This window comes from Pyxidicoccus xibeiensis, from assembly GCF_024198175.1.
GTDB lineage: Bacteria > Myxococcota > Myxococcia > Myxococcales > Myxococcaceae > Myxococcus > Myxococcus xibeiensis.
Genome location: NZ_JAJVKV010000020.1, coordinates 1 through 57,671 on the forward strand (window position 1 = coordinate 1; position 57,671 = coordinate 57,671).

A 57,671-nucleotide genomic window follows, 5' to 3' on the forward strand; every position below is an offset into this window, starting at 1 on the left:
GCATGGAGAGGTCCTGCCGAGGGGTATTCTGGAAGCTGAACATCACCTGGAAGAGGGGGTGACGGCTCAAGTCGCGCGGCGGCTGCAGCTCCTCCACCAGCTTCTCGAAGGGCAGCTCCTGGTGCGCGTACGCCGCCATGCAGACGGCCTTCGCCCGCCGCAAGAGCTCGCGGAAGGTGGGGTTGCCGTCCAGGTCATTGCGCAGCACCAGCGTGTTGACGAAGAAGCCGATGAGGGCCTCCACCTCGGGCACGCCGCGGCCGGCAATGGGCGAGCCGACGGTGATGTCCGTCTGCCCCGAGTGCCGGTGCATCAGCGTCTGGAAGGCACTCAGCAGCGTCATGAAGAGGGTGGCGCCCTCCTGCTGACTGACCTGCTTCAGCGCCCGCGTCAGCGCCACCGGCAGGGTGACGAACTGGCGCGAGCCCCGGTACGTCTGCTCCGGCGGGCGCGGCCGGTCGGTGGGCAGCTCCAGCGGCGAGGGCAGCGTGCGCAGGTGCTGCTTCCAGAAGTCCAGCTCCGTGCGCAGCCTTTCGCCCTGCATGCGCTCGCGCTGCCACTCGGCGAAGTCCGAGTACTGAATCGCCAGCTCCGGCAGCTCCGCGGCCTGGCCGGTGACTTCCGCCGCGTAGAGCGCCATCAGCTCGCGCACGAAGACGCCCAAGGACCACCGGTCGGTCACCAGGTGGTGCATGGTGACGAGCGCCACGTGGTTGTCCGGCCCCAGCCGCAGCACCTTGCCGCGGAGCAGCGGCCCGCGTGCCAAATCGAAGAGGCGCTGGGACTCCTCGCTGGTGCGCGTTTCCACCTCGGCGTCCTGCGCCTCCTTGGGCAGGTGCGAGAGGTCCTCCACCGGCACGTGCAGCGTCAGCTCCGGCAGCACCACCTGCACGGGCATGCCGTCGTCGCGCGCGGCGAAGACGGTGCGCAGCGACTCATGCCGGCGCACCACGCCATTCACGCACCGCTCCAGCAGCGCGATGTCCAGCACGCCGGTGAACTGCACCGTGATGTGCACGTTGTAGGCGAACGCCCGCCCACCCTCGAGCTGGTCCACCACCCACAGCCGCTGCTGAGGGAAGGACGCCGGCGCAGGGCCCGGGCCCTGTCGCTTCGGGATGGTGCGCTCGACGTCCTTGGTGGAAGCCTCCTGCAGCTGCCCCTTCTTCTCCTTGAGCAGCAGCTCGTAGAGCGCGCGCTGCTTCGGGGTCAGCTTGTCGAGGTTCTTCTTGCCGCTGCTCATACGAACTCCAGCAGCCCCGGCGCGGGTCGGAAGACCCGGGGGCATGAAACCGCCTGCTCCGCATGTCGGCAGGGATTCGAGGTGGTGGACTGCATCCGGTGGTTCACTCTCCCGCCGGAGCACCGCACGTGCAGGCAGCGCCCGCTCCGTCGGTCGCTCTCGATGCGAGCGGAAAGGGGGCGGGCAGAAAGACGGATTCCAAAGGTGACGGACACAGGAGAGAAATCCTCTGAGAAGTGCGAGCGCGCGGAGGACCGCGCAGCTGCTCGAGCGGGGGACGCGACGACGTCACTTCAGGCCAGGGGCGGCACCCTCTCGGCTTGCACCTTCGGGCGGGGACTTCGCCGACGGTGGAGCAGGGCCGCCTGCCTGGGGCACTCCGGTATCAGCCTGATCGCGCGCACACGTTCCGCTTCCGCCTCCCGCGACTTCCCAACTCACGGCCTGCCCGAGCGAGTTCACTTTTGACCATTGAGTGCGCGGTCCCTCGCGACCCACATCCGCGGATCCTTACATCCCAGCGCAAACTGGCTAACACGCCGGGCTGTCGCATGTCGATGGATGCGGAAATCTCCCGGCTGACGGGATTCCGTCGGTCAGAAGGAGCCGATGTCGGATACGACTCGGGGCACAGAAACCCGCACGGAGGAGACTCGGAGGTGAGGAGATGTCCCACCCGTCCGCTCCTCGCGGAGTTGCGGCCAGGAGGCGCCGCGGCCCTCAGCGACCGAAGACGCGGTTGAAGAGCCACAGCAGGGCGGAGCCGGTGGCATCGCCCGTGGCGGTGGTTGCAATCGCGGCGGTGTAGCCGGAGTGGTGCGGCGTGGAGAACTCGGCGCTGGGCTCGGCCCGGGACAGCTCGTCTGAGAAGGGCACCGAGCCCTCGGGGGCGCAGCTCCCGCAGTAGAGCCGCTCCTCGAAGACGAAGCCGTACTTCGGCTTGACGTTGCGCTTGCAGGCGGCGCACCCCGGCCTCGTGCCGAGCCGCAGCCTGGGCCGCACATCCAGGGGCTCGTTGCGGTGCGCCTCCGCGGCCTGCTGGAGCTGCTGCAGCTCACCCGGGTCCAGCGCCACGCCCGCACAGTCGGAGCACACCTCCACGGTGACGCCGAGCGCCTCCACCACGGGAAGCGGCGCATGGCCGCAGCGGGGACACGTGGGGGCCGACGTTCCGCAGTCAGGGCAGCTCGGTACGTACTGGAGCTTCGCGTGGCAGCCCTTGCAGACGCCGGGATGGCCCTTCGCACGCCGCACCAGCGCATCCGAGATGGAGCCGCCCATCACCTTCGCCAGCGCTTCGCCCTCGAACCAGACGGAGCCGCAGCCGCCGCACTCCTCTCGCGGCAGGCCGCCCAGGAACGTGGACCGCATCGTCGTCTGGCAGAAGGGACACGCGCTCATGCGCGCGAGATTACCGAAATTCGCGGCCGCCCGACGTCCAGCGGCGCCCCGGACCTCAGCCGTCCAGCGCGTCGGAGACGAGCAGGGGCTGGAGCCGCGTCAACACGGCGGGCGGCGCCTCCACGAAGGCCAGCCCCACCTCGTAGCGGGCGACGGCTCCCCGGGGAAGCTTCGTCGTCCACACCACGCGCGCGATGCACTCCAGCGAGCTGCCATCCGCGAGGAACAGCTCCAGCTCCAGCAGGCTGCCCTCCGCGTGAGGCTCGTCGGAGTAGATGCGAGCGCCGCCCCGGCTCACGTCCAGGACCTGCTGCTTCGCACCGAAGTACAGCCGCGCCGGCCGCGAGTACAGCGGAGCCTTGAGGCGCGGAAAGGAACGACGGTCACTCTGCGCGTGTGCGGTGGACATGGACGGAAATGATGACTGGACCCCTTCCGTGCCGACTCGTTTCTGAGAACCCGATAGTTGGATTCGTGACTCAGGAACGGCGGGTGATGCCCGGTCGACACTGCTCCTGCCCTGTGGGGCCAGCCCGGCGATGGATGCGGAGGGCCCGGACGTCAGCCGCCGTGACAGGGGCCGACTTCGCGCAGCTCGACGGTGGCCCACTCGGCGGCGGGACATTCCCGGGCGATGGCGAGCGCCTGCTCCCGGCTCTCACAGCTCAGGAGGAAGAAGCCTCCGACAATCTCCTTGGCTTCGGTGAAGGGGCCGTCGCTGACGACGGGCTTGCCGCCGCGGGCCTCGATCCGCACGCCCCTGGCATCGGGCCCGAGCGAGTCGCTGGCCTTGCAGATGCCACGCGCCTTCAGGTCTTCGTTGAAGCGGTTCATCCGCTCCATGAGCCCATACCCGACGTCCACCGACCGAGCCCTTCGCTCCGCGGCATTCTCGATGACCAGCAGCATGTAATCCATCACGCCTCTCCCTTCGTGGGTCACCCTATCTCATGGGTTGCCAGCTCTTTCCAGAGACAGGCGGGGAGTGGTCGGAGGTGGAAATGCCGGGTCGCGACCCGGCCCGCGTTCCACGCAGACGCAGCGGCGTTCCAGGCAGACGCGTGCTCCGGTTGCGTCCCGGGAGAACGTCGCAGGGAAGCGTGAGCCCGAGCGGCGGTCCGCGACGTGCATTCCAGGTGCGTCGGGTACGACCCTGACACCGGAGCGCACATGATCCGCATCTTCCACCAGAACATGCTCGATTACGGCGGAAGGACCCCCGTCCGCAACGCGACCTTCACCGCCGCGCTGGGGGCCATCAATGGCATCACCGGCGCGAACTACTGGGCGGCGGGCTTCACCGAGGTGCTGTACGCGGGCGCGGCCACGCAGGCCAATCTGCCGCTCATCGCCCAGGCGCTGGACGCCGGCCTGACCCGGATGCACGTCATCGAGGTGGGAACCACCTTGCTGGGCCGCCAGGAGTTCATCGCCATCGCCTGGGACGACTTCTCGTTCCCTGTCGCGCACGTCGGCCGCGTGCTTTGGGACCCGATGAATCGCTCCTGGGCACCCCACAACGCGGCACCCGGAGCCGCCGCCACCCAGGTCCTTCCTCTCCCCACCGGGGTCGCGATGGGCGCGGACACCCGCGGTCTCGCCTACATCGCGGGCGCGAGCGCCACCACTGGCAGGCGCTACGTCATCGCGTTCATGCACAACATGTACAACCTGGGGAACAAGACCGCGGCGTTCGAGAGCCTCAACGTCATGGCCACCCGGGCCCGGAACGCCATCGGCGGCAACTACACGGACGCCACGGTCGTCATCGGCGGTGACTTCAACCTCGAGCCGCGCACGCGGAAGCGGCCGCGAGGCTCCGACGAGTTCTTCCATGCCCGTGCCACCGTCGCGGCCAACGGCAGCTACGTCAACACGACCAACGTCCATCCCTACGACTTCTGGGTGGTGAGTGACGCCGCCATCACCGACGCCAGCACGCAGGTGTTCGTCCAGACGCGGGTGGCCCATGGCTCGGACCATGCCGGAATCACCGTGACGTTCTGAGCCCCCACCGCGCATCCGAGGAGCCATCCCATGCGAGTCCTGGACGTCACTTCCTTCCTGCCACTGAGCGGCACCACCGTCACCCTCGATGCCCATTCCGCCGCCGGCGACGTGCTGGGTGACCAGCTCACCCGGCTGACGGACGGGGTCTCCATCGTCATCCAGAACGCCACGCGGCAGGTCGGCGACGGCATCGTCACCGTCACCGGCACCGCCAGCCTGTTGCAGATGGCGGACCTGCCGGTGACGGTCACCGCCGAGGCAGGCCCCGAGGGCCCCGTGGTGACGGCGCGCTTCACGCTGATTGCCGGCACGCCAGGTCCCAATGCCTGGCGCTTCAGCAACAGCTTTCCCTCGCTGCCGCCCCTGCACGCGGGCGTCAGCCTGACCAAGCCGGCGCCGGGCGTGGCGCAGGCCCCCGCGCCGCACCTGCTGGATTCGCTCGCGCTGTCGGACGCGGCCTTCGTGCTGACGACCGCCGCACAGGGCAGGGACCCGGTGACGGGGGCTCCCCTGCGGGCGGGGTTCAACTTCGTGTCCCACTGCAAGCCGAGCGGCGTGCTCGGCCTGCTGGGCACCGTCATCAGCGGTGGTGGGACGCAGGTGCTGTATGGCCCCATCCTGGTGCCGAAGCCGGGCGAGGTGACGCTGCCGCCTCCGGCGACGCCCTCCATCAAGTTCCCCTGGCAGCTGGCCCAGCTCGTTCCCGGCATCCACCTGTCCGCGGACCTCGGGGTGGACGCGTCCCTGGGCGAAGCGCTGCGGTTCCATGACGTGGGCCTGCGCATCTACTGTCCCGTCACCCAGGCCTGGGCGGATGCGAACCACCGCTACCCGCAGCGCTGCGCCGCCGCCGCGAAGCTGGAGGTGCCCAGCGCGGGCCTGTCGCTGGACCTGACGGCGGCCGGCCTCGGCTCGCTCACCAGCCTGATGCTCTTCGGGCAGTTCGACGGCGTCCGCTTCGGCAAGCTGGAGCAGCTGCTCGACCTGGCGGGTGGCGGAGACCTGGCCGCGCAGCTTCCCGACGACGTGCAGCAGGGGCTCGGGGCGCTGAGCGCGCTGTCCCTGGAGGCCGTCACCGTGGGGCTGGGACAGGGCCTGCGCGTGCAGAGCGTGGGGCTCACCATCGGCATGTCCGAGCTGGAGACGAAGGTGCTCCCGGGGCTGGAGCTGCAGCGGCTGTTCGCCAGCTTCAGCATCGTCCAGCCCTTCGGCCCGCAGCGGAACCTCGCCGTCACCCTGGGCGGCGGCGCGCAGCTCTTCGACGTGCCCTTCGAGGCGACGCTCGACCTGCCCGAGGTCGCCGCCACGGCCCGCCTGACGCAGGGCGCGACGCTTCCGCTGGCCCGGCTGACCGAGCACCTGGGCCTGCCCGGCGTGCCGGACCTGAAGGTGGACTCGCTGCAGGTGGGCATGAGCAAGGCGGGTGATTTCTCCATCGCCGCCGCCATGGCACAGACGCCGTCGTGGTCGCTGGACCTGGGGCCCGTGCCGCTGACCGTGTCGGACGTGCGGCTGACCGCGGGCAGGGCGGCGGGAGGCACGTCCACCGGCAGCTTCAGCGGCGCCATCGCGCTGGGCGATGACCTGCGGCTGGACTGCGCATGGCAGACGCCGGGGGACTTCGTCGTCCGCGCGGAGCTGCCGGATGTCCGGCTCATGGAGCTGGTGGGCAAGCTGGCCAACCAGGACGTGTCGCTGCCCGGGGACTTCGACCTGGAGCTGACCGACGGCAGCGTGCTCATCCAACACGCGGGCTCCAACCTCGTCTTCCGCTATGCGACGACGATGGAGCACGTGGGGACGCTGGCCTTCGAGGCCCGGCGCGTGAGCAACAAGTGGGGCTTCGCGGCCGGCATCGACCTGTCTGCGCTGCGGCTGTCCGCGCTGCCGGGACTGGGCGGGCTGAAGCCCTTCGAGGACCTGTTCCGGATGGACCAGCTCATGGTCGTGGTGTCCTCGTTCGAGGACCCGGGCTTCCAGCTCCCGAGCCTGGCCGCCTTCAACAGCCCCATCCTCCGCACGGGGAACCTGAAGCTGCCGTCCCAGGCGGGCGGCGTCATCGCCGGGCTCAACGCCTACGCGCGGTGGACGATTGATACGTCGTCGCGGGAGCAGGAGTTGCTGCGCAAGCTGCTGGGCCTGGACCCCAGCCTGGGTATCACCCTGCAGGTGGGGAAGCAGCCGACGAAGGACAGCCGGCTCTACGTCAGCTACGACACGCGCATCCAGGGCCATCCCTTCCGCTGCATGGTGGGCGGGCAGATGAAGGACGGGCAGGTGGGCCTGTTCCTCACGGGCGCGCTGGAGACGCGCATCCAGGGGCGGACGGTCCTCTTCGACGTGACGACGCTGTTCGTCGCCAACGGCGCCTTCCTGTCGGGCTCCATGGTGGGCTCGGTCGAGTTCGCGGGCCTCACCCTGTCCAACGTGGCGCTCGTGGTGGGCGTGAGCTGGGAGGCGCTGCCGAGCCTGGGCATCGCGGCGACGCTGGCGGTGGACCGCTTCAACTCCTCGCTGGCCATCTTCTTCGACAGCACGGACCCGACGCGCAGCATGCTGGCGGGCTCGCTGAGCGACTTGTCGCTCAGGGACGTCGTGGACACGCTCGCCGGCAAGGTGCTGCCGTCAGAGGTGGACGCGGTGCTGCCCCAGGTGGAGCTGGTGGGGACGCAGGACTTCACCGTGGGCGCGGAGCTGGCCACGGCCCTGGACAACCTGCAGGTGGCCGAGGTCTCCGCCGCCTTCGCCGCGCAGGGCATCACCCTGCCGGCCGCCGTCTCGCAGGTGCTGCTGGTGGCGAGCAGGCCGGGGAAGCAGTGGTTCATCACCGACATGGCGCGCATGGTGCACTACTCGCTGGAGAAGGTGTCCGGCGGCATCCGCGTCCGGCTGAGCCCGCAGTTCTACTTCGCGCCCAACAACACGGCCATCGGCGCCCTGCGCTTCGAGCAGGGGATGTTCCTCAACGCGGGGCTGAAGGTGCTGGGCCTCGAGGCGATGGCGAAGGTGCTGGTGAAGCCCACCCAGGGCATCGTGGTGGACGGGCGGATGGACCGCATCGTCATCGGGAACGAGAAGCTCTTCTGCCTCGAGTCCACGGACGGGAAGGGCGGCCCCCGCATCTCCGCGGCGACGTTCAACCAGCCGGAGGTGGCGGATGCGGCGATGAAGGGGCCGCACTTCCTCATCGATGCGAGCATGACGCTGCTGGGGATGACGCGGAGCGCGTACGTCAGCGTCGGCAGCAAGGGCTTCGCCTTCGACATCAGCGGCATCCTGACGCCGGGCTCCACGTACTCTCTGCGGGGCCAGTTCAAGGGCCTGACGCAGCTGAGCGCTGGCGGCTCGCTGCACATTGGCATCGGCACGGTGGACCTGGGGCCGCTCGGCAAGGTCCATGTCGATACGGGGGTGCAGGGCCAGCTCGATGCGGGCGTGGATGGCTCGAAGCTGTGGGCGAAGTTCCGCGGTGAGTTCGGGTTCCTGGGGCGTCAGTGGAAGCTTCAGGAGGTGGACCTGGACGTGAAGACCGCGTCCCTGCCCGAGCTGCCGAAGCAGGTCCTCTCGCTGGTGGAGCGCGAGCTGCGGGACTTGAGCAAGGACGCGAAGCAGTGGATCCGGCTCGTGTACGGCGGGGCCATCCAGGGCGTCACGGACGTGGCCGGGGTCCTCAAGACGTCCTTCGGGCTGGCCATCGCGGAGACCGCGGCCCTGATGCATGCAGCAGGCTATGCGGCCGACGCGGTCAGCCGTGGCCTCAAGAGCGCCTACGGCGCGACGGACGACCAGGTCGCGAAGGTGCTCAAGCTGGCGGGGTATGCGGCGAGCGACGTGGGCAATGCCCTGAAGTCGGTCTACGGCGTCACGGCGGACCAGGCGGCGAAGATGCTGCGGGGTGCGGGCTACACGGTGAACGACGTGGGCAATGCCTTGAAGTCGGTCTACGGCGCCACGGCGGACGAGGCAGCGAAGCTGCTCAAGGAGGCGGGCTTCGCGGCGAGCGCCGTGGGGAGCGCCCTGAAGGCGGCCTACGGCGCTACGTCGCAAACGGTGGGTGCCGCGCTGAAGGCGGCTGGCTACGGCGTCAACGAGGTCAGCAAGGCGCTGAAGGACGCGTACAAGCTCGGGCCGGATGCTCTGAAGAAGGCGATGAAGGGCATCGGCTACTCCTCCAGCCAGATCAAGAGCGCCTTCAAGAGCCTCGGCGGCGCGTTCGAGGACTTCGGGAAGGAGCTTGGCGACAAGCTCGACCCGACGAAGTGGTGAGTCCGGGGCGGCCCCGCGGGAGCCACCGAGGCGGTGGCTCCCGGGGACCGACGTCCATCGGGCCACTTCGACTCCTACGAACGAGCCCGGGGCGCGAAGTCCTGGGAGGAAGCGTAGGGCTCCTCAGGGCTGGGGCTGCGGAAGCACGCGGACGGCGGTGATGTCGGAGACGAAGGGCCTGTCACCGCTCACGACATTGCCCTGGATGCGCAGCGCCACCTGATTGGCGTCGGCGGTCCCCTGCAGGGTCGTACCGTTGGCGATGGCGTTCGGCCACACGATGACGATGCCCGGCGCGAGCTCTCGCGGCGTATTGAGGAAGTTCAGGGTCAACGCCTCGGTCGCATGGTTGTTGGTGAGCGTTCCGGAAAGCGCGGTGCCATTGAGGGTGAAGGTCCAGTACTGGAACAGGAACTCCTGCCCGTCCGTCGGATCGAAGAAGCCGACCGCGGACTGAAGGCTCAGCGCGCCTTCCGAGCTGGCATCCGTGGGTGGGTTGGGAAGGATGGCGAGGTTGAAGGGATTGCCTTCCACCAGGCCTCCTGCCTGCGCGGGCGGCCGGACCACGATCACCACCTGCTTGACGTAGGTGACCTGGCCGAGCAGGTTGCCGAATGGATCGAGGAAGCCGACGATCGTCGTGGCACTCCCGACGAACTGCTCGCCCCCCGTCTGCTGGGCCTCCAGCGGCGCCGACGATTCCTGCCGGGCGGACTCTCCACCGCACCCCAGCCCCAGGAAGAGGCCAAGGCTCCACACGAGCGCCAGGCCCGCCTTCTGGCTCGCGTTTCTCGACAGTCCCATGAACGCCCCCCATCACCCGAACAGCGCTGAGCCGAAGCTCTGAACCCGGGCGGGAGGCTGCATCTGGGCGCGGGTCTCAGCCCCTGTTCACCGAGCCGAAGTGTCGGAAGTCCCAGAGGGCTGCCTGCCACTACCCCGCGCGTCGCCGCCGCTCGCGCTTGCGGCTCGGCTCGGGCGGCGGCGGCTTGGGCGTGTCGCGCAGCTCCTCCGGCACGGGCAGCGACAGGGATGGCCGCGTCGCCGGGACGGGCGTGCCGTCCACGGGCAGTCCTTCCGCGGGCAACTCGGGCGGGAGCGCGGGCAGGCGGATGACGAAGGACGAGCCCTCGCCCACCTTGCTCAGCACGGAGATGCCGCCACCGTGGTTCTTCACGATGCGCTGGCAGATGGCGAGCCCCAGCCCCGTGCCCTTCTGCTTCGTCGTGAAGAACGGCACGAAGATGTGGGTGTGCTGGTCCGCCGGAATGCCCGGCCCCGTGTCGGAGACGACCACCTCCACGAACTCACCGCCCGCGTTGCGGATCTCCCCGAACCGCTCCGGCTTGTCCGTGCGGACGGTGATCCGCCCCTCGCGCGTCCCCAGCGCCTGCACCGCGTTCTGCACCAGGTTGATGAGCACCTGCTTGAGCTGCTCCGCGTCGCCGTCCACCCGGGGCAGCTGCAGGTCCAGCTCCACCGCCAGCGAGATGTTCGAGGGCACGTCGTTCTGGATGAGGCGCATGGTGCGCGTCACCACCTCGTTCAGGTCCGTGGGCCCGAAGCTCTGCTTCAGCGGTCGCGCGTAGTCGAGGAACGCCGTCACCACGCCGTTGAGCCGGTTGACCTCCTCGACGATGACGTCCAGGAACTCGCCGTCCTCACCCCCCAGCCGCTTCGGGTCCAGGCACTGCGCCGCGCCCTTGATGGCCCCCAGCGGGTTGCGAATCTCGTGCGCGAGGCCCGCCGCCATCTCACCCAGCGCCGCCAGCCGGTCCCGCTCGCGGATCTTCTCGTACAGCTTCGAGTTCTCCAGCACCGTCGCCAGCCGCTCGGCGACCTCGAGGATGAGGGCGATCTCGTCGGACGCGTACGCCTCCGGCACCCGCTCGTCCCACAGGTTGAGGAAGCCGATGACCCGGTCATTGCCCATCAGCGGCACGGTGATGCCGGCCTTCACCTGCACCAGCGCCGCCCGCGTGTCGTTCAGGCGCTTGAGCTCGTCGCGGTAGCGCTTTCCCTCCACCGCCTGCAGCCGCATGGTGGCGATGCGCCGCTCCACGTTCTCCCGCAGCATCGCCTTCTGCCCGCTGGCCGCCGCGAACAGCAGGCCGCGCGCCGCCGCCGTGTCCAGGAACGCCACCGGCGGTGGGCCCCGCGAGTCCAGCAGCCGGTACCCCGGCCGGTCCTCCGCCAGGAGGTACACCGACGCGTGCGTCACGCGCCCCGTCTCGTGGAGCGTGTCCAGCACCAGCCGGGCCAGCTCCGAAATCTCGATGACGTTCGCCATGCGCGCCCGCAGCGAGCCCAGCGAGTCGAGCAGCGCGAAGCGCTCGCGGAAGAAGATGCGCACCACCATCTCGTCCACCTTGGCCCGCAGCGGGTCCAGGAGGATGAGGATGACGAACGCCGCCACCGCCGTGTTGAAGACGAACAGCCCCGTGTCCTCGTCCACCCACGCGGTGAGCACCGTGAAGACGGCCGCGAGGATGACGGCCAGCACCGACTGCGAGGCAATCTTCCCCAAGAGCTCGTGCAGGTCCATCAGCCGCAGCCGCAAGAGCGTCTGCGCGAGGAAGAACAGGTACAGCGTGGAGAAGACCGGCCCCAGCGTGGGGAAGGGGATGTCGAAGCGCCCCAGGAAGTCGAGCGCCGAGAAGAGGATGGCCGCCCCGGCGCCGATGGCCAGGTACGCCAGCCGGAGCTGCTCGATGCGCGACTCCGTCGTGCGAACTCGGTGGACCAGCAACGAACCGGAGGTCAGCAGGGCCCCCAGCACCCACACGCCCATGGACACCCGGGCCCAGACCTTGTCGGCCAGGGGGGTGAGGGCCACGCCCAGCCCCAGCACGGCGGACAGCACGGCGAGCCGCCGGCCGACCAGATGTGTTCCCTTGCTGACGCCCAGGAACTCCAGGAAGAAGGCCACCGCGGCGCCTGGTACCAGGGAGGCCAGCAGGACGGTCGCTCCCAGGGCGATGCGCGACGGCCAGGGGTAGGTCTCCGCCGGGAAGATGCTGTGGAAGAACAGCGAGAGGTAGTACCCGGCGACTGTCAGGGCGAAGACGGAGTAGAGCGTCAGCACCCGGGGGCGGCCGGGGCGCAGCAACATGGACACGCCGAGCGCGAGCCCGATGATGGAAGCCAGCAGAGCGCTCTGTGTTCGGATGTCCATGTGCAGGCGGACAGTCTAACCTGTGTCCACGTTCGGAAATTTTCCATGCACTCCCGGTTGTCCTCGGGCGAGCCCGCGCGCATCTCCCAGGGTTCAAGCCCCCGCGTATGAAGCCCAATCTCTCCAAGCTCGCCGTCCTCGCCTCCGCGCTGCTCGTGTCCGCGCAGGCTCCCGCCCCCCAGGCGCCCCCGTCCGAGTCGCCCGTGTCGGAGGCCTCGGAGGCCCCGGCCCAGCGCCCCGACAGCGCTCCGTCGGAGGCCCAGCTCTCTCCACCTCCGGACTCGGAGAAGGCCCCGCTGCCCCAGGGCTACGTGGAGGTGCTCAACCCCGCCTTCCCCAACGCCGAGCCGCCCGCCCCGGTGGTGCACCGCGGGCGCCGCTATGCCCTGGAGGACCTGGCTCCCTACTTCGCCGAGGGCAAGAAGAAGGAGGCCCGGGAGGCGTTCGACAAGGGGCAGTACACCCGCGCCCGCACCCTGCTGAAGGACGAGGGTGACAGCGCCCCGGTGCGCTACCTGCGCGCCCTGGCCGCCGTGCGTGCCGGCGAGGACGAGGCCGCCGCGGCCGAGTTCGCCGCGCTGGCGCCGGACTACCCCGCGCTGAAGGACCGCTGCCTCACCCACGGCGGCGTGGCGCTGGAGGGGCTGCGCCGCTTCGACGAGGCCGCCGCGCTGCTGTCCCAGGTGTCACCCGAGTCCCGGCTGTACGTGGACGCCCGGCTGGCCCTGTCGCGCGTGCTGCGCAAGAAGAAGGACGCGGCGGGGGCCATGGCCGCGCTGGAGCCGCTCACCTCGCGCGCCGCCCCCAGCTGGGGCCGCAACGTGGGCGCCGAGGCGCTGATGGCCATCGCCGACATCGCCGCGGAGAAGAAGGACAAGGCCGCCGAGCGCGCGGCGCTGTGGCGCCTGTGGGCCGCCCACCCGCTGTCCCCGCTGGCGAAGCAGGCCGAGAAGCGCCTCAAGGGGCTGACGCCGCCCCAGGACGCGAAGGTGGGTCGGGGCGAGGCCCTGGTGGAGCTGCACCGCAACAAGCAGGGCCTGGAGGTGCTGGAGCCGCTGATGGGGCAGCTGCAGCTGCCGGACCCGCTCGCCTGCCGCGCGCACTTCGTCTACGGCAAGGGGCAGCGCAAGGAGCGCCAGCACACGCGCGCCATCCAGGTGCTGACGCCGGTGGTGGAGAAGTGCCAGGACCGGGACTTGCTCGCGCGGGCGCTGTACGTGCTGGGCTCGTCGCGCTCCATCGTGGACCAGGCGCGCGGCACGGAGACGTACGAGCGGCTGGCGCGCGAGTTCCCGGACCACTCCTTCGCGGACGACGGCCTCTTCTACGCCGCGGACCTCTACGTGAAGACGGGCCGTCCCCAGGAGGCGATGGCGAAGCTGGACGAGCTGGCGCGCCGCTACCCGCAGGGGGACTTCCTGGGCGAGGCGCTCTTCAAGGCGTACTGGATTGCGCGCAGCACGGGCGCCGAGGACTCCGGCCTGTCGTTCCTGGACCGCATCGAGGCGCAGTTCGCCACGGCGGACGAGAGCTACGACGTGGAGCGCGCGCGCTACTGGCGGGCGCGGACGCTGCAGGAGAAGGGCAACATCCAGGGCGCGGCGGAGCTGTTCGAGAGGCTCGCGGTGGAGCACCCGGCCACGTACTACGGGCTGATGGCGCGCTCGCAGCTGGCCACGGTGGACCCGCCGAGGCTGGAGCGCATCTCCCCGGAGATCTTCAAGGTGCCCGAGGCCGCCAGCCCGTGGCCGCTGTTCGCCGGCCCCATGGGCGAGGACCCGCACTTCCGCGCGGGCGTGGAGCTGTACCGCCTGGGCTTCACGGAGGCGGTGGCGTCCGAGCTGCTCGCGGTGAACCGGTCCAACCAGCCCGCGGAGTCCATCCGCCTGCTGGTGCTGGTGCTGCACGAGGCGGGCGACGAGCGCTCCGCCCACGCGGTGGCGCGGCTGGCGCTGCGCAAGGACCTGAGCGGGAAGATCACCCCGCAGACGCGGGTGGTGTGGGAGGTGGCGTACCCCAACGCCTTCCGCGACCTCATCGAGAAGCACACCGCGGACGCGGGCGTGGAGCCGGACCTGCTCCAGGCGCTGATGCGCGAGGAGAGCGCGCTGGACCCCAAGGCCCTGTCCTGGGCGGGCGCGCTGGGGCTCACCCAGCTGATGCCCTCCACCGCGAAGAGCGTGGCGCGCGACCTGAAGCTCAAGAAGTTCAGCGTGGACAGCCTGCTCCAGCCGGACCTGAACATCCGCCTGGGCGCGCACTACCTCGGCGGGCTGCTCAAGCGGTTCAACGGGCACACGCCGTATGCGGTGGGCAGCTACAACGCCGGCCCGGGCGCGGTGAACCGGTGGCGCGCGGACCGGCCGGAGCTGCCGCTGGACGCGTGGGTGGAGGAGATCCCCATCTCCGAGACGCGCGGCTACATCAAGCGCGTGCTCCGCTCCTTCAATACGTACCAGCTCCTCTACGGGCGGGCGCCCAAGCTGCCCGTCCTCAAGACGGCTGCCGCGAAGTAGGGGACTGGCCCCCTCAAATGGGGGAATTGGAACGGAATGGGGTGCCCTGACCCCGTGTTATGTCAGCGTCCTGACAAAAAAGGGCACCTGGGATGGTGTAACCCCCTATGCAACCGCGTGGAAACGTGTCACACGGCAGGGGCCAAACCTTCACACGGCGTGGCATCCAGCTCAATTCATGAGGCTGGAAGAGAAAGAAGAAGAGAAGAGTAATGGCGACTGGTACCGTGAAGTGGTTCAACGACGCGAAGGGCTTTGGGTTCATCACGCAGGACGGCGGGGGCGAGGACCTCTTCTGCCACCACACTGCGATCCAGACCCAGGGCTTCCGCTCCCTGCAGGAAGGCCAGAAGGTGGAGTTCGATGTGGCCCGCGGCCCCAAGGGGCTCCAGGCTCAGAACGTTCGCCCGGTCTGATGACCCGCTGAGCGCGCACGACGCGTCTCGGCACGAAGGCTCAGTCTCCCTCGGGAGGCTGGGCCTTTTCCTTTTCTTGACGCTCCCGTCCCCGGACGGTGACTTGGCGCTCGCCCGGCGGGTCCCCTAGACTCCGGGTGTGGGCGCGGCGTCGAACGACACGGATGGGGGAAAGAACGCGCTGCTGCGCGCGCTGCCCTCCATCGAGCAGCTGCTGCGCCGCCCCTCGCTGGAGCCGCTGCTGGCCGGTGTGCCCCGGGCCCGGGCCGTGGCCGCGCTCCGGCTGGCCGTCGAGCGGGTGAGGGCCCGGCTCCTTCGTGGCGAGGCGCGGCCTTTCGAGGACGCCGACGTGGGCCAGGCGCTGGCCTCGCTGGCGACGCCGAACCTGCGGCCGGTGCACAACGCCACGGGCGTGGTGCTGCACACCAACCTGGGGCGTGCGCCGCTGGCCCCGGAGGCGGTGGCCCGCGTGGCGGCGGTGGCTCGGGGCTACTCCAACCTCGAGTACGACCTGGACGAGGGCGAGCGGGGCAGCCGCTACGCGCCCCTCGTCGGCCTGCTGCGCACGCTCACCGGCGCGGAGGACGCGCTCGTCGTCAACAACTGCGCGGGCGCGGCGCTGCTCGTGCTGGCGGCGCTCGCGGCGGGCCGCGAGGGCGTGGTGTCGCGGGGCGAGCTGGTGGAGATTGGCGGCGGCTTCCGGGTGCCGGACGTGATGCGTCAGTCCGGTGCGAAGCTGGTGGAGGTGGGCACCACCAACCGCACGCGCCTGGCGGACTATGCCGCCGCGGTGGGCCCGGACACGGGCCTGCTGGTGAAGGTGCACCGCTCCAACTTCGCGCTGGTCGGCTTCACCGAAGAGGTGGACATCGCCGAGCTGGCGAAGCTGGGCCGCGCGCGTGGGGTGCCGGTGTTCCAGGACCTGGGCTCGGGCGCGCTGGTGCCGCTGGAAGGGGAGGGGCTGTCGAAGGAGCCCACGGTGCCGCAGTCGGTGGCGGCGGGGGCGGATGTCATCGCCTTCTCGGGCGACAAGCTGTTGGGAGGTCCGCAGGCGGGAATCGTGGTGGGGCGCGCGGAGCTGCTGGCGCGCATCAAGGCCCACCCGCTCACGCGCGCGCTGCGCGTGGACAAGATGACGGTGGCCGCGCTGGAGGCCACCCTGGAGCTGTACCGGGACGGCAGGCCAGAGGCCGTGCCCACGTACAGGCTGCTCACCCAGCGACCCGACGAGCTGAGAGCCCGGGCCGTACGCCTCCAGGGGCTGCTTGCCGAGCGGGGCGTGAGTGCCCGGGTGGAGGGCGTGGTGGGACAGGTGGGAGGGGGCGCCATGCCGCTGAGCCGGTTGCCTTCCTCCGCATGCATCCTCACCCTACGGGGGCCGGAAACATTCCTCGACCGCCTGCGAAATGGGGACGAGCCGGTTATTGGCAGGCTGTCGGATGGCGAGGGGGTCCTCGACGTCCGCTGTCTCTCTGAGGAGGAGCTCAAGGTCGTCGCGGCTGCCGTCGCGGCCGCCATTCCAGGGAACCCGCCATGATCGACAGCGCCGTCCTCGTCCTCAACCGGTACTACCAACCGGTGCATGTGACCTCGGTGAAGCGGGCTTTCTCGCTGCTGTACCAGGGCGTGGCCAAGGCCATCGACGCGCAGTACCGCCTGTACGAGTTCGACGACTGGGCGGCCCTGAGCGCCACCCAGGACTGCATCACCACCATCAACCGCACCATCCGTGTGCCGCGCGTCCTCGTCCTCAGCGCGTATGACCACCTGCCCCGCGGTCGGGTGCGCTTCTCACGGCTGAACATCTACGCGCGCGACAACGACACCTGCCAGTACTGCGGGAAGAACCTGGCCCGCAGCGACCTGAACCTGGACCATGTGATGCCGCGCTCGCAGGGAGGGAAGACGACCTGGGAGAACGTCGTCTGCTCCTGTGTCCCCTGCAACCTGAAGAAGGGCGGACGCACACCGGAGCAGGCAGACATGAAGCTGCTCAAGAAGCCCGTCCGTCCCCGCTGGACGCCCCTGTTCCGTGGCGCGACGCGCAAGGTGACGTACCGGGAGTGGTTGCCCTTCCTGCACCTGGCGGATGCCTCGTACTGGAACGTCGAACTTCTGGACGAGTAGTGGAAGCGCCGCCTGCTGGCGGATGACTCCGTGACGAAGTGCGTGGCCGGTGCCGGGGTGGGCCGGGTCCATTCGTCACGCGCTCGACCTCCGCAGCGCGTTTGCCCGGCACGCTCCACCGCTCCCCGCGCGGACTGCGCCGTCCCGGGAGGGGAGTCTCCAGATGAAGGCGAACCGCTGGCTGGTCCTGATGGGCCTGGCCCTGGCCTTGTCCGTTTCAGGGTGTGACGACGACGACGTGCCTCCCGTGAACCCACCGGGGGATGACGCCGGTGTCGGCAACGACGCGGGCTCGGACTCGGGGACGGAGCTGCCGGACGGCGGGCCGGGCTCGCAGTGCCTGGACGTGGGGGCGGGCTGTAGCCGGGACACGGGCGCCGCGTGCTGTACGGGCATCTGCTCGGAGCAGGGGACGTGTCCCGAGCCGGGCGAGCAGTGCACGCCGGCCGGCGAGGCCTGCGCCAGCGGCATCGAGTGCTGCACGCAGAGCTGCCTCGGGGGGACGTGCTCCACCCAGCAGTGCCTGGACGTGGGCGGCACCTGCGCCAGCGCGGAGGAGTGCTGCACGAAGCTCTGCGGTGGCGACGGCAAGTGCGCGGCGCTGCCCGCGGGAACCTCGTCCTGCAAGGTGCCGGGCCAGGCCTGCGGCGTGGATGGCGACTGCTGCTCCACCAACTGCCAGGGCGGCATCTGCAAGCCGGCGTACTCGTGCCAGGCCAATGACGACATCTGCCTGAAGAACGAGGACTGCTGCGGCGGGTCCTGCTCGCAGAACGGCACCGGCACGCCGGGTCGCTGCCTCGCAGTGGGCGGCGCGGGCGGTGGCAACTGCGTGCAGGACGGCAACCCGTGCTCGGGCGCCAGCACCTGCTGCTCGCGCACCTGCGTGGACCTGGGCTTCGGCGCGACGGTGTGCCAGCCGGTGAGCGGCTGCCGGCCCACGGGCAACTATTGCACCTCCGACGGCGTGTGCTGCGGCGGGGAGAAGGTCTCCAACGCGGTGGACTGCCGGGAGAACCGCTGCGACAAGCCCAATGGCTGCAACCCCGTGGGCAACATCTGCGGCTCCGGCAGCCTGCCCGACGGCGGCATCATCGACGTCAACGCGCGCGAGGCCTGCTGTGACGGCCAGAAGGCCGTCTGCAAGGTGGACTCGTCCGGCGTGCCGCGCTGCTTCGGTGGCTGCCCCGGCGGCCAGTGCCCCACCGGGTGCTCCACCGGCTACACCGGTGAGGAGGGCTGCTGCATCGCCCAGGGCAGCACGTGCCAGTTCAGCGACCAGTGCTGCAACGGGAACCGCTGCCTGCCCGGGGGGGACGCTGGCTTCACCTGCCAGCCGGCCCCCACGTGTGATCCAGTGGGCGCGGAGTGCAACCCGGACAGCTCGGAGTGCTGCGCCGGTACGTCGTGCAAGGCCGTGGGAGAGCTGACCTGGGCCTGCCGTCCGAACACCACCCCGGGCGGTGGCTCCGACGGTGGCACTCCCGGTCCGGATGCGGGGACGGTCGATGGCGGCCCGGTGTGCGAGCCCAACGGTGAGACCTGCGCGAGCGGTGCCGCGTGCTGCTCGGGCATCTGCACCGGCGGGACATGCCAGGCGCCGCAGGCCTGCCAGCCCCAGGGCACCACGTGCACCTCGGCGGCGGACTGCTGCTCGGGCCTGGGCTGCCGCATCCCGGGTGGGAGCACTTCGGGCCTCTGCGAGGCGGGGGCTACCTGCTCCGCGGCCGGGCAGGCGTGCGCACCCAACAGCCCCTGCTGCTTCGGCCTCCAGTGCGAGACGGGGACGGGCGGCGCGTGCGACGGAACCCAGCCCTGCGCCTGCACGGTGATCATCAGGTGAACACCAACTGACGGTCACAGACTGGCGGGGAGTCGACTCGGGCAGTAGGACGGGCTTTGATGGGAGCCCGATTGAAGTCCGTGTCCCTGCCCACCATGTCTGAAACCTCGCGAGCGCCCCGGCTCGAAGTCCGCGTCATAGGCCCCACCGAGCCGGGCCCGGTGGCCTCCGGACCGCCGGGGCTCTCCCGTCGTCCACGCCCACGGCGCATCATCGCCGTGGGCGGAGGCAAGGGCGGCATCGGCAAGTCCATGGTGTCCGCCAACCTGGGTGTCGCGCTCGCGCAGGCAGGCCTCAACGTGCTGCTGGTGGACGCGGACCTGGGCGGTGCGAACCTGCACACGTGCTTGGGCGTGGGTCAGCCCACGGCGACGCTGTCCGACTTCCTGCGGCGCAACAAGGCGCAGCTCGAGGACGTCATCGTCCCCACGGGCGTGCCCCGGCTGTCGCTGATCGCCGGCGCGCAGGACGCGCTGGACGCCGCCAACCTCAAGTACGCGCAGAAGCAGAAGCTGCTGAAGACGCTGATGGGGGCGTCCGCGGACTACCTCATCATCGACCTGGGCGCCGGCACCAGCTTCAACACCATCGACTTCTTCATCATGGCCGACCACGGCCTGCTGGTGGTGCTGCCCGAGCCCACGTCGGTGGAGAACGCCTACCGCTTCGCGAAGGCGGCCTTCTTCCGGCGGCTCCAGCAGGTGGAGGCGCAGTACGGCATCCAGGACGTGGTGGAGGACGCGCTCACCACCCGTGAGGGCTCGCTGCGCACGCTGCACGACGTGCTGGCCCAGGCACGACGCAAGGACCCCGCGAGCGCGGAGCGGCTCGAGCGCGAGCTGGCCGCGTTCCGCATCCGGCTCATCGTGAACCAGGCCCGGACGGACGCGGACCTCAACGTGGGCACCGCCGTGGCGGCCGCGTGGAAGAAGTTCTTCGGCATCGAGATGGACGACCTGGGTGCCATCCGGTACGACGACGAGGCCTGGCGTGCGGTGCGCAAGCGCCGGCCCGTCCTCATCGAGCGCCCCGACTCTCCGGCCGCCACCGCCATCCAGCGCATCGCGGCCCGCCTCCTTGCCCTCGACGGCACCACCGACTCCTCTTCTTCGCCATGAAGCCCTTCGAGCAGCAGACCTATTACGAGCTCCTGGAGGTTCCCGTCTCCGCGCCGGTGGACGACATCCGCGCGGCCTACTCGCGGCTGATGGAGCTGTACTCGCCGGACTCCATCGCCGTGTACGCGCTGGTGGACCCGGAGCAGGTGGACACGCTCCGCGCCCGGATGACCGAGGCGATGGAGATCCTCACCGACGCGGACCTCCGCGCCGAATACGACAAGGATCTGGGGCTGCCCGCCGTGCGGATGGCGGAGGCCGTCGCCGCCGGTGGGAGGCCCTCGTCCGAGGCCAGGGCGGGTGCGGGCGCGGTGGCCCGGGCCGCCGAGGCGCTCGCCAGCACGGCGGTGGAGGTCCGCGCGGAGGCCCCGGCACGGGACGCGGCGGTGGCTTCCACCCAGACGCCCGCTTCCGAGGCGCCCGCGCCGGCACAGGAAGGGCAGGTCGACTTCCGCTCCAGGTTCTTCCGCGGCTTCTCCTTCGCGTACGTGTCCAGCTCGCTGGAGGTCTCGCCGCTCGTCGGCAGCGCGGTGGACGTGTCCTCCCCCGCGCGGGCTCCGACTGCATCCCCGGCGAGCCCTGTCGTCGAGGCCGTGGCCGCGGCTCCGAGTCCCGTGACGCCTGTGCCAGAGGCCGCGGCTCCAGCCCCGGCTCCGCTCCCGACGAGCCCTGTCGTCGAGGCCGTGGCCGCGGCTCCGAGTCCCGTGACGCCTGTGCCAGAGGCCGCGGCTCCGGCCCCGACTCCGCTCCCGGTGGCCCCTGTCGCCGAGGCTGCGAGTCCGGCCCCGGCGGCCGCGAGCGCTCCGCCCGCCGCTCCAAAGCCGGATGCGCCCGCCGCCGTGCCGGCCCGCCCGGAGAGCACCCCCAGCACTCCGTCCCTGGCGGGCCCGCCGCCGCTGCCGGGCACCCGCGCGGCCGTCCTCCGGGCCACGGCCGAGGCCCGGGCCGCGGCACGGGCCACCGCTCCAGACTCACAGGCGCCGCGTCCGGCCTCCGGTCGGCAGCTCGGCGACGCGCAGATCCTCTCCCAGGACTCGGCCATCGCCACCGCTGAGTCGGCCCTGGCGCAGGTGGCGGCCCGGGTGCGCGAGCCGCGTCCCCGCACCCCGGACATCCCCTCGGACGCCGAGTTCAACGGCGAACTGCTGCGCCGCGTCCGTGAGGCCCGGGGCTTCTCCCTCCAGCAGGTCGCCGACCGCACCCGCATCACTCGCAGTCACCTGGAGAACGTGGAGGCGGACCGCTACTCCGCCCTCCCACCCCCCGTGTATCTGCGCGGCATCCTGATGAACCTGGCCCGCGAGCTGGGGCTGGACCCCCTCCGGGTCTCCAGGAGCTATCTGGCCCTGGCTTCTGAGAAGTCGGGGAAGAAGTGACTTCGTCCAGGGGACGGCTTGATGGAGGAGGGGTGCGAGGAAAGTTGACTCCCCCCTGGCCGGTGCCTAAGTAGGTAGGACGATGACGGACGAGGAAAAGGTCAAGGCGATGCGGCTCGCCCGTGCGATTGCCTCGGATATCTCGCTCTACAACGAGCAGAAGATCATCAAGGGCATCGAGCAGGACAACCTCTTCGAGGTCCTCAAGGAGGAACTGGAAGAGGGCCGCGAGCTCTACAAGAGCCGCGTCAGCCAGGAGATCTTCACGAAGATGAACTTCTTCGAGCGCGCCATCAACGACATCGTGCTGCGCTCCAAGGCGCACGTGAAGTCGAAGATCTGGTAGCGCCTGCACACGTGGTAGCGCCCGACACGCGAGAGCACCGCGCCCCACCCGAAGCCCGCGGTGAGCGCGTGGATCAGTACCTCGCCCGCGCCTTCCCGGACCTCACCCGCTCGCGCATCCACGGCCTCATCGAGGCCGGGCATGTGCTCGCCGACGGCCAGCCCGCCAAGCCGGCCCGGCGCCTGCGTGGCGGCGAGCTGCTGTCCCTCCACATCCCCGCGCCCGTGCCCGCCGTCCCGCTGGCCGAGGAGCTGCCCCTCGCGGTGCTCCACGAGGACCGGGACCTGGTGGTGGTGGACAAGGCCGCGGGCATGGTGGTGCACCCGGGCGCCGGACATGCCTCGGGCACCCTGGTCAACGCGCTGCTGCACCGCGTGAAGGACCTGGCCGGCGTGGGCGGAGAGCTGCGCCCCGGCATCGTCCACCGCCTGGACAAGGACACCACCGGCTGCCTCGTGGTGGCCAAGAACGAGCAGGCGCTGGTGGCGCTCCAGAAGTCCTTCAAGACGCGCGCGGTGGAGAAGACCTACCTGGCGCTCGTCCATGGCACGCCCCCGGCCGAGGCGCGCATCGAGACGCTCTACGGCCGCCACCCCGTCAACCGCCAGCGCTTCACCGGCAAGGTGAAGGAGGGCAAGCAGGCCATCACCGTGTTCCGCGTCCTCGAGTCCTTCGACGGCGCCGCACTGGTGGAGGTGGATCTGCTCACCGGCCGCACGCACCAGATTCGCGTGCACCTGTCCGAGGCCGGCCACCCGCTGCTGTGCGACGCCCTCTACGGCGCGGGGCGCAAGCCGAAGGGGCTGGCGGCCGAGGCACAGGAGAAGCTGGGCCGCCAGGCGCTGCATGCCTGGCGCCTGGCCTTCGCCCACCCGCGCACGGGCAAGGTGCTGAAGCTGGAGGCCCCGGTGCCGGCAGACCTGGAGGCCGCGCTGGCGCTGCTGCGCGGTGACAAGGCCGCGCCCGCGGAGGTGGCGGCGAAGGCGCCCGCCAGGGCGAAGCCCGCCGCGCGGAAGAAGGCGGCGAAGCGCACGACGGGCCGGGCGCGCTGAGCGGCGCGGCCCGGGCTACAGGCCGGAGACGCTGAGCGACTGCTGGCGCTTGGACAGCACCTTGACGGGCTGGATGGCCATGACGCGCATGAAGACCTGGAGCAGCTCCGGGTCGAACTTGTTGCGCATCTCCGTCCACATCAGCATCAGCGCGACTTCGGGGCCGTAGGCGTCGCGGTACGGGCGCTTGGACGTGAGCGCGTCGTACGCGTCGCAGATGGCGATGATCTTCGCGTACGCCCCGAGGTTCGTCTTCGGGATGATCATCTGGATGTTGCCGCGCGAGTCGCGCACGGCGGTGCCGAAGTCCGTCTTGTGCTCGAAGGTCGTCACCACGCGCAGCAGGGTGGAGCGGCTGAAGCCCTTCTCCATCAGGATGTTGCGCACGGAGATGAGCGGCGCCTTCTGCACCGCCACGCGCTCGTCCGGCGTCAGCGCGCCGCGCTTGGTGGCCAGCTCCTCCGGCAGCGTGGCCATGCCCGCGTCGTGGAAGAGGGCGATGTAGCCCAGGTCTCTCAGCTGCGGCTTTGTCAGCCCCAGCTCCGCGCCGAAGACGACGCTCATCAGGCACACGTTGACCTGGTGGTACACGAGGTAGTCGTCCTCGCGCCGCATCGTCGTCATGCCCAGGAAGTGCGTCTTCTGCTCGAAGGAGATGTCCACGAAGTCCTGCACCAGCCGCAGCGCCTTGGAGGCGTTGATGGGCTTCCCGGCGCGCACGGACTCCAGGTACTTCGTGAGGAAGAACACCGCGCGGGCATAGATGGTCATCGCGTACTTCTTGCGATCGACCTTCTGGTCGCCCGGGTTGTCCATGTCCTTGTTCAGCTTCTCCTTCAGCTTGGAGAACTTCGCCACCCGCATGTTGAGCAGCTTGCGGCCCGCCAGCCCGTCCTCCTCCGCCGTGCTCGACTGCTCCTTGGCGAAGATCCAGATGAAGTTCTTCAGGTCCGGCACCGTCACCGGCTTGGTCAGCGTGAAGCCGCCCACGTCCTTGGCGCGCAGCTCCGACAGGAGGTAGCGCTGGTTCTCGATGGAGTTGAGGTCCACCTTCACCAGCATCCCGTTCAGGTAGAAGGACTCCTTGACGCCCGCCAGCTCCAGCCGGCCTTCCTTGCCGATGATCTGGTTGATGATGTCCTGGAGCTGGTGCAGCGGCTTCTGGAAGACCGCGTTCTCCGGGTCATACATCTTCACCGAGCGCACCAGCATGTAGAGGCCGGCGACCATGGAGCGCGCGAGCGACTGGAGCTTCTCGTTGTGCTCGCGGCCGAACTCGTTGACGTTCTCCTCATGGGCCTGGTGGCTGATCTTCAGGTTGTCGGCCATGGGTCTATGCCTCCTCCGGGAGCGCCGAGTCCCCGAACAATGTCTTGCGGGTCTGATACATCGCCTTGCGTGCCGCGGTGAGGACCTCGAGCGGCTGGCTCTTGTCCTCCACCACCACCTGCAACATCTTGTAGCTCTGGATGGAGCACGCGCCACCGAGGCCGTGGATGGCCAGCAGCTTGTCCTCCAGCACCCGCTTCTTGTTGAGCAGCGAGGGCTTCACCGTCAGCAGCTGCTGCATCATGGACAGTGCCCCCGGCGTGCCGGTGGAGCCGATGGCCGTGTAGAACGCGGCGCGCTCGTCTGGCGTCCTCTTGTCGAACGCGGCGTCGCGCACCACCCGCATCAGGTCCACGAAGGCCTTGTCGCGGTCGAACTCCGGCAGCAGCTTCGCCGCAATCGTGCGCACCTGGGAGATGGAGTCATTCAGCGCGTCGACGACGAGGCGCCGGGCCTCGCCGGTGCGGCCGCGGCCTATGATCTGGAGGACCTCCAGCTTCACCACCAGGTTGGGGCTCTTGAGCACCTGGCCGAACATCTTGATGCGGTCCGGGTGGTTGCTCTTCTCCAGGACGTACACCATGTCGCGCACCGTCTGCGGGCGGTCCGACACCAGCCGCGCCACGAAGGGCTCCGGCTGCTCGCGGGCGAAGCCCGACAGGACGTCGCACAGCAGCAGGCGGTTCTCCGGCAGCTCGATGGTCTCCAGCACCGTCAGGAGCGGGATGATGGAGTCGCGGCCGAGCACCTGGATGTAGCGCGTGACGTCCGAGGCGTTCTTCGGGCGCGTCGTCCTGAGCACCTCGCCCAGCCGCTGCAGGCGCTGCTCCTCGCCCATCTTGTGGAGGAAGTTCTCCAGCATCCGGCCCAGCGGCTCGCCGCCCTCGCGCTGCGACAGGGCCCGCAGCTTGAGGACGATTTGATTGATGGTGCTGAAGTCGTCCTGCAGGAGGAGCATGTCCAGCAGCTGCACGAAGATCTCCTCGAGCAGCGCCGCGTCCTCCACGCCGCCTTCCACCACCTGGAACACGGCGCTCACCAGCTTGGGGAAGAGCCGCGCGTTCTCCTCCTCCATGACTTCGCGCTGCAGCTTCGCCTTCAGCTCGTCCGAGGCGTGCCGCCCGCCCACCACCAGGCCGCGAATCTGCTCCACGCCCTCCAGCCTGGCGTCCAGGTCCTCCGCGGACACACGCGCGAAGCGCAGGTAGTCGTCCGAGTTCGTCTGCAGGCGCGAGTAGAGGTAGCCGACGACCTTGTCCACCTCGACCTGGACCTCCTCCTCGCTGGCGTTCTCCATGGAGAAGCCTTCCACCACCACGTACTCGACGTGCTCCATGGCCGCGCGCCACAGCTGCGCCAGCACGTCCTCGGAGCCGCGCTCCGGCTCGGACAGGGCGATGAGCGTGAAGGTGACCAGCTCCTCCACCAGCATCCCCGGGCGGAAGATGAGCTGCCGGATGCCGTCCCGGAAGAACTTGTAGGGCAGCGGCGTGTCCTCGGAGAACAGCGGCTCCCCGTACAGCAGGAGGTTCTGCATCTCCACCTTCAGCGACAGCGCGCCGTGCTTCTCGGTGTACGCGTTGAGGGCCTCGAGCGCCTTCCCGAGGAACTCCGGGAAGCGCGTCTCGTTGTGCCGGTACATGCCGATCTGCTTGATGCCCTTCAGCAGGTGGAAGGTGAACGTCCGCGCCAGCTCCACCTTCTCCCGTGCCTCGGGAGAGAGCTCGGCTTCCGCGCTCGCGTCTGGGGTGGCTTTCTGGGGCTGGGCCATGCGTCTGCAACTCTCCGCTCGGGCGGTATCCCAAGCCTACCCTGATTTCTGCCCGTTACCCAGGAGGGCAACCCCAGGAAGTTCGCGATGTTGAAGTGACAGCCATGAAACAGCGCCCGGGCTGACCGGGATTTCCGGGTGTGGTACGAGCCGGCGCATCCTCCGAAGGGATGTAACAGGCGAAGGGGTGTAACGGGCATGAAGCGGACGATGGCGTGCGTGGCGCTGCTGGTGTCGCTGACGGGGTGTTTCCGGATGAGCGTGCGCAGCGGCGCGTCGCGCTCCGGGGAGGCCCGGGCGAGGACGGGCGTCAGCCTGGTGGGCCTCACCACGGTGAACGTGGCCGCGGGCGAGTGTGAGCACGGGCTGTCGCGGGTGGACGTCTCGTGGCCCGCCTGGGGTCTCCTCGTCTATTTCGCCACCTTCGGCATCGTCGCCCCGGTGCGCGCCGAGTACGTGTGCGCCGAGGGCGGCAGTGCCCCCGGCCCCGAGCTTCCCGAGGACGTGCCGCCCTCCGTCCCGTCGCTCTGAGGCGCGGGCCCTGAAATGACAGAGGCGGCGGGGAGCGCTCCCCACCGCCTCGTGTCAGTCCCTCGTCCCCGGGACTACTTCTGCGGGGGCGGCGCTATCGCGGCGCTCTGCCCGCGGATGGCGGAGCGCAGCAGGAACAGGGTGAGGCCGGCGAAGAAGAGCAGGCCCCAGAGGTTGGACCAGAGAGGGTGCGCCAGCTCGCTCTCGCCCACCGCGTTGAGGAAGCCGCCCAGGGCGCCCTCATGGCCGAGCGAGGCCGGCAGGTTGAGGGCGCGGGTGCCGGCGCCGTCCGTGGCAATCTCCAGGAAGGCGATGAGCACGCCGGCGATGGAGCCACCGGCGATGTAGCCGGAGGACAGCAGGGTGCCCGGGGAGAACTCGGACTCGGCCGCGCTGCCGCCGCGCACGCGGTCGACGAGGTAGCGCACCATGCCGCCCACGAAGAGGGGGGCGCTGCTGCTGATGGGCAGGTACACGCCGACGGCGAAGGGCAGGGCGGACACGCCGCACAGCTCCAGCATCAGCGCGATGAACACGCCCAGGAGCACCAGGTCCCACGGCAGCTTCTGGGTGAGGATGCCGTCGATGATGAGCGAGAACAGCTGCGCCTTGGGGGCGGAGTAGCGGGTGAGCTGCTGGCCCTCGTACACGCTGACGCGGCCGCCGATGCCCGGGTCCACCACGTACTGGATGGTGCCCGCCTCGTCGACGAGGTACTTGCCGGCCGGCACCGGCGTGTCCGCGCCGCGCACGTAGCCTTCCTTGTAGGTGCGCTTGGGGCCCTCGGTGACGGCGCCCAGCTCGGATACCTTCACGCTGGCGCCGCCCGTGGGGCTCAGCGTCACGGCGGCCAGGTCCTGCGCGGACACCTCGCGCCAGCTGCGCAGCTCCAGGGCGCCGCCCTGCGCGTTCAGCTCGTAGCCCTGCGCCCAGACGGCCTTGCGCAACGCGGCCTCGTCCAGGCCGCGCGCGGCCAGGGCCTCGCGGGACACCGCCCACGGGAAGGACTGCTGCACGCGCGACTCCTGGGTGAGCTCGGAGACCTGCACGCCCGGGTGCGGCTCGGGGATGGTGACGGTGGCGCCGCGGTTGAGCGTCACCAGCACCAGGCCGATGAACATCGCGCTGGTCAGCACGCCGACGAAGAGGGCGATTTGCTGCCGCTTGGGCGTGCCGCCCACCAGGAAGGCCGTCTTCAAGTCTTGCGCCGTGGTGCCGCCGTTGGACGCGGCGATGCCGACGATGGCCGCCGTGGTGAGGGCCATGAAGCGGTCCTCGGACGACGTCCAGCCCATGAGCAGGTACACGAGACAGGTGACGAGCAGCGTGGCCACCACCATGCCGGAGATGGGGTTGGACGAGCTGCCAATCTCACCGGTGATGCGCGCGCTCACCGTCACGAAGAAGAAGCCGAAGATGACGATGAGGATGGCGGAGATGAAGTTCACCTCCAGCGGCGGTGACAGCCAGATGGCCAGGATGAGCAGCGCGCTGCCGACGAGCACCACGGTGATGGGCAGGTCCTGCTCCGTGCGGGGCAGCAGCATGGGCCCGGCGCCCTGCGTGCGGGAGGCGCGCAGCGTGGCCACGCTGCGCTTGAAGGCGCCGACGATGGTGGGCAGCGAGCGGATGAGGGAGATGAGGCCGCCCGTCGCCACCGCGCCCGCGCCGATGTACAGCACGTACGCGTTGCGAATCTGGTCCGGCGACATGTCCCGGATGAGCTGGCCGTTGTGCACCAGCAGCGGCGTGTCCAGCCCGCTGCCGAAGAAGGAGATGGCGGGGATGAGGATGAGGTAGCTCAGCACGCCACCGGCGAAGGTGATGCCGGCCACCCGGGGGCCGATGATGTAGCCCACGCCGAGCAGCTCCGGGCTCACCTCGGTGGACACCGTGGCGCTCTTGAGGCCCTTGAGGGGCGTGCTCAGCACCTCGCGGAACAGCTTCATGCCGGAGTAGGCGAACTTGTAGATGCCGCCCACCAGGAAGCCGATGATGACCGTGCGCGCGTTGGTGCCGCCCTGCTCACCGACGATGAGCACGTCCGCGCTGGCCGTGCCTTCGGGGTAGGGGAGCCTTCCGTGCTCCTGGACGATGAGGCCCTGGCGCAGCGGAATCATCATCAGCACACCGAGCACGCCGCCCAGCGCCGCCGTGAGGAAGGCGTGGGTGAGGCTGATGTCGTAGCCCAGCAGCAGGAGCGCGGGGAGGGCCGCCGCCACACCGAAGGCGAGCGACTCACCGGCCGAGCCCGTCGTCTGGACGATGGTGTTCTCCAGGATGTTGGAGCTGCCCAGGGCCCGGAAGATGGCGATGGAGAGCACCGCCACGGGGATGGACGCGGACACCGTGAGGCCGACCTTGATGGCCAGGTACACGGAGGAGGCCGCGAACACGATGCCCAGGATGGAGCCGAGCGCCAGCGCTCGAATCGTCATCTCCGGGGGCGACCGGTCCGGTGGGATGTAGGGCGAATGGGCGTGGACGGTGTGCGTCTCCGCGACGGGGACGCGGTCGTCGACGAGCGGCGGTGTGCCGTGGGCCAAGCGGGGGGCTCCTTCACAGAAGGGAAACGCGCCCCTTCTAGCAGGGAGCCGAGCGAGCGTGAAACAGAGCCCTCAAATAGCAAGCGCCCCCGCCCGGGAGGACGGAGGCGCTGGCAGGGGCCGCGGCCCGGAAGGAACCGGCCCGACCTGTCGCGTCAGGCGGCTACTGCTGCATGGCGGCGGCGGCCTCGGGGTCGACCTCGGCCATCAGGGCGGCCAGCTCGGCCTTGAGCTTGTCCTTGGCGCGAATCTCCAGCTGGCGGGCGCGCTCGCGGGAGAAGCCGAAGTGCTCGCCCAGCTCCTTGAGCGTCATGGGGCGCTCGTTCATGACGCGCTGCTCGATGATGAAGCGCTCGCGCGGATCCAACCGCATCAGCGCGGTGCGGACGCGGGCGTTGATGAGGCCGGCCTCTTCCTTGTCGGCGAACTCGTCATCCTGCGGCGCGGCGGCGCTCACCACGAAGTCCACGTGGCTGTTGCCACCGTCCTCGCCCATGGGCGCGTCCAGGGAGAGGTCCCGGCCGCCCATGCGCTGCTCCATCTCACGGACCTCGCCGGGCTTCACGTGCAGGCGGCGGGCGATGTCGTCGACATTGACGACGGCCTCGCCGGTGCCGAACTTCTCCAGCTCGCGGCGGGTGCGGGCCAGGCTGAAGAAGAGCTTGCGCTGGGCCTGCGTCGTCCCGAGCTTCACCAGGGACCAGCTCTTCAGGATGTAGTTCTGGATGTACGCGCGGATCCACCAGACGGCGTAGGAGATGAGGCGGATGCCCTTGTCCGGGTCGAACTTCTGCACGGCCTTCATCAGGCCGATGTTCCCCTCCTGGATGAGGTCGGACATCTTGATGCCGTAGGAGCGGTACTCATAGGCCACCTTCACGACGAAGCGCAGGTTGGCCGTCACCATGCGGTGGCCCGCCGCCAGGTCTCCCTTGATGAAGCGGCGCGCCAGCTCCTGCTCCTCCTCCACCGTGAGCAGGGAGTAGTGGTTGATCTCCGACAGGTACATCGCCAGGGAGCCGGAGTTGGACGACTGCTCGGTGGAAGCCTGCATGGATGGTGTCTCCCGACGGGGCCTCGCTTGGGAGGCCGATAAAGGTTTTCGGACCGCCTGACAACTTGACGAAGGGTGCCTTGAGCAACGGCGGTGCCAACTTGCAGCACAATGGCTTCCCCAATATTCGCGGGGGGTTGGCGAGGTCGGCGCCCGTGTACAAGGCGGAATTGCTGTAACCGTTACAACGCCTCGAAATGGAGGCCTCGGAAACGAGGAGGTAGGAAGTTCAGAGCTGTCCGCAAGTGGCCTCCCACGTGAGGGCCCCGGCCCGCCTGGCCGGGTGCCGTTGAGACGGAGGGCCGCGCACCCGGCGGGTGGACGGTCCACGCAGGGGCGCCCGTGAGAAGTCCACGGCCGTCCTGCCCGGAAAGGCGTAACGACTGTCGCCGCCACGAACAGGTGCCTTTTTCGAGGCGAGACTCGACGCCCGGAGAGGGGGCAGAGCACCGAGCGGTGCTGTGTCCGGATGGCCGGGGTAGCACGGTTGCAGTTGCCCGGCGCCGGGGCTCAGGACGCGCGGGCGCGGGGCTCGCGGCTCTCGGCGGCGGTGCGACGCGCCTCCGCGGCGATGGCCCGCTTCAGGGTGCCGAGCAGCTGCTCCGCCTCACCCTGCCGCAGCGGGCGGCCGCCAAAGCGGGCCTCCAGGTAGCGGCGGGTGACGGGGACGAGGGCGGGGGAGAGCGGGTGGTGCTCGCGGGTGAGCCGCGCGTCCAGTTCCTCCAGCGACTCGTCCTCGCGGCGGTCGATTCGGGCGGAGGCGAGCTGGGCTTCCACCGCGTCCACGAAGCGCGTGGCCTCGTGCGGCCGCTCCCGCTCGAGGAAGCGAGACAGCAGGCGCCAGGCCGCATAGGCGCCCAGGCCGGCCAGCAGCGCCGCGCCCCACGCCCGGAGCGGAGGCATGCGGCTGGGGGGCGCGTCCGGGTCGCCCCGCTTGCGCGGCGGGCGGACCAGCGAGCGCGCGACGTCCATCTGGTCCCGGAAGGAATAGTCGACGATGGCGCTGCGCCAGCGCGCCTCCAGCGCCTCGTAGAAGCTGAGCAGCTGCTGGAGGACCTGGGAGGACTGGCTGGCGCGGTGGGCCGGCGGCGTCGCATCCACGGTGACGAAGCCGCGTCCGGGCACCAGCACGTGCGTCCAGGCGTGCGCATCCCCCGCGCGGACGATGTAGCTGCCATCCACCCGCTCGCCGCCGAAGAAGCCGGTGGCCAGGCGCGCGCGGATGCCCTGGGTGCGCAGCATCAGGGTGAGCGCGGTGGCGAAGTGCTCGCAGTGGCCCGCCTTGCGCTCGAAGAGGAAGTCGGCCAGGGGATCCGCCACGTCCCCGCTCAGCTCCAGCGTGTACGCGTGGCCCTGCTGCAGCCAGTCGGCCAGCTTGCGCGCGGCGGCCAGGGGCTCGCGCTCGCCATTCAGCACCCGCGCGGCCGTCTGCCCGACGCGCACGTCGAGGCCCTCCGGAAGGGTGAGCAGCGCATCCTGCTCGTCGGACGGCAGGTCGCGGAACTCGTGGCCGCTGCCACCGGGAGGGAGGCTGTAGGCCTCGTAGGTGTAGCCGAGGGAGGGCTCCTGGAAGCGCACCTCGCCGCCCCCGAGCTCCTGCAGCGCGACGCGACGGCTGCCCATCGGCGTGTTCGCCACCGCGTTGCCCAGCTTCGACGGCGTCTCCAGCGCCACCAGCGTGCGGCCGCCGTACGCGGGCAGCAGCTCCACGCGCTGGTGGACCAGGCTCTCTCCGCCCGGCCGCAGCGTCACCACCCGCTGGCTGGCGCTGCGGACGCCACTGACACTCGTCCACTCCTGCCCGTCGAAGATGTCGTAGGTGCGGCCCACCCAGTACGCGTCCAGCAGCGCGTTGCCCGGGTCCGGGGAGAGGCTGGCGCGCAGGACGATGCGGGGGTTGCCCTTGATGGTGCCCGCGCCGCCCAGCCGCACCGTGTTGGAGAAGCCCGTGGTGGCGGCGCCCAGGCCCGGTGAGACGCGCGGGCCCATCATGTTCCAGTTCAGTCGCGGGAAGAGGATGAAGAAGGCCACCGCGCCGGCCACCGCGAAGCCCACGCCCACCGCCAGGGGCCGCATCACCTGGCGCACCGGCACCGGCTCGCCCTCCGGCACCGCGGCCTCCACCACGCCCAGCGCCAGCGACAGGCTGGACAGCACGCCGAAGGCCACCAGGAACAGGCCGTAGATGATTTCACCGGACAGGGCCGCGCCGCCCGCCACCATCAGCAGGCCGGACAGCTGCACCTGACCGTCGGTGGCCGGGTCCGGCGCGGACAGCAGGCGGTGCGCGGCGATGAGGCCCGCGAAGGCGCAGGCGGCCACCACCAGGTTGACCGAGCCGGCCAGCACGTTCATGCCGAGCACGCCCGCCACGGCCAGCAGCAGCAGCGCGGTGAGCTTCGCCCGCGTCGCGAACAGGCGCCGCCCCGCGAGCGCGCACACCAGCGCCACGCCATACAGCGCGAGCGTCCAGGTGGGCAGCTGCCCGGACACCGCCATGGAGGCGAACGCGGACCCGGAGCCCAGGTCTCTCAGCACCAGTCGCAGCCGCGTGCCCGGCCTCATGCCGCCTCCTCGTCCGCGTCGCTCCGGGGGCCTTCATGGCCCAGCCACGCCAGGGCCCGGAGCACGCGCCGCTCCTGCGCGGTGCCGGCCGCGGGGCGCAGGCGCCCGTCCGCCGTGTCCAGCCCCACCTCGTGCCCTTCTTCGATGAGGCGGTGGGCCAGCGCGGCGACCTCCTCGCAGCGGCGCTCCAGCGCGTCTCCCTCGAGTCCGGCCTCCACGGCCAGCACCCAGGTGCGGCGCTCCTCGCGCTCGCGCTCCACGCGCAGCAGCTTCCCCATGGCGGCGCTCTTGCGCCAATGGATGCGGCGCGCGTCCTCGCCCTCCATCAAATCCCTCAGGCCCGCCACGTCTCCGGTGCCGTCGTTGCGGCGCGGGTTGCCGGCATCACCCACCGGCCCCCGCTCCGCCTCGCCCGGGTCCTGGCAGGCGTAGCCGCGACGCGGGTACACGAGCAGCGTGCCCTCCAGCGGGAAGACGCGCGACTTGGCGAACAGCCCCAGCGGCCACGTGGTGGTGATGCGCACGCCCGTCAGCAGCACCGGGCCACGCTTGGGCGCCATCAGGTCCGCGCGCACCACGTGGTCCACGCCCGCGGGCAGGTACCCCACGCCGCCCACGCCGGTCAGCGGCGAGTCCGCCTCGGACAGGGCCAGGGCGAAGCCATGGCCGTGCTTCTTCCTCAGCGCCCACCGGAAGGCGAAGGGCTCCGCCGCCCAGGCCGCGTCCGCGCCCACGCGCCGCACGGACAGGTCCCGCAGGCAGCGCTCGGACAGCACGCCGGACACCACCACCATGCTCAGCAGCAGGCCCAGCAGGAGGTAGAGCAGGTTGTTGCCGGTGTTGAGCGCGCCCAGGCCCACGCCGAACGTCACCACCAGATAGGTGCGGCCGATGCGCGTCACCTTGAGGGTGCGCGGAGGCCGCAGCAGCGCGCGCAGCCGGGCCCACCCCTGCTTGCGACGGGGCTTCACCGCGGCGCCGGGACCTTCCGGGAGATCTCCTCCAGGAGGTGGGCCGCCTCGTCTCGCGCCGTCACGCCCTGCACGGCGCTGCGCAGCAGCACGCGGTGCGCCCAGCAGGGCACCAGCACCGCACGCACGTCTCCTGGCGTCACGAAGTCGCGGGCCTCCCAGAGCGCCTGGGCCCGGGACGCCGCGCCCAGGGCCAGCACCGCGCGCGTGGATGCGCCCCGCTCGATGTCGCCGTGCTGGCGCGTGGCCGTCGCCAGCCGCACCACGTACTCCGACACCGTCGCGTCCAGCTTCAGCTCCGAGGCCAGGGAGCGCAGCGAGGCAACCTCCTCCGGCCCGGACACCGTCTCCACGCCCTCCAGGGGCGGGCTGCCACCGCGCGTGGCCAGCAGCCGCGCCTCCACCTCGGGGGCGGGGTGGCCCAGCGACATGCGCACCATGAAGCGGTCCAGCTGCGAGTCCGGCAGCGGATAGGTGCCCGAGAGGTCCACCGGGTTCTGCGTGGCCACCACCGTGAAGGGCGCGGGCAGCGCATGGGTGGACCCGTCCAGCGACACCTGGCCCTGCGCCATGGCCTCCAGCAGCGCGGACTGGGTGCGCGGAGGGGCGCGGTTCAGCTCATCCGCCAGCACGAGCTGACGGAAGAGCGGGCCGGGGCGGAACTGGAAGGTGGCCGACTGCGCGTGGAAGACCTGCGCGCCCAGGATGTCGGCCGGCATCAGGTCCGCGGTGAACTGGACGCGCGCGAAGCTCAGTCCGCACGTGCGCGCCAGCGCCTCCGCGAGTGTCGTCTTGCCCACACCCGGCACGTCCTCCAGGAGGACGTGGCCGCCGGCCACCAGGCACGTCACGACGAGCTGGGTCTGGGTCTCCTTGCCCTGGACCGCACGTCCCAGCTGGGTGGCGATCCGTTCCATCGCCGAGCGTGCGGAAGCAGGGGAAGGGACAGGGGAAAGGACGCGGGCAGGCTGATTCATCTGCCGCGAGTCTATCCGACTCACCCTGGAACCCGCATGCCCCGTTCACGCGGCGTCCCATGAAGGACGCCTGCCTGCCCACGGGGCGGGGCGACTCGACTACGCGGAGAGGATGTCCTCGGGCGTGTAGTACGCGCGGCGCGGGGCGGCGCCCGTGCCCACACCGAAGTAACGGAACATCCGCTCGTGGTGCGTGGCCAGGCCGCGCAGTTGCACGGGCCGCTGCACCAGGTCCCTCGTCAACACGCCCACCGCGCTGTCCTTGAACTCGCGCAGATGGGTGAAGTCCAGCACGACCTCACGACCCGTCAGTGATTCCAGGGAGGTATGGACCTCCTGTGCCGTCCTGCCGTCCAGAATCCCTTCGAGCCGAAGGGTGACTCGGCCTGCGACGTCTTCACGGTGGATCTGTAGCCCCGCCATTGCTGTGCGCTCCCAAGAGAGATGCTGTGTGCACGATGTGCCGATGAGATGGGCACGGCGGCCGAGGGCGTTCCCGCGAAACGTTGGAACCAGGGGGCTCCACGAAGGGACTCGTGGAGTGCTCTCAGCCGGGCGCAACAGTGCACCCGGACGCAAGAGAACGTCAGCCCCCCAGGCGGCAACTTTCATGCGACTGTCAGGCAACGGTCGTCTTGCGTGTCACGCACCGGTCAACCCTGGCGGTCGGGCGTCGTCTGCTGGGCGCGCAGGGTGAGCTGCTTCTCCTGCTGGGCCTTCAGCTTGCGGAACTCCTTCACGACCTTGGTGGGGTAGCCCGCCATGAACTTCTTACGGGACTCCGGCTTCGCGAGGATGCGCTTGGCCAGCCCGGGGCCCGCGTTGTAGGCGACCAGCGCCTTCTCCACGGTGCCGAAGCGCGCGATGAGGTCCGCCAGGTAGGCCGTCCCCAGCTCCACGTTGGTCTCCGAGTCGAAGAGGTTGCTGGCGCGGCCCAGCCGGATGCCGGCCTTGTCCGCGAGGTACTTGCCGGTGTCCGGCATCACCTGCATCAGCCCCATGGCCCCGACGTGGGACACCGCGTAGTTGTTGAAGCTGCTCTCGCAGCGGATGACCGCCACCACCAGCAGCGGGTCCACGTTGTTGCGCTTCGCCTCGCGGACGATGGTCACCGCCAGCCGGCGCTGCTGGCGCTCGGGCAGGCCCGAGGCCTTCACCATGTCCGTCACGCCCAGCTTCTCCGCCTCGGCGTAGTAGGCCTCGTCCTCGTACACCTGGAGCTTCACCAGGGCGGCCTTCAGCTCGGCCTCGCGCTCGCTCAGCCGGGCGCGCAGCTCCATCACCTCGAGCGACTCGCCCTGGGGCCCTTCCGGAACCTGCACCGGAAACGCGAGCGCCCCCGTTCCCACCAGCATCGCCGCCGTCGTCACCGCCACCGTCCAGCCCCTCATCCCGCCCTCCCCGGCGGCCGTGCGGCCGCGTCCGCTGAACCTGCAACTCCAACCAACTTCACCGGGTCGGCGCCTAAGCAGGCGGCGTGCCATGCCGCTCTTCCCCCCATCTCTCCTTATGATCTCTCCATGCAAGGCCGGGCGAGCGCCCTCGCGAGTCGGAAAAAATGCCCGGGTTGGGTCGTAGGTTTCCCAACGAGAGGCTGTGAAAAGGACTGGCTTGCCCGGTCCGGTACCCGTTCCTAGCTTTGCCCGCGCCAGGGGTGTGGGGCGAGGAGGTGCGGCGTGTACTGGACAATCGGAATGATCCTGCTGGTGCTGTGGGGGCTGGGCCTGACGACGGGCTCCACCGAGGGCTACTGGGTGCACCTGCTGTTGCTGTTCTCGATGGTGGCCTTCCTGCTGGCCGTGACGTCGCAGGGCCGCGGCCGCCGGGCGGCGTCCCCATGAAGGGGGCCAGGACGGAGGTCTCGGGGCTGGAGCTGCCCCGTGACACCGCGGGCTTCACGCGGCGCGAGTGTCCGGGCTGCCAGCGCCCCTTCAAGATGAGGCCTGGGCCGTTCGACGCGCGCGCGGTGCTGCACAAGCTGCAGGCCTTCTTCACCTTCGAGAACGCGCACGAGGGCTCGGAAGGGGTGCCGGAGTGGCGCTGCCCCTACTGTGGCCAGCGGGCGGACGCGGACGCCTTCCTCACGCCCGCGCAGCAGACGCACTTGGAGAGCGTGGCGCGGGCGTGGGCCAACCACGTGCGGTACGAGCAGATGGCCCACGTGTCGCGGACGCTGGCGCAGAACCCCCGGCCCACCTTCGTGTCGGTGCCGCCGGAGTCGCTGCCCGGCCCCATGGACCCGGAGGCGGACGAGCTGCTGCGCACCCTTCCCATGCTGTGCTGTGGGGAGGACCTGAAGGTGTTGTGGGATTGGGACCAGGCGCTCTACTGCCCCTACTGCGGCACGCTTCATGGGGGCCTGAGCGGGCGCCAGCAGGTGCAACTGCGCTTCATCCAGGAGTAGCCCCTCGCGGGTGGACGTGGGCCCGCCGGCACGGCAGGCTCGCGCCCCCATGACGAGGGCTTCCTACCGGTGGCTGCTCACGGTCCTGCTGGTGACCGCGGGTGTCGCCTCGGCGCACGACGCCGACATCCTCTATTCGCAGGTCCGCCGCCTCACCCCGGAGCGTCCCGCTGGGGGCGAGCCCCGTGGCTCGGAAGGGGCCGCCTCGGGCGAGCCCCGTAGCTCGGAAGTCCGGCAGGTGCTCACGATGACCGCGGGCACGCTGGGCCTGTTGCTGCCCGCCGACGCGGACGGGGATGGCACCGTGTCCCAGGCGGACCTGGACGCCCGGCGCCCCGCGCTCGAGGTGGGGGTGTGGGACGCGCTTCCCCTCACCGCCGGCGGCCAGCCCTGCGCGCGCACCTCCCACTCGGCGCTGCTGCGGCAGACGTACGTGGAGCTGTCCGCATCCTTTATATGTCCGCCCGGACCGCTGCGGCAGACGTACACCGTGCTGGCGGTGCTGCCCGCGGGGTACCGGGTCATCCTGGGCAGCTCGCTCGACGGCGAGGTGCCCGGCGCCATCTTCGCGGATGCCGCGCAGCCGAGCGTGTCCATCCCCGGCCCCGGCGAGGGGGGAGGGGAGGGTGGCACGAAGACCGCCGTCAGCGGCTTCGGCGGCTGGGTGTCGCTGGGCGTGCGCCACATCTTCACCGGGGTGGACCACCTGGCCTTCCTGCTGGCGGTGCTGCTGGTGGGAGGCGGGCTGAAGCGGGTGCTGCTGCTGGTGACGTCGTTCACCGTGGCGCACTCGCTCACCCTCGGGGCCACCGCGCTGGGCTGGGTGGTGCTGGATGCCGAGCGGGCACGCTGGGTGGAGGCCGCCATCGCCGCCTCCATCATCTATGTGGCGGTGGAGAACCTGGTGCTGCGCGAGCACCGCCACCGGGCCCTCATCACCTTCCTCTTCGGGCTGATCCACGGCTTCGGCTTCGCGAGCGTGCTGGCCGGCTACGGCCTGGGAGACTCGGTGGTGTCGGGGCTGCTGGGCTTCAACCTGGGCGTGGAGCTGGGGCAGGCGGTGGTCGTCATGGCGCTGCTGCCGGTGCTGCGCATGGTGCGCCGCCGGCCCGCGCTGTACGTGAGGACGGTGCAGGTGTTGTCCGTGTGCATCCTGGCTGCTGGTGGGTACTGGATGATCGAGCGGGCACTCGGTTGAATCCGGCGGTGGGCGTCCCTACGTTGCCGGCATAGAGGGTAGGGAACGGGGGACGTCAATGGGTGCGAGGCATACCCGGCTGGCCGCTGCGCTGGCCGCCGCATGGGAGGCGGAGGTCGTCTCCGCCCGGCGGATGACAGCGCTGGCGGAGCGCATCGGCGACGCACGGGTCCGTGCGCGGCTGATGGTGCTGGCCGCGTTCTGCAGGGCGCACGCCTCGCGCCTGCTGGCCCGGCTGGCCGCGCTGGGGCGGGGGCCGCTGCCCGTTCCGCCAGAGGACATCGAGCTGGATGCGGACACCATCCTGGAGCTGCGACGCGAGGGCTGTTTCGCCCGCGCGTCCGCCGCCCGCTACGAGACCACCGCCGAGCTGGCCCGCCAGCAGGCGGACCTGTCCTCCGCCTGGGTCTGCGAGCTCAACCGCACCGAGGAGCAGGACCGCGCCCGGGAGCTGCTCGCCCTGGCCGAGGGGGCGCTCGCCGCGGTGATGCACGGCCCCTCGACGGCCGCCGACGCGCCCGCCGGCCCATGAAGGGGTCGGAAGGCGCCGTGAGGCTCCAGAAGTAGAGAAGCCGCTCGCTCTACCGGTGACAGTCCCCGCGCGTTGGGCGTACAAATCCGCCCATGGCGAAGGAGACCTACAACGACCTCATCTTCCAGCTGGGCGACCTGGCCAGGGACAGGTTGCCCGGCAAGCCCAACTGCCCCCGCTCCATGGACCGCGTGTACCGCGCCGAGGAGGCGGTGGTGGCGCGGCGCGACGAGCTGGCCGCGCTCGAGCAGGAGATGAACGACGAGGACGCGGCGTACCAGGACTTCCAGGCCCAGCAGGGTGAGGAGCGGGCCAAGCACGACGCCATCGTCAAGAAGTGGAAGAAGGCGGTGGATGCCATCGAGGGCAAGGTCCGGGACTTGCGCAAGCTGCTCTCCACCCGGCGCGCGGAGCTGCGCTACGCCCAGGACGGCCTCAACAAGCTGGAGAAGAAGATCAAGGACATGGAGCTGATCGGCCAGGACGCCGCCACGCTCGACACCGCCCGCGCCAACCTCAAGAAGAACCGCCTCACCCAGATGCGGCTGGGGCGTGAGCTCGAGGACCTGGAGCTGCGCCTGGCCACCGCCCTGACGCCCACGCCCGGCCAGCCCGGCGCGGCCGGCATCCTGGCGCACAAGCGCCTGCTGGAGATGGAGGACGAGGAGGAGGCGCGCAAGCTGGAGCACGAAGGGCGGATGGCGGAGCTCGACCAGGCAATCGCCACCCAGGAGGAACAGGTCCGGGCCGCGGAGGATTATCTGGATCAAGCGCTGTTCCTGCTCGGCGAAGACGTGTATGCACAGCGCATCCCGGATGGGCAGCTCACGCCCTTCTACGCGCGGCTGGATCGCGCGCAGTAGGGGTTTCCCCCGCCCGTAGTGCTTGACGTGGGGGGCGCGTCTGCTACATTGCGCCGCTTCCTGGCGACCGCGGGGACGCGAGCAGTCCAGGTCATTGATTTTATTGGGTTTTTCCGCGCTACGAGCGCTGGCAGTGAGGACGACGTGAAGGGTCTGATTGGCAAGAAGATCGGGATGACCCAGGTGTTCAACGATGAGGGCAACCTCGTCCCGGTCACTGTGATCGACGTGGGCACCTGCCAGGTCGTGGGCAAGCGCACCCCGGAGAAGGACCAGTACTCCGCGGTGACCATCGGCTTTGGTGAGATTCGCGAGAAGATTCTGAACCTCGCCGAGCGCGGCTTCTTCAAGAAGGCCAACGCTCCTTACCGCCGGCACCTGAAGGAGTTCCGTGTGACGCCGGAGGAGGCTGCCTCCTTCAACGTCGGCGACGCCGTCAAGGCGGACATGTTCGCCAAGGGCCAGCTCGTGGACGTCACGGGCGTGACCAAGGGTCGCGGCTTCTCCGGCGTCATGCGCCGCTGGAGCTTCAAGGGCTCGCAGACGAAGACGCACGGTACGCACGAGTACCAGCGTCACCCGGGCGCCATCGGTCAGCGCAAGACGCCTGGCCGTACGTACCCGAACAAGAAGATGCCCGGCCACTACGGCGTGGAGCAGGTCACCACGCAGAACCTCTCCGTCATCAGCGTGGACGTGGAGAAGGGCCTCGTGCTGGTGAAGGGCGCCGTCCCGGGCCACAACCACGGCATCGTCTACATCCGGCCGAGCATCAAGGTGGCCATGCGCGAGCAGCACAAGGCCGCTCGCAGCTAGTCCGCCTTTCGAGCGCGCTTCATTCCAACTGCTCCTGACGCCCCGCCTCCGGGCCCGACTCTTCGGGCATCCGGGCGGGGCGTCCGCTTTGCGGGGCTGCGGGGCTGCGGGGCCACGCCTGGCCGGCCGGAGAGTCCTCACGGGTGGGCTGAGGTGGGCCCCATGTGGGGCGTCGGGCTCCCATTTCTTCAGGCTTTCCGTCAGCGCGCGTCGGGGAAACGTTCACCTGTGGGCGCCGGTGGCGGGCCTGAGTGAAAAGAATTCCGACTCCTCGCCGTCGTGGCTTGTCGCTCGTGGAAGGCGTGTGCACATCGATGCGCCACGAAGGGGCCTGATCGTCGGGTGACGCGGGCGCCCAGGATGGGGGAGGCTTTGGACTCCCGCACACGGCGGCCCACCCCACGGGCCGGGCAGGAACCATGATCGCACGCACGCTCCGCGTCTTTGCTTCGTTGGCCATCACGCTGGCGGCGCCAGTCGCCGCGGCGCAGGACGACGATGAGAAGGTCCTCGACAACGTCGTCGTCCGCAACCGGCTGTTCGAGCCTGGAGGGCAGCTCGAGCTGTCCCTGGGCGTGGGCCTCCCGGTGCAGACGCACCTGACGGCGCACTACTTCTTCAACGCCGGGGTCGCCTACAACCTCTTCGACACCTTCGCGCTCGAGGCCCGCGCCGGCTACGCGGCCAGCCGCCACACCGGCCTGGCGCGCTCCATCTCCGAGAGCTTCCTGGACCGCGAGGACAAGCGCATCACCGACGAGCTGGAGGACCTCTGGGAGATGAACCTCCACGGGGTGGCCGGCGTGCGGTGGGCGCCCATCTACGGGAAGCTGAGCCTGGTGTCGGACTTGCCGGCGCACTTCCAGGCGTACGTCTGGGCTGGCGGCGGGCTGGGCTCCTTCCAGCGCAACTCCGTCATCCAGTGCACCCAGGTGGTGAACCGCGAGCTGGGCATCTGCGACGACCGCTCGGCGCCGGATGACCGGGGCTCGGCCTCCAACGACTACTGGGTGAAGGAGACGCGGGTGGCCCCGGTGGTGTCCGCCGCGGTGGGCTTCCGCTTCTTCGTCCTGGGCAAGCACGGCGTGCGGCTGGAGCTGCGCGACTGGGTGTTCCGCGACCAGTACCGCGTCAACCTCCTGCGCGACGACTGGGAGGCTGGCCGCGAGACGGGTGAGGCCGCGCCCAGCCCCGGCTTCACGCACCTGGTGCAGTTCGACCTTGGCTACACCTTCTCCTTCTAGGTCACCATGACGATGCGACCCATCCTGTCCCTCGCGCTCCTCGTCACCAGCGTCGCGCACGCCGCGCCGCTCCACCCGGCGCCGACCTACACGCTCGCCCAGGCCGGCACGCCCGTGCCCGCACCCGGCGCCGAGACGTCCGTCCCGCCGCCGCCCGCGCAGCCCCAGCAGGAGCCGGAGGCTCCCCGGGCTCCCGCGTCGCGTCCGGACCCCATCGTCCCCTCGGAGTCGCCCGCGCAGGACACCGAGCCCGCCGCCGAGGCGCCCGCGCCCGAGGCTTCCGAGGAGGCGCCCGCGGTGGCGCAGCCGGTGCCCGCCGCGCCCCAGACGCCCGCCCCGCCGGAAGACGCGCCGGTGCTGGCCGCCGAGGCCCCGCGCACCACGGAGGTCAACCAGCAGCGCCTGGTGCACGGCGCGCCGCTCTACAACCCGAACGTGTCGGTGCACATCGTCCAGAAGAAGCGCTTCGCGGACGAGGGCAAGCACGAGCTGGCGCTGTTCCCGGCGACGGTGCAGGTGAACGGCAAGTACACCAACCACGCGGGCTCGGCGCTCCAGTACATCTACCACCTGCAGGAGAACTTCGCGTTCCAGGTGATGGGCCAGTACAACTGGTACTCGAACGAGAGCAGCTTCAACCTCGAGCTCATCGACAAGGTCCGCGAGCAGGCGCAGGCGGCCTCGTCGCTGCTGCTGGTGTGGGGCGCGCAGGCGGGCGTGGAAGTCACCCCGCTGTACGGCAAGTTCGCCTTCCTCAATGACTCGCTGGCGCAGTTCAGCGTGGTGCTGAGCGGCGGCGCGGGCATCGGCTCCACGCGCCACCTCATCCGCCCGGAAGTGGCCAACGAGGTGGACGGCGAGACGTTCAACGTCCCGGCCCGCTTCGGCGACACCGGCACCAAGTTCCTCGGCTCGGTGGGCGGCGGCTTCCGCCTCCAGTTCGGCGAGTCCTACGCGCTGCGCATGGAGGTGCGAGATCTCATCTACACCGCTCGCGTGGACAAGGTGGACGGCTGCAACCTCGCCGACTTCGAGGCGCTGGAGGCCGCGCGCGCGGGCAACCAGGACTTCGCGTCGCTCAACCTGAGCGGCAGCTGCCGGTACGAGAAGTTCGACGGCGTGGACCCGAAGACGAAGAAGAACTACCGCGAGGACATCATCCTCGGGCGCGACCTGGTGGCCGAGCCCTCCTCGGACGTCCTCAACAACATCAGCTTCTACGCCGGCTTCTCCATCCTCTTCTGACGCACATGAAGGCCCCACTCGCCATGAAACGACTGCTCAGCCTCTTCGTCGTCCTGGCGCCGCTCGCGGTGCCCGCCCAGCAGGACGTGGGCGGCTACAACCGCGCGCTGGCCGCCTTCAACGCGGGCGACTTCGACACCGCCGCGCCGCTCTTCTTCCAGCTCTCCGAGGGCGCCTCCGACGCCGACGTGAAGGGCAAGTCGGAATACTTCCTCGCCCAGTCGCTCGCCAAGAAGGGGCTGCCCGTCTCCGCTTTCATCTCCTACGCGGCCATCGTCAACGCCGGGCCCTCGCACCCCTCGTACCTCAAGGCGGTGGAGGGCTTGGTGGACATGCAGCAGCAGCTGGACGAGCAGAACCTCATCCCCAGCATCCTCAACCAGGCCTACACGGACGAGGTGCGCGACAGGTGGGTGACGCTGCCCAAGGAGGTGCTGGCCCGCATCAACTACCTCGTGGGCACGGTGAGCCAGCGCCGCGGCCGCTTCGAGGAGGCGCGCCTGCTGCTGGAGGCCGTCCCCAGGGACAGCCGCGTCTACGCCAAGGCCCGTTATCTCCTGGGCGTGGTGCTCTCCGACCCGCGCTTCCCCGGCCGTCCCGGTGAGGGCGAGACGCTGGACAAGGAGGCCCTGGCCGCCTTCAACGAGGTGCTGGCCGCGAAGGACCCGCAGGTGGAGCTCAAGCCCACCCAGCACCTGGCGCTGCTCAGCCTGGGCCGCCTGCACTACCGCCGCGGCGAGCACGCCGAGTCCACCGCCGCCTACGAGCGGGTGCCGCGCCACGCGCGCTACTGGGACCAGGCCCTCTTCGAGAACGGCTTCGCCCGCTTCCAGAACGAGGACTTCGGCGGCGCGCTCGGCAGCCTCCAGGCGCTCCACGCGCCCCAGTTCGAGGGCGCCTTCCAGCCCGAGTCGTGGATCCTCAAGGCGACCGTCTATTACTACTCGTGCCTCTACGACGAGGTGAAGACGACGCTTGCGGCCTTCGACGAGCTCTACGGCCCCATGGCCAAGGGCCTGGAGCCCTTCACCGCCGACGACACCCAGCTGGTGCAGGCCTACAACCTGGTGGCCGCGGAGAACCGCCGGCTGCCGCGCCCGGTGTACCTGTGGCTGCGCAACAACGAGCGCATCCGCGAGGTGATGCGGATGCTGGACCAGGTGGACAAGGAGAAGCGCGAGCTGAGCAGCGGCGGCTGGCGCGGCTCGCCCATGGCGGCCCAGACCATGGGTTCACTGGAGGACGTTCGCGGCACGCTGATGCAGGTGGGCGGCACGCTGGCCAAGAGCCGCATCCGCGAGGCGGCGGACAACCTGCGCACCTTCTCCGACCAGGCGGAGATCATCCGCGTGCAGACGGCGCTGGACGAGAAGGACCTGCTGCAGGCCGGCGTGGACCAGAAGGCGCTCTTGACGCGCCAGTCGCTCTACCGGCCGAAGATGCCGGGGGCCAACTACAACTACTGGAAGTTCCAGGGCGAATTCTGGATCGACGAGATCGGCTACTATCAATACACGCTCAAGCGTGGCTGCCCCGCGAAGGCACCTGAACAACAGCAACAGTGAGTCCATGGGCTCACGTTGCCCAAGGCCGTACCCTCGAGGGGGCCGCTTCCGCGCACACGCTGCGCCGGGGCTGCCCCCTCTGTCGTTGTCAGCCGGAAGAAGTCCTGGCCTGACAAGTGGTTACGGGTCGCAAGAGTCATTCCAGGGCACTTCTCATTCCCAGGGTGGACATCTACTTTCCGTCGTCCCTCGTCGCTGGGCGCATGGCCGCCCAGGTGCCGGGTCGGCTTCACGGCAGGAGCTCGCATGAAGGTGGTACTTCGTTTCGGTGCGCTGGCGGTGGGCGTGGCGCTCGCTGCTGGCGGGGTGGGAGAGGCGGCGGAACCGCCGGCCCGCAAGGCGGTGAAGAAGCCCGCCTCGGCGTCGGCGTCGAAGACCCCTGGTGCGTCGGAGAAGGGCAAGGCCTCCGACAAGAAGGGCGCGACGGCGAAGCAGGCCGACGAGAAGGCACCTCCGCCGGGCGTGGCCCCGGAGGACGTGCGTCGCGGCCCCGCGCGTGTGAAGCCCGCCACCGCCAGGTTCGCGGACATCCCGCGCATCGCGGACTCGAAGAAGGACGCGCTCGCGGACAAGAAGCGCGACGAGGCCATCGAGGCCTTCAAGCGCCTCATCCCCAAGCTGCAGGACGGCAACGCCCAGAAGGCGGAGATGCTCTACCGCCTGTCGGAGCTGTACTGGGAGAAGTCCAAGTACCTCTACCGGCTGGAGATGGACCGCTTCCTCGCGGCGGAGAAGCAGTACGACGCCGCGGTGGCGCGTGGCGAGAAGCTCGAGGCGCCCAAGCAGGACCACCGCGACAGCGAGCGGTACCGCGCCGAGACGATGACCATCTACGAGGACATCCTCCGCGCGTACCCGCAGTACCCGCAGCGCGACGAGGTCCTCTTCTCCATGGGGTACAACCTCTACGAGCTGGGGCGCCGCGACGACGCCGTGGCCCGCTACGAGGAGCTGATCCGCGACTTCCCGAAGTCCCAGTTCGTGCCGGACGCGTACATCCAGCTCGGCAACCACTACTTCGAGAACAACAAGCTCGTCCCCGCCAAGCAGAACTACGAGAAGGCGCGCGACTCCGGCGTGCCCAAGATCTACGCGTACGCCGTCTACAAGCTGTCCTGGTGCGACTACAACACCGGTGACTACGAAGAGGGCCTGAAGAAGCTCCACGAGGTGGTGGACTACTCCGCGAAGAAGGAGGAGCTGGGCGACCTGCGCACCGAGGCGCTCAACGACCTCACCGTCTTCTACGTCCAGCTGGACCAGCCGAAGCAGGCCATCGCGTACTTCAAGGAGAAGGCCCCCGCGAAGCGCCAGGGCCGGCTCATCGCGAAGACGGCCGCGGGCCTGGTGGACGCGGGCCACTTCGACAGCGCCATCCTCACGTACCGCACGCTCGTGGATGACGAGCCCATGGGCGCCAGCGCCCCCGAGTACCAGCAGGCCATCGTCCGCGCCTATGAGGGCCTGCGCCAGCGCCAGCAGGTCCGCAAGGAGATGAAGCGGATGGTGGACCTGTACAGCCCGGGTGGCGAGTGGTGGAAGGCCAACGAGGGCAAGGTCACCGTCCTGCGCAACGCCTTCAACGTCACGGAAGAGGCGATGCGCGTCATGGTGACGGAGTACCACCAGGAGGCGCAGAAGACGCGCCAGGTGGAGACCTACCGGCTCGCGCGCGACATCTACAAGCAGTACGTGGACGCGTTCGCCTCCCACTCCAACCCGGACTTCGTCGCGGACTCGGCCTTCAACCTGCGCTTCTTCTACGCCGAGATCCTCTGGGCGCTGGAGGAGTGGCAGGCCGCCGCCGCCGAGTACGACGCCGTCGTCGCGTTCAAGATTCCGGACCGCGACTCCGCGCGCGAGGTCTCCAACGAGACCTACCGCAAGAGCGCCGCGTACAACGCCATCCTCGCCTACGACAAGCTGGTGAAGATCGAGCGCGGCCAGCTGACGAAGAGCGACCTCAAGGACGGCCAGAAGGTCGACGAGAAGAAGGACAAGGGTGACGTCGCCCGGCAGAAGATCGTCAAGCGCGACGCGAAGGAGCGCGAGGAGGAGCCCCTCACGAAGTTCGAGGACCGGCTCGTCGCCGCGTGCGACACCTACGTGAAGCTGTACCCGGACACGCAGGACGAAATCGACCTGCGCTACCAGGCGGCCGTCATCCTCTACGACCGCAGCCACTTCGTGGACGCGGCCCGGCGCTTCGGGGAGATCATCGAGAAGTTCCCCGAGGAGCGGCGCTCGCGTGACGCGGCCGACCTCACCATGTACGTGCTGGAGAGCCGCGAGGAGTGGTTCGAGCTGAGCACGCTGTCGCGCAAGTTCCTCGCGAACAAGAAGCTGTCCAAGCCCGGCACCGACTTCGCGACCCGCGTGGCCCGCGTGGTGGAGGGCAGCCACTACAAGTGGGTGGACGAGGTCGTCTACAAGAAGGAGAAGAACCCGAAGAAGGCCGCCGAGGAGTTCCTCAAGTTCGTCGCCGAGTTCCCCAAGTCGGAGAACGCGGACCGCGCGCTCACCTACGCCATGGTGATTGCGCAGGAGGCGGGGGAGATCGACCGCGGCCTCGAGGCGGGCGAGCGCTTCCTCAAGGAGTACCCGCGCAGCCCCTTCGAGCTGAAGGCGCGCTACTCGCTGGCCGGGCTCTACGAGAAGGTGGCCGAGTACCGCAAGGCCGCCACCATGGCCGAGTCCTTCATCGCCAACTACGACGCGGCGGTGAAGGCGCAGGAGGCCGAGGCGAAGAGCCGCAAGGCGAAGGCCACGGCGAAGAAGAGCGACACGCCGGGAGCCGAGACGGACGGGGACTCCAAGCGCGCGCAGAAGGCCGCCGAGCGCAAGGCGCTGGTGGACGAGGCGGGCGCCTGGGTGGCGGACGCGCAGTTCAACGCCGGCGTCTGGTGGGAGGGCGCGGGCGAGCCGCAGAAGGCCGTGGCCGCGTACACCGCCTACGTCACGCGCTTCAAGGACCGCAAGGACGTGCCGCAGGTGGCGTACTCCTCCGCCCAGGTCTGGGAGAAGGAGAAGAAGTGGAGCGAGGCGGCCCGGGCCTTTGGCGCCTTCGCGGAGACGTACGGCCGCGACTCGCGCTCCAACGCGCAGCAGGTGTACCTGGCCCGCTACCACGAACTGCTCGCCTACCAGCAGCTGAAGAACGTGCGCGAGCAGGAGCGTGTGCAGGGTGAGCTGGTGCGCGCCTGGAACCGGCTGCCCGAGGCGGCGCGCAAGGACGTGGCGGTGCTCAACGCCTACGGCTACGCGCGGTTCCTCGCGCTGGAGCCGGCGTGGAAGCGCTACACGGACATCAAGTTCTCGCGGGTGAGCACCATCCGCCGCGACCTGGGCGCCAAGCAGCGTGAAATCCAGCGCCTGGAGAAGGAGTACCTCGCGGTGCTGGCCACCGGCTCCGGCGACTGGGGCATCGCGGCCCTCACGCGCATCGGCCTGGCGTACGCGGACTTCGCCCGCAACATCATGGACTCGCCGGACCCGGCCGGGCTCGACGAGGACCAGCTGGCCATGTACCGCGGCGAGCTGGAGAACCTGGCGCTGCCGCTGGAGGACAAGTCCACCGAGGCCCTGGAGAAGGCGCTGGAGAAGGCCTACGAGCTGGGCATCTACAACCAGTGGACGCTGGCCGCGCAGGACCAGGTGAACCGCTACCGCCCGGGCTCGTACGCGCAGGTCCGCCAGGTGGGCTACCGCGACAGCGACTCCATGGCTCGCGCGGACCTGGCCCGCGAGCTGGAGGGCGCATCCGCGGCGTCCGCGGCCCCCGCTCCGGCGGCCCCGGCGCCCGGGGCTCCCGCGCAGAAGCCCGCCGCTCCGGCCGCTCCCGCGGACGCGGCGCAGCAGCCGCCGGCGCCCGCCGCTGACAAGGCGCCCACCGCCTCGCTCGGGGAGGTGCGGCCGTGATGACGCGCAACCGCTTCAACACCCTTCATGCAGGAACAGGGAAGACGCAGATGAACTGGTTCCGTTCGCTCCTCGCGGGCTCGCTGGCCTTCACCGCCGCGTGCGCGTCGGGGCCCCAGCCCAAGCCCTCGGTCATGCCGGAGACCCCGGCGCCCTCGGCACCCACCTCGCAGCAGGCCGCGCCCGAGCAGAAGCCGGTGCCCGTCGCCACGTCGAACGAGGGCGGCGCCAACACGCTGTTCTCCACCGCGCTCCAGGCGTACGAGGCCGGTGACCTGGACGGCGCGCGGCAGGGCTTCGAGAAGGTGGTCGCGAAGTCGCCGCAGAGCCTCAACGCGCAGTTCAACCTGGGCGTCATCGCCGAGCGCCAGGGCCGCATGGACGACGCGCGCGTCGCCTACGAGAAGGTGCTCCTCCTGGACCCGGGCCACGTGCCGTCGGCCGTCAACCTGGCCGTGCTGCACCGTGACGGGGGCCGGGCGGAGGACGCGCTCGCCATCCTCGAGAAGGCGCTCAAGACGCCGGGCCGCGAGCACGACGCGTCGCTGCTCAACAGCCTGTCCATCACGTACCGCGTGGCGGGCAAGCTGAACGAGTCCGAGGCCGCCGCCCGCCGCGTGCTGGTGCGCAACAAGGACAACCCGGGCGCGTACAAGAACCTGGCGCAGGTGGCCTATGCGCGCGAGCAGTACCGGCTGGCGGAGCTGCTCGCCGGCACCGCGCTCAAGCACGCGGACAAGGACCCCTCGCTCTACAACCTGCTCGGCATGGTCTACCTGAAGCTGGAGGACCGCGCCCGCGCGCTCGCCCAGTTCCAGAAGGCGGTGTCGCTCGACGAGAAGTTCGCGCCCGGCTACCTCAACCTCGGTGCCATGGCGCTGAGCTACCGCGACTACCTGGGCGCGGAGCGCTCCTTCACCAAGGTCACCGAGCTGGAGCCCGAGTCGCCCGAGGCGCGCCTGTACCTGGCCTACGCGCTGGACGGCCAGAAGGGGAGAGATCCAAAGAAGGGCGTGGCCGCGGGCGAGGCCTTCGAGAAGGTGCTCGCCAGGCGCGCGGACCTGCCCGAGGCCGTGTGCGGCGCGGGCTGGGCGTATGCCTCGGACCGCTCCGGCTGGGAGAAGGCCATCGCCTTCCTCGACCGCTGCAAGTCATTGCAGACGACCACGGACCAGGACAAGCAGCTCATCACCGCCAAGGTGCAGGGCCTGACCAACATGCTCAAGGCTCCGCCTCCGGCTCCCGCCACCGCGGAGGGCGAGGGCGAGAAGAAGCAGGAGGCCACGGGCGGCGGGGGCAACCTGCTCCAGCAACTGCCACAGGACGAGAGCGCGCCGCCCGCGGAGGGCACCGCTCCCGTCGAGGGCGAGGCCTCCCCTGAAGGCGCGGCGGCACCGTCCGGCGACGCGGCGGCACCCGTCGAGGGCGCGGCGCCCGAGGCTCCCGCGGCGGCTCCGGCGCCTGCTGGCGGTGACTCCGCCCCGGCTCCGGCCCCGGTTCCGGCGGCTGCTGGCAATGCAGCCGGCGCGGCCCCGGCGCCCGCGCAAGTCCCCTAGAGGACAGCAGTTTGTGGCGGTCCGGAGTGGAAGTTTTTTCCACCTTCCGGGCCCCCGCGTGGCAGGCGGCAGGCAAGTTCCTTAGGATTCAGGGACTTGGGGTTGGATCGCGCTGTGCAATGGACCTGCGGGAACCTGTTGGAAGACCCGCTGTCTCACCCGATGAAGCGAATGGGAGGCTCGGAATGAGGCGACTGGCATCGGTGGCGGTGGTGATGGGGCTCTGGGTGGCGCCGACGGCAGCGGTGGCGCAGGAGTCGAAGGACACGGTGAAGGTCATCCAGGAGGAGGACCGCACCGTGTACCGCAAGAAGACGGTGATCGACTTCACCGATGTCGCGGTGGAGGGCGAGCTGACGAAGCCGGAAGGCTCGTACGTGCTCCACCGGAAGAAGACGGACTTCCAGAGCCTCATCAAGGTCCGGGAGAACTTCGATCCGGAGTTGCAGAAGTCAGTCGATGACCTTTAGCAGTTGGGGCGGCGGCGGCGGTCGGTCGTTTTCGGGAGCGGAAGGGAAGAAGGAAGAATCCTCATGGCGGCGGCGAAGAACAACGGCTTGACGCTTCGAATCACCGGGCCTGATGGCTCCACGGTTGAGGCCGTGTCGGAAGCGGAGAGCGTCATTGTGGGGTCGGGCGCCCAAGCGGCGGTGAAGATTCAGGATCCGCGGGTCTCCAATCTCCACGTGATGCTGAAGGTGGACAAGGACGGCTCGGTCACGGCCATCGACCTCGGGAGCGAGGGCGGAACGGAGGTGCGGGGACAGCGGCTGGTCCTCCCCACGGCGCTCAAGCCCGGGGACGTGCTCATGGTGGGTGGCACACGGGTGGAGGTGCTCTTCGGAGCCCCCGAGCCCCTGCGCCACGTGCCCGCGGGCGCGCAGGTGTCGGGACCGGTCTTCCAGAGCTCGGTGACGCAGCGTGCACCTGTCGCGGTGTCCATGCCGGAGGTGGTGACGCCACCGTCCAGCATGGGCCTCCCGATGCGGGCCGCGCCGGCACCGCAGCACCGGATGGAGGTGACGGCCTCCGGCGTCTCGGCGCGGACGGAGCGGCCCGTTCCCCCGGTGGTGCCTCCCATGGCACCTCCGGCGGTGAACCGGGCCAGTCCCCAGGCGCCGCAGGCGCGGAAGGCTCCGGCGCCGGCGGTGGCGGTGAAGCCGTCGGTGCTCCCTCACCTCCAGGAGCCCCTGCCGCCGGAGGCGATGCCCGCCCCCGACGCGAAGGTGCTCCAGGTGGCGATGCTCTGGGGCGACCAGCTGCTGGAGGTCCAGCACTTCAAGGACGGCGTGCCCGTCACCATCGGCGAGGGGAAGAAGAACTTCTTCCACGTCTTCACGCCGTCGGTGGGCACCCGCCACGTGCTGGCGGTGAGCCACGGTGACAAGCTCGAGGTCCGCGCACCCGCGGGCTCCGGGCTCATCGTCACCAACCGCGGCGACGTGCGCTCCAAGGACGCGCTGCGCGCCACCGGGGCGCTCACCGGCACGGGCGAGGACAAGGAGCAGGTGCTCACGCTGGGGCTGCATGACCGGGTGGAGGTGTCGCTCGGCACGGTGGCCTTCGTGGCGCGCTACGTGCGGCCCTCGCCGGCCATCACCGCCACGTCGCTGGGCGAGGCGGACTACACGTTCTTCAAGATCACCAGCATCTGCCTGCTCGCGGGCCTGGCCGTCATCCTGGCCATGGTGCTGACGCCGCGCGCGGAGCGGCCGGAGACGGCGGACATCTTCGAGTCCCAGCAGCGCGTCGCGAAGTTCCTCATCACTCCGGAGAAGAAGCTGGAGGCGAAGAAGCTCCAGCTCACCGGTGTGGAGGAGGGCGCGAAGGCGAAGGACGAGGAGGGCAAGTTCGGCAAGGAGGAGGCGAAGCAGGCGGAAGCGGCTCCCTCCAAGCCCGGCACGCCGGTGGTGGACAAGAGCAAGAAGGAGAAGGACCGCCAGGTGGTGGGCAAGGTGGGCCTGCTGGGCGCGTTCAAGGGCATGAAGGGCGGTGCCTCGGACGTGTTCGGCCCCGGCGGCTTCGGCACGGGCCTCAACAACGCGCTGGGCGGCCTCAAGGGCGGCGCGGCCATGGGTGACGCGCAGGGCGTGGGCGGCCTGGGCTCGCGTGGCACGGGCACCGGCGGTGGCGGCACGGCGCTGGGCATCGGCGGCCTGGGCACTCAGGGCACGGGGCGCGGCGCGGGTGGCTCGGGTGGCATCGACCTGGGGGGCCGCGGCAAGTCCATCACCAAGGTGATTCCCGGCAAGACGACGGTGGTGGGTGGCCTGGACAAGGACGTCATCGCCAAGGTCATCCGGCGGCACCAGGGGGAGATCAAGTACTGCTACGAGTCGGAGCTGAACAAGAACCCGAGCCTGGCCGGCAAGGTGGCGGTGGCCTTCGTCATCGACCCCACGGGCGCGGTGTCCGACGCCAGCGTCTCCGAGTCGACGCTGAGCAACACCAAGGCCGAGCAGTGCATGCTGTCCCGCATCCGTCGCTGGAAGTTCCCGGAGCCCAAGGGCGGCGGCGTGGTGTCGGTGACCTACCCGTGGCTCTTCTCGCCCTCCGGTGGTGGCGGCGAGGGCGCCGAGGGGTAGTCGGTTCGCGCAGGCTGCGTTGTTCTCTAGTGGCGTGGACGAAGCGGTCCACGCCACTTTCGTTTCCGCCCCTGATTGCCGGAATGAGGGGGGCATCATTAACGTCCGGCGTCGCTCCTGGTGGGACCACCGGGGGGCACGTCAGTCGGGAGGACCCGTGAAGAAGTCCATGCTGCTCGCCGCGCTCGCGCTGCTGTCGTCTCCGGCCCTGGCGGCCACGCCCCCGGAGGGGGTGGAGTTCCAGCCGCGCCGCGGCTTCTTCACCGAGACGGACATCGGCGTGTTCTTCACGCTGGGCGGTGAGAACGCCTACTCGAATGCACAGACGTACCTGCAGCTGGGGCTCGGGTATGACCTGACGGAGAAGCTGTCGCTGGGGGCGCACTTCGGCCTGGGCTCGTCCGCGCAGAACTGCTTCGCGGGCTACCTGCCGGGCACGGAGACGTGCGCGCTGTCCGACAACTTCACCATGTCCTTCCTGGACCTCACGGCGGCGTACCACGTGAAGGTGATGGACCGGCTGTACCTGACGCCGAAGCTGGTGGCGGGCTACACTCGGTTGGACCCGGCGCCGGTGGACCCGGACTCGGGAGACCCGGGCCGTGCCGTCAGCGCGCCGAACGCGGGCCTGGGCTTCGGCCTGGAGTACGCCACGGGCATGGACCACTTCTCGGTGGGCGCGGACCTGCTGGCCCGCTACGTCATCGGCCCCAACATCGCGGCCTTCGCCATCTTCCCGAAGGTGAAGTACACGTTCTGACGGCTCAGAGGGGCCGCAGCGAGTCGATGGTGGCGCGGAAGAACTCGCCCTCCGACTCGAAGCGCGGCTCGCCGAAGAACCAGCCCGCGCGCATCCGGGAGGGGACGGTGAGCCCCGCGAAGGTGCGCTCCTCCAGCACCTCGCAGCCGAACGCGTGGAGGCCGAAGGGGTCCTTCGGCCGGGGCGCGCCCCAGCGCTGGAAGCTCACGCGGCGCAGGGCTCCGGCGTCACCCAGCTCCAGCCGGATGTCGAAGGGCTCCTGGTCGATGGTGAAGTGGGCCACGGCCGTGCGCGCGCCTTCCGCGGACCAGGTGACGTGGGGGCCCACCAGCCACGTGGGGACCATGGCGACGGTCTCCGCGGCCAGCCGGCCCCGCGCGGAGCGGGCGATATCCGGACCGTCTCCTGTCGCCACCGGCACCAGCCCCAGCAGCTTCCAGCGCATCTCGCCGCGGCCGTCGGCGTAGAGGTCATGGCCCACGACGGGTAGCCCCTTCATCCGCGCGCGGGCCTTCCACAGGAAGCCCCGGCCGGGAGCGTGGACCTGGGTGGCCTCGAAGGGGAGCCAGCGCCCGCTTATCTTGAGGGTGCCGTGCATGGTGAGCCGGGACGTGCGCCACAGCGGCGTGCCCGGGGCGATGGCGTGGGTGAGCCAGGCTCGCGCGGGCTGCGGGAGCCCCGCGACGAACTCGGGGCGGAAGCTCTCGCGCGGCGGCGTGTCCAGGAGGCGCCGCGCCACGTCGTCCTCGGCGCGGGACAGGGGCAGGGCACGTGGCAGCGGCTCGTCGAGTGCGGTGTTCATGAGGGGCCTTTCGTCAGCGCGCCGGCGTCCTGCTCCACAGCGAGGCGTGGTCGCGCACGTAGTCGGGCAGCGTGCGTGCGGGATGTCCGAGCAGCCGCGCGAGCGTCGGGTCCACCTTCTCCGCCTGTCCGTTGCGCAGCCCCGCGTGGAGCATGGTCTGGACCAGCACCTGCGCGGCAGGCAGTCCCCGCCTCCAGAGATGCGCCATGTAGCCGGGCACGCTCGCGGGCTGGTAGCGCACGTGGCTGCCCAGCCGCTCCGTCAGCGTCTCGGCGACCTCGAGGAAGGTGAGGGACTCCGGGCCGGTGAGGGTGTACGCCTTGCCCGCGTGGGCCTCCGGCGCGGCGAACACGCGGGCCGCGACCTCGGCCACGTCGCGCACGTCGACGAACGCGACGCTCCCCCGGCCCGCCGGAACGTAGATGCGGCGGTCCTCGACGATGTCACGCAGGTAGGCGCCCCCCAGGTTCTGCGCGAAGAAGCCGGGCCGCAGCAGCGTCCATTGCGTGCCTGACTGCGCCAGGTGCCGCTCCACGGCGTGGTGGGGGATGCGCGGGTTGGTGTCGGCGCCCGCCACCGAGAGGAAGACGATGTGCCGGACGCCGCTCGTCACCGCCACGTCCACCAGCCGGTGGAGGGTGGGCTGCACGTCGGAGATGGCCGGAGGGCGCAGGAGGAACAGCGCGTCGCACCCGTCCAGCGCGGGCTGGAAGGTCTCCGGGCTCAGGAAGTCCAGCGCGGCGACCTCGGCTTCCGGGCCGAGCGCCGAGCGGGCTCGCTCCACCGAGTGGTCCGCGGCCCGGGCCGCAATCCCCTGGGTCGCCAGCGCCCGGAGCACCTCGCGCCCCACGGTGCCGAGCGCCCCGGTGACGAGCACCCTGGAAGGAGCAGGGGATGAAGGAGGGCTGGCATCCATGGCGGGTCGTCCTCGAGCTCCGTCAGGGCGAAGGTCATCAGCCCTGACGTACACCCCGCTGCATGCCGCGCGCCGGCCCTGCGTGCACGCCCAGAATTGCGGTGAGCGTCAGGTAGGACACGCGCGCGGGGCCCTCCAGGTGCAGGACCTGCGCGCGCTGTGAGCCCACGCGCAAGGCCTTCGTGTCATGACGCCCCCTGCGCCAGGTGGATGGCGAAGACCGCATGCCGGCCGCGGCTCCGCGCCATCTTCGAGCGGCTGTCGCCCGACCGGAAGGGGTAGGGCCGGGCCGTCCCTATGCGACCGCGAGCCTGTGCACCGGCTCGGGCGCGGTCGCCTCCACGGCCTCGTCCCTCAGCCGGGCCAGGGTGGACAGGCGATTCTCGTCGAGGATGCGCCGCGTGGTGACGCGGTCCGGGTAGCACCGCATGAACATGTTCGTGAAGTGCGTGCCGTAGTGGATGGCCTTCTCCCCGCGAGGCCCCATCAGCGGGCGGATGCACGCGTCGAAGGCGGGCTCGTGGAAGTACGCCACGGAGTACCGCTCCCGCGTGTTCAGCCGGACCTTGTGGGGCGTGGAGAGCAGGTAGCCGCCGGTGAGGAACTGCAGGATGTCGCCGGGGAACACGGTGAGCACCTGCGGCACGGGCTTCACGAAGGTCCACGGCTCCTCGTGCTCGAACATGCCCGCGGAGCTCTCGCCGGGCAGCCAGTTCCGGTTGCGCTTCTCGCCCTCCACGGGGGGCCGGACGAGGAGCCCGCCCACGTCGTCCTGCGCCGCGATGACCAGCAGGCCGTAGTCGGTATGCGCGCCGATGCCCCGCGAGGACGTGGGGGACAGCGCCGGAAACCGGAGGACGCGCATGTGGTGCCAGCCGTCTCGCGTCAGGCGCGTCAGGGCGTCGACCTCCAGGCCCAGTCCCAGCGCAGTCAATCGCAGCAGCCGCTCGCCAATGGAGCCGAGCGCATCGGTGAAGGCCGTCATATCCTGGCGGTAGGCGTCGTCGGGCCAAGGTGCCGGGCCGTGGCAGGGCCACTGTGCGCGCACCCGCGCATCCGTCACCGGGAGGTCCTTGCAGACGGTGAAGATCTCCGAGTAGTCGGCCTCGCCCGCGGTGACCTCCTCGCCCGACGCGATGTAGCCGCTGTAGGTCAGATCACTGACGCAGCGGGACTTGGCCTCCAATGACATACGGAAGAAGCGCCTGCTCGCCTGGAAGGCACGCTCGGTCTGCTGTTCCTGGCTGGGATTCATCGCGACCTGGAAGATGCCATCCCGCCTCCAGGCCTGGACCATCCTGTCTGCCAATTCGAGGTCGGTGGGCACACCGGTGACGCAGTCGGGCAGGGGGAACGTCTGCAGGTCTGTCATTGAGGGGGGCTTTCGAATGCCGTTGGAGGGCCAGGGGTAGCCCTGCAGCGCGGCGCGTCGGACGGGCCTCCGAAGGGGGGATGCGAGACGAGGGGTAATGACTCGCAACGGAGTAGAGCCGCCAGACTGTTAAAAACTTAAAGCCTGTCCAAACCCGCAGTCAACCTGCCCTCCAGGGTGGGCTGGGAAGCGTGCGGTCTGCAATCCCAGTCCTCCAGACGCACGAAGGGCCCGCCCCCAATCCGGGAACGGGCCCTTCTGCTACGGCGGCCTTCGGGACTGAGGACTACTCCCCGGCGGCGCGCTCCTCGCGCTTGCGGTCACGCTCGGCGCGGTAGCGCTCGCCGTGCGCCAGCGCCTTCTTGCGCATGCGGATGGACTTGGGCGTCACCTCGACCAGCTCGTCGTCGGCGATCCACTCCAGCGCCTTCTCCAGCCCCATCTCGCGGGGCGGGACGAGGATGACGTTCTCGTCGCGGCCGGCGGCGCGGATGTTGGTGAGCTTCTTCTCGCGGCAGCAGTTGACGTTCAGCTCGGAGGGGTGGGCGTGCTCGCCGATGATCATGCCCTCGTACACGGTGACGCCGGCCCCCACGAAGAGGTACCCGCGCTCCTGGATGCTGAACAGCGCGTAGGGAACGGTGTCGCCCAGACGGTCGGAGACCATGGCGCCGTTCTGACGCTTCGGGATGTAGCCGAACCACGGCTCGAAGCCGTCGAACTGGCTGCTCATGATGCCCTCGCCACGGGTGATGGTGAGGAACTCCGAGCGGAAGCCGATGAGGCCGCGCGCGGGGATGCGGAACTGGAGGCGGGTGCGGCCCGAGCCCAGGCTCGCCATGTCCTTCATGCGGCCCTTGCGGGGCCCCAGGCGCTCCGTCACCACGCCCACGCTGTTCTCCGGCACGTCGCAGAAGAGCAGCTCCATGGGCTCGTGCAGCACGCCGTCGATGGTCTTGGTGATCGGCTCCGGGTTGGAGGCGGTCAGCTCGTAGCCCTCGCGGCGCATGTTCTCGATGATGACGGCCAGGGCGAGCTCGCCACGGCCCACCACGCGGAAGGCGTCGGGGGTGTCGGTGTCCTCCACGCGGACGGCCACGTTGCGGTAGGCCTCGCGGTAGAGGCGCTCACGCAGGTTGCGGGAGGTGACGAACTTGCCCTCCTTGCCCGCGAGCGGCCCGTCGTTGACCTTGAAGATCATCATCATCGTGGGCTCGTCCACGGTGATGCGGGGCAGGGCCACCGGCTTCTCGGGGTCACCG

At 70.1% G+C, this 57,671-nt stretch carries 45 protein-coding genes (1 of these 45 running past the window's edge); 26 read left to right on the plus strand and 19 right to left on the minus strand.

What is annotated here, in order from left to right:
* The 4 genes from LXT23_RS44635 to LXT23_RS44650 form a co-directional block, all read right to left on the minus strand.
* Window positions 1-1,243, minus strand: a 1,243-nt coding sequence (locus LXT23_RS44635; protein WP_253986630.1) for a condensation domain-containing protein, incomplete at its 3' end; no start/stop codon positions are given.
* A 720-nt stretch (window positions 1,244-1,963) separates the two neighbouring features.
* A complete protein-coding gene (locus LXT23_RS44640) occupies window positions 1,964-2,644 on the minus strand; it encodes a TFIIB-type zinc ribbon-containing protein (RefSeq protein WP_253986631.1) in 681 nt (226 codons plus the stop codon).
* Between the two features lie 55 nt (window positions 2,645-2,699).
* A complete protein-coding gene (locus LXT23_RS44645) occupies window positions 2,700-3,053 on the minus strand; it encodes a PilZ domain-containing protein (RefSeq protein ID WP_253986632.1) in 354 nt (117 codons plus the stop codon).
* Between the two features lie 152 nt (window positions 3,054-3,205).
* Window positions 3,206-3,562: a YciI family protein gene (locus LXT23_RS44650; protein ID WP_253986633.1), complete on the minus strand. Its 357-nt coding sequence runs from the start codon at window positions 3,560-3,562 to the stop codon at window positions 3,206-3,208.
* A gap of 252 nt (window positions 3,563-3,814) precedes the next feature.
* Between LXT23_RS44650 and LXT23_RS44655 the strand changes: the two genes are divergently transcribed.
* Window positions 3,815-4,651: an exonuclease/endonuclease/phosphatase family protein gene (locus LXT23_RS44655; RefSeq protein WP_253986634.1), complete on the plus strand. Its 837-nt coding sequence runs from the start codon at window positions 3,815-3,817 to the stop codon at window positions 4,649-4,651.
* Window positions 4,652-4,681: 30 nt separating this feature from the next.
* Window positions 4,682-8,920, plus strand: a complete 4,239-nt coding sequence (locus LXT23_RS44660) for a hypothetical protein (protein ID WP_253986635.1) — start codon at window positions 4,682-4,684, stop codon at window positions 8,918-8,920.
* A 123-nt stretch (window positions 8,921-9,043) separates the two neighbouring features.
* On the opposite strand, the gene LXT23_RS44665 is transcribed toward LXT23_RS44660, so the two are convergent.
* Both LXT23_RS44665 and LXT23_RS44670 read right to left on the minus strand, forming a co-directional pair.
* A complete protein-coding gene (locus LXT23_RS44665) occupies window positions 9,044-9,724 on the minus strand; it encodes a hypothetical protein (RefSeq protein ID WP_253986636.1) in 681 nt (226 codons plus the stop codon).
* Between the two features lie 130 nt (window positions 9,725-9,854).
* Window positions 9,855-12,095: an ATP-binding protein gene (locus LXT23_RS44670; RefSeq protein WP_253986637.1), complete on the minus strand. Its 2,241-nt coding sequence runs from the start codon at window positions 12,093-12,095 to the stop codon at window positions 9,855-9,857.
* A gap of 107 nt (window positions 12,096-12,202) precedes the next feature.
* On the opposite strand from LXT23_RS44670, the gene LXT23_RS44675 reads away from it, so the two are divergent.
* The 9 genes from LXT23_RS44675 to LXT23_RS44715 all read left to right on the plus strand — a co-directional run bounded on the left by LXT23_RS44675 (window position 12,203) and on the right by LXT23_RS44715 (window position 22,889).
* Window positions 12,203-14,611 carry a transglycosylase SLT domain-containing protein gene (locus LXT23_RS44675; protein ID WP_253986638.1) on the plus strand — a complete coding sequence of 803 codons (2,409 nt, stop codon included), beginning with the start codon at window positions 12,203-12,205 and terminating at the stop codon, window positions 14,609-14,611.
* Between the two features lie 212 nt (window positions 14,612-14,823).
* The gene (locus LXT23_RS44680; protein WP_002613852.1) at window positions 14,824-15,027 is read left to right on the plus strand and encodes a cold-shock protein; all 204 of its coding nucleotides are present in this window, start codon (window positions 14,824-14,826) and stop codon (window positions 15,025-15,027) included.
* Between the two features lie 139 nt (window positions 15,028-15,166).
* Window positions 15,167-16,564 (plus strand): L-seryl-tRNA(Sec) selenium transferase, encoded by a 1,398-nt coding sequence (gene selA / locus LXT23_RS44685; RefSeq protein WP_253986639.1) that lies wholly within the window; start codon window positions 15,167-15,169, stop codon window positions 16,562-16,564.
* Entirely contained in the window at window positions 16,561-17,154 is a 594-nt protein-coding gene (locus tag LXT23_RS44690) for an HNH endonuclease (protein WP_253986640.1), read from the plus strand. The genes selA and LXT23_RS44690 overlap by 4 nt, the downstream gene beginning before the upstream one ends.
* Before the next feature lie 163 nt (window positions 17,155-17,317).
* On the plus strand, window positions 17,318-18,997 hold the full coding sequence (locus LXT23_RS44695) for a hypothetical protein (protein WP_253986641.1): 1,680 nt from the start codon (window positions 17,318-17,320) through the stop codon (window positions 18,995-18,997).
* A gap of 161 nt (window positions 18,998-19,158) precedes the next feature.
* A complete protein-coding gene (locus LXT23_RS44700; protein ID WP_253986735.1) occupies window positions 19,159-20,115 on the plus strand; it encodes a P-loop NTPase in 957 nt (318 codons plus the stop codon).
* Complete coding sequence (locus LXT23_RS44705) at window positions 20,112-21,491, plus strand: helix-turn-helix domain-containing protein (protein WP_253986642.1); 1,380 nt, start codon at window positions 20,112-20,114, stop codon at window positions 21,489-21,491. Before LXT23_RS44700 ends, LXT23_RS44705 begins: the two co-directional genes overlap by 4 nt.
* A gap of 82 nt (window positions 21,492-21,573) precedes the next feature.
* On the plus strand, window positions 21,574-21,837 hold the full coding sequence (locus LXT23_RS44710; protein ID WP_011553384.1) for a hypothetical protein: 264 nt from the start codon (window positions 21,574-21,576) through the stop codon (window positions 21,835-21,837).
* A gap of 11 nt (window positions 21,838-21,848) precedes the next feature.
* On the plus strand, window positions 21,849-22,889 hold the full coding sequence (locus tag LXT23_RS44715; protein ID WP_253986643.1) for an RluA family pseudouridine synthase: 1,041 nt from the start codon (window positions 21,849-21,851) through the stop codon (window positions 22,887-22,889).
* Window positions 22,890-22,904: 15 nt separating this feature from the next.
* On the opposite strand, the gene LXT23_RS44720 is transcribed toward LXT23_RS44715, so the two are convergent.
* On the minus strand, window positions 22,905-24,218 hold the full coding sequence (locus LXT23_RS44720; RefSeq protein WP_253986644.1) for an HD-GYP domain-containing protein: 1,314 nt from the start codon (window positions 24,216-24,218) through the stop codon (window positions 22,905-22,907).
* A gap of 4 nt (window positions 24,219-24,222) precedes the next feature.
* Complete coding sequence (locus tag LXT23_RS44725) at window positions 24,223-25,989, minus strand: HEAT repeat domain-containing protein (RefSeq protein WP_253986645.1); 1,767 nt, start codon at window positions 25,987-25,989, stop codon at window positions 24,223-24,225.
* Window positions 25,990-26,187: 198 nt separating this feature from the next.
* Between LXT23_RS44725 and LXT23_RS44730 the strand changes: the two genes are divergently transcribed.
* On the plus strand, window positions 26,188-26,520 hold the full coding sequence (locus tag LXT23_RS44730) for a hypothetical protein (RefSeq protein WP_253986646.1): 333 nt from the start codon (window positions 26,188-26,190) through the stop codon (window positions 26,518-26,520).
* Between the two features lie 74 nt (window positions 26,521-26,594).
* Here LXT23_RS44730 and LXT23_RS44735 read toward each other — a convergent pair whose 3' ends face one another.
* The 7 genes from LXT23_RS44735 to LXT23_RS44765 all read right to left on the minus strand — a co-directional run bounded on the left by LXT23_RS44735 (window position 26,595) and on the right by LXT23_RS44765 (window position 36,024).
* Window positions 26,595-29,066: an OPT family oligopeptide transporter gene (locus LXT23_RS44735; RefSeq protein ID WP_253986647.1), complete on the minus strand. Its 2,472-nt coding sequence runs from the start codon at window positions 29,064-29,066 to the stop codon at window positions 26,595-26,597.
* Window positions 29,067-29,229: 163 nt separating this feature from the next.
* Entirely contained in the window at window positions 29,230-30,120 is an 891-nt protein-coding gene (locus LXT23_RS44740) for an RNA polymerase factor sigma-32 (protein WP_253986648.1), read from the minus strand.
* 510 nt (window positions 30,121-30,630) lie between these two features.
* On the minus strand, window positions 30,631-32,685 hold the full coding sequence (locus tag LXT23_RS44745) for a transglutaminase TgpA family protein (protein WP_253986649.1): 2,055 nt from the start codon (window positions 32,683-32,685) through the stop codon (window positions 30,631-30,633).
* A complete protein-coding gene (locus LXT23_RS44750) occupies window positions 32,682-33,656 on the minus strand; it encodes a DUF58 domain-containing protein (RefSeq protein ID WP_253986650.1) in 975 nt (324 codons plus the stop codon). The genes LXT23_RS44745 and LXT23_RS44750 overlap by 4 nt, the downstream gene beginning before the upstream one ends.
* Complete coding sequence (locus tag LXT23_RS44755) at window positions 33,653-34,633, minus strand: AAA family ATPase (protein WP_253986651.1); 981 nt, start codon at window positions 34,631-34,633, stop codon at window positions 33,653-33,655. Before LXT23_RS44755 ends, LXT23_RS44750 begins: the two co-directional genes overlap by 4 nt.
* A gap of 99 nt (window positions 34,634-34,732) precedes the next feature.
* Window positions 34,733-35,245: an STAS domain-containing protein gene (locus LXT23_RS50550; RefSeq protein ID WP_323379157.1), complete on the minus strand. Its 513-nt coding sequence runs from the start codon at window positions 35,243-35,245 to the stop codon at window positions 34,733-34,735.
* Between the two features lie 41 nt (window positions 35,246-35,286).
* Window positions 35,287-36,024 carry a lytic transglycosylase domain-containing protein gene (locus LXT23_RS44765; protein WP_253986653.1) on the minus strand — a complete coding sequence of 246 codons (738 nt, stop codon included), beginning with the start codon at window positions 36,022-36,024 and terminating at the stop codon, window positions 35,287-35,289.
* A gap of 285 nt (window positions 36,025-36,309) precedes the next feature.
* Between LXT23_RS44765 and LXT23_RS44770 the strand changes: the two genes are divergently transcribed.
* The 14 genes from LXT23_RS44770 (at window position 36,310) to cglE (ending at window position 53,319) form a co-directional block, all read left to right on the plus strand.
* Window positions 36,310-36,474, plus strand: a complete 165-nt coding sequence (locus tag LXT23_RS44770) for a lmo0937 family membrane protein (RefSeq protein ID WP_253986654.1) — start codon at window positions 36,310-36,312, stop codon at window positions 36,472-36,474.
* A complete protein-coding gene (locus LXT23_RS44775) occupies window positions 36,471-37,037 on the plus strand; it encodes a hypothetical protein (protein WP_253986655.1) in 567 nt (188 codons plus the stop codon). Before LXT23_RS44770 ends, LXT23_RS44775 begins: the two co-directional genes overlap by 4 nt.
* A gap of 49 nt (window positions 37,038-37,086) precedes the next feature.
* A complete protein-coding gene (locus tag LXT23_RS44780; protein ID WP_253986656.1) occupies window positions 37,087-38,235 on the plus strand; it encodes a HupE/UreJ family protein in 1,149 nt (382 codons plus the stop codon).
* Window positions 38,236-38,293: 58 nt separating this feature from the next.
* On the plus strand, window positions 38,294-38,767 hold the full coding sequence (locus LXT23_RS44785; protein WP_253986657.1) for a hypothetical protein: 474 nt from the start codon (window positions 38,294-38,296) through the stop codon (window positions 38,765-38,767).
* 92 nt (window positions 38,768-38,859) lie between these two features.
* Window positions 38,860-39,630 carry a hypothetical protein gene (locus LXT23_RS44790; protein WP_253986658.1) on the plus strand — a complete coding sequence of 257 codons (771 nt, stop codon included), beginning with the start codon at window positions 38,860-38,862 and terminating at the stop codon, window positions 39,628-39,630.
* Window positions 39,631-39,774: 144 nt separating this feature from the next.
* The gene (rplC, locus tag LXT23_RS44795) at window positions 39,775-40,446 is read left to right on the plus strand and encodes a 50S ribosomal protein L3 (protein ID WP_253986659.1); all 672 of its coding nucleotides are present in this window, start codon (window positions 39,775-39,777) and stop codon (window positions 40,444-40,446) included.
* Between the two features lie 419 nt (window positions 40,447-40,865).
* Window positions 40,866-41,690, plus strand: a complete 825-nt coding sequence (locus LXT23_RS44800) for an outer membrane beta-barrel domain-containing protein (RefSeq protein ID WP_253986660.1) — start codon at window positions 40,866-40,868, stop codon at window positions 41,688-41,690.
* Window positions 41,691-41,702: 12 nt separating this feature from the next.
* Entirely contained in the window at window positions 41,703-42,935 is a 1,233-nt protein-coding gene (locus LXT23_RS44805; RefSeq protein WP_253986736.1) for an outer membrane beta-barrel domain-containing protein, read from the plus strand.
* A 23-nt stretch (window positions 42,936-42,958) separates the two neighbouring features.
* The gene (locus LXT23_RS44810) at window positions 42,959-44,500 is read left to right on the plus strand and encodes a tetratricopeptide repeat protein (RefSeq protein ID WP_253986661.1); all 1,542 of its coding nucleotides are present in this window, start codon (window positions 42,959-42,961) and stop codon (window positions 44,498-44,500) included.
* A gap of 246 nt (window positions 44,501-44,746) precedes the next feature.
* Window positions 44,747-48,418, plus strand: coding sequence for a tetratricopeptide repeat protein (locus LXT23_RS44815; RefSeq protein WP_253986662.1), 3,672 nt, complete (start codon window positions 44,747-44,749; stop codon window positions 48,416-48,418).
* Complete coding sequence (locus LXT23_RS44820) at window positions 48,418-49,974, plus strand: tetratricopeptide repeat protein (RefSeq protein ID WP_253986737.1); 1,557 nt, start codon at window positions 48,418-48,420, stop codon at window positions 49,972-49,974. Before LXT23_RS44815 ends, LXT23_RS44820 begins: the two co-directional genes overlap by 1 nt.
* A 185-nt stretch (window positions 49,975-50,159) precedes the next feature.
* Window positions 50,160-50,444 (plus strand): hypothetical protein, encoded by a 285-nt coding sequence (locus tag LXT23_RS44825; protein ID WP_253986663.1) that lies wholly within the window; start codon window positions 50,160-50,162, stop codon window positions 50,442-50,444.
* Window positions 50,445-50,507: 63 nt separating this feature from the next.
* Window positions 50,508-52,559, plus strand: coding sequence for a TonB family protein (locus LXT23_RS44830; protein ID WP_253986664.1), 2,052 nt, complete (start codon window positions 50,508-50,510; stop codon window positions 52,557-52,559).
* 157 nt (window positions 52,560-52,716) lie between these two features.
* On the plus strand, window positions 52,717-53,319 hold the full coding sequence (gene cglE / locus LXT23_RS44835; protein WP_253986665.1) for an adventurous gliding motility protein CglE: 603 nt from the start codon (window positions 52,717-52,719) through the stop codon (window positions 53,317-53,319).
* A 4-nt stretch (window positions 53,320-53,323) separates the two neighbouring features.
* On the opposite strand, the gene LXT23_RS44840 is transcribed toward cglE, so the two are convergent.
* The 4 genes from LXT23_RS44840 to typA all read right to left on the minus strand — a co-directional run.
* The gene (locus LXT23_RS44840) at window positions 53,324-54,121 is read right to left on the minus strand and encodes a DUF6544 family protein (protein WP_253986666.1); all 798 of its coding nucleotides are present in this window, start codon (window positions 54,119-54,121) and stop codon (window positions 53,324-53,326) included.
* A 13-nt stretch (window positions 54,122-54,134) separates the two neighbouring features.
* A complete protein-coding gene (locus LXT23_RS44845) occupies window positions 54,135-55,037 on the minus strand; it encodes an SDR family oxidoreductase (protein ID WP_253986667.1) in 903 nt (300 codons plus the stop codon).
* Between the two features lie 295 nt (window positions 55,038-55,332).
* Entirely contained in the window at window positions 55,333-56,409 is a 1,077-nt protein-coding gene (locus LXT23_RS44850) for an isopenicillin N synthase family dioxygenase (protein WP_253986668.1), read from the minus strand.
* A gap of 286 nt (window positions 56,410-56,695) precedes the next feature.
* Window positions 56,696-57,671, minus strand: the 3' portion of a protein-coding gene (gene typA / locus LXT23_RS44855; RefSeq protein WP_253986669.1) for a translational GTPase TypA. 869 nt of this gene lie beyond the right edge of the window; only the last 976 of its 1,845 coding nucleotides appear in the window; its start codon lies off the right edge, out of view; its stop codon occupies window positions 56,696-56,698.

What these genes read in the sequence shown, in the direction of transcription:
- LXT23_RS44780 (WP_253986656.1), top strand. Translation starts at nt 37,087, where the DNA reads ATGACGAGGGCTTCCTACCGGTGGCTGCTCACGGTCCTGCTGGTGACC.
- LXT23_RS44730 (WP_253986646.1), top strand. Translation starts at nt 26,188, where the DNA reads ATGAAGCGGACGATGGCGTGCGTGGCGCTGCTGGTGTCGCTGACGGGG.
- LXT23_RS44820 (WP_253986737.1), top strand. Translation starts at nt 48,418, where the DNA reads ATGACGCGCAACCGCTTCAACACCCTTCATGCAGGAACAGGGAAGACG.
- LXT23_RS44805 (WP_253986736.1), top strand. Translation starts at nt 41,703, where the DNA reads ATGCGACCCATCCTGTCCCTCGCGCTCCTCGTCACCAGCGTCGCGCAC.
- LXT23_RS44850 (WP_253986668.1), bottom strand. Translation starts at nt 56,409, where the DNA reads ATGACAGACCTGCAGACGTTCCCCCTGCCCGACTGCGTCACCGGTGTG.
- LXT23_RS44675 (WP_253986638.1), top strand. Translation starts at nt 12,203, where the DNA reads ATGAAGCCCAATCTCTCCAAGCTCGCCGTCCTCGCCTCCGCGCTGCTC.
- LXT23_RS44755 (WP_253986651.1), bottom strand. Translation starts at nt 34,633, where the DNA reads ATGAATCAGCCTGCCCGCGTCCTTTCCCCTGTCCCTTCCCCTGCTTCC.
- LXT23_RS44785 (WP_253986657.1), top strand. Translation starts at nt 38,294, where the DNA reads ATGGGTGCGAGGCATACCCGGCTGGCCGCTGCGCTGGCCGCCGCATGG.
- LXT23_RS44725 (WP_253986645.1), bottom strand. Translation starts at nt 25,989, where the DNA reads ATGGCCCAGCCCCAGAAAGCCACCCCAGACGCGAGCGCGGAAGCCGAG.
- LXT23_RS44665 (WP_253986636.1), bottom strand. Translation starts at nt 9,724, where the DNA reads ATGGGACTGTCGAGAAACGCGAGCCAGAAGGCGGGCCTGGCGCTCGTG.
- LXT23_RS44840 (WP_253986666.1), bottom strand. Translation starts at nt 54,121, where the DNA reads ATGAACACCGCACTCGACGAGCCGCTGCCACGTGCCCTGCCCCTGTCC.
- LXT23_RS44800 (WP_253986660.1), top strand. Translation starts at nt 40,866, where the DNA reads ATGATCGCACGCACGCTCCGCGTCTTTGCTTCGTTGGCCATCACGCTG.
- LXT23_RS44815 (WP_253986662.1), top strand. Translation starts at nt 44,747, where the DNA reads ATGAAGGTGGTACTTCGTTTCGGTGCGCTGGCGGTGGGCGTGGCGCTC.
- LXT23_RS44660 (WP_253986635.1), top strand. Translation starts at nt 4,682, where the DNA reads ATGCGAGTCCTGGACGTCACTTCCTTCCTGCCACTGAGCGGCACCACC.
- LXT23_RS44790 (WP_253986658.1), top strand. Translation starts at nt 38,860, where the DNA reads ATGGCGAAGGAGACCTACAACGACCTCATCTTCCAGCTGGGCGACCTG.
- LXT23_RS44765 (WP_253986653.1), bottom strand. Translation starts at nt 36,024, where the DNA reads ATGAGGGGCTGGACGGTGGCGGTGACGACGGCGGCGATGCTGGTGGGA.
- LXT23_RS44655 (WP_253986634.1), top strand. Translation starts at nt 3,815, where the DNA reads ATGATCCGCATCTTCCACCAGAACATGCTCGATTACGGCGGAAGGACC.
- LXT23_RS44640 (WP_253986631.1), bottom strand. Translation starts at nt 2,644, where the DNA reads ATGAGCGCGTGTCCCTTCTGCCAGACGACGATGCGGTCCACGTTCCTG.
- LXT23_RS44845 (WP_253986667.1), bottom strand. Translation starts at nt 55,037, where the DNA reads ATGGATGCCAGCCCTCCTTCATCCCCTGCTCCTTCCAGGGTGCTCGTC.
- LXT23_RS44670 (WP_253986637.1), bottom strand. Translation starts at nt 12,095, where the DNA reads ATGGACATCCGAACACAGAGCGCTCTGCTGGCTTCCATCATCGGGCTC.
- LXT23_RS44745 (WP_253986649.1), bottom strand. Translation starts at nt 32,685, where the DNA reads ATGAGGCCGGGCACGCGGCTGCGACTGGTGCTGAGAGACCTGGGCTCC.
- LXT23_RS44650 (WP_253986633.1), bottom strand. Translation starts at nt 3,562, where the DNA reads ATGGATTACATGCTGCTGGTCATCGAGAATGCCGCGGAGCGAAGGGCT.
- LXT23_RS44680 (WP_002613852.1), top strand. Translation starts at nt 14,824, where the DNA reads ATGGCGACTGGTACCGTGAAGTGGTTCAACGACGCGAAGGGCTTTGGG.
- LXT23_RS44645 (WP_253986632.1), bottom strand. Translation starts at nt 3,053, where the DNA reads ATGTCCACCGCACACGCGCAGAGTGACCGTCGTTCCTTTCCGCGCCTC.
- LXT23_RS44705 (WP_253986642.1), top strand. Translation starts at nt 20,112, where the DNA reads ATGAAGCCCTTCGAGCAGCAGACCTATTACGAGCTCCTGGAGGTTCCC.
- LXT23_RS44775 (WP_253986655.1), top strand. Translation starts at nt 36,471, where the DNA reads ATGAAGGGGGCCAGGACGGAGGTCTCGGGGCTGGAGCTGCCCCGTGAC.
- LXT23_RS44830 (WP_253986664.1), top strand. Translation starts at nt 50,508, where the DNA reads ATGGCGGCGGCGAAGAACAACGGCTTGACGCTTCGAATCACCGGGCCT.
- LXT23_RS44710 (WP_011553384.1), top strand. Translation starts at nt 21,574, where the DNA reads ATGACGGACGAGGAAAAGGTCAAGGCGATGCGGCTCGCCCGTGCGATT.
- LXT23_RS44825 (WP_253986663.1), top strand. Translation starts at nt 50,160, where the DNA reads ATGAGGCGACTGGCATCGGTGGCGGTGGTGATGGGGCTCTGGGTGGCG.
- LXT23_RS50550 (WP_323379157.1), bottom strand. Translation starts at nt 35,245, where the DNA reads ATGAAAGTTGCCGCCTGGGGGGCTGACGTTCTCTTGCGTCCGGGTGCA.
- LXT23_RS44695 (WP_253986641.1), top strand. Translation starts at nt 17,318, where the DNA reads ATGAAGGCGAACCGCTGGCTGGTCCTGATGGGCCTGGCCCTGGCCTTG.
- LXT23_RS44690 (WP_253986640.1), top strand. Translation starts at nt 16,561, where the DNA reads ATGATCGACAGCGCCGTCCTCGTCCTCAACCGGTACTACCAACCGGTG.
- LXT23_RS44810 (WP_253986661.1), top strand. Translation starts at nt 42,959, where the DNA reads ATGAAACGACTGCTCAGCCTCTTCGTCGTCCTGGCGCCGCTCGCGGTG.
- LXT23_RS44740 (WP_253986648.1), bottom strand. Translation starts at nt 30,120, where the DNA reads ATGCAGGCTTCCACCGAGCAGTCGTCCAACTCCGGCTCCCTGGCGATG.
- LXT23_RS44720 (WP_253986644.1), bottom strand. Translation starts at nt 24,218, where the DNA reads ATGGCCGACAACCTGAAGATCAGCCACCAGGCCCATGAGGAGAACGTC.